Consider the following 55,860-nt stretch of genomic DNA (forward strand, 5'->3'; position numbering starts at 1 on the left):
CCCTCCGCGAAAGCCCTCACGGACAGCAAAGCCGAGGACGGAACCGTCAAGCATCAAGTGACGTCAACACGTCAAGCATCAAGCGAAGTAGGACATGCTGATCGCCAGAGGCGCGGTAGAACTTTCCCTACTTCATCAAGGCCCGCGCACGGCGCGGGCGCGCGCCGCCTCTGCGGCGCGGCCTGCCTCCTGTCTCCGCCCCGGCTGGCCGCGCCAGGCGGCGCGCTCGGCGGCAGCGGGCATGAAGTGGGAGACACCCTCTGTGGCTGGGGCGGTCGGCTCCACGGCTTTAGGCAGCCACTTTGGGGCGAGCCTCTAAGATCATGGCCCCAACGTCGTGCTTTAACGGGCAGGTCCACAGACTGCCCGACTCGCCGGAAGCTTAAGGGGCCATGATCACTCGCCCCAAAGCAGCTCCCGCCCAAAGCCGTTCCACCGACCTAGTGGTTTCGACTCGGACTCACGCCAGCATTGAAATTTGGTTCACAGAAACACCGAACAGGAGTCGCTATGTCGTGGCGATCTAGCAGATCTTGCGGATAAGCAATGTGGGCATCCTGATACTTCAGACCGTCTTCTCTGCTAACAGAAACCGTGTCGTCTTTCACCATCGCCCGTCTGCCGTCGTATACAACAAGAAAACCACGACGGTCAAAAGTTCCCGCACGATCTCTGGTCCGGTCGAGATAGTCAGCCAGCTGACTCAACCCATCACGGGCTCGCTGCTCAGACCATTCTTTGGTTTTCTTAGGTGGATTAAGCTTGCCGCTCTTCCCGAGCCACTTAATTTCAATGAGGCCAATCTTGTTGCTATTGGCCCACCTAACGGTAATATCGATCGGATTTTTGTGATCAACCGGTGTTTCCTGTGTGATATCTGGATTACCTTCCCTAAGGCTGCTCTTCAGGTGTTGATAGAGAGAGAACCGCATTTGGTCCTCAGGGCCAGGGAGCCACATCACACGGCCCTCTTCGCGCCAAACGGCAGCGAGAATGCGACATTCACTGGATCTTGCCATTCGAACCGCATAATGATCCAGGCACTGAGCTAGGTCTTTAAACCTGGAAAGCCCAAAGATCCTGGTATATGCCATGGTGGCCGGCACTTCACCTTCGACCCCATCAACCCAAACGCGCTCATCCGATTCAGGGCGATAGCGATACACAATGGCGCCCGGCGAAATGACATCCAGGTCATGGCTGCGCTTCCAAACTCGGAACCTTCCATCGACGAGCACCTCAACGGTCAACGTTCCGTAATTGTGCAGCGCCAGCTGGCTAGGCTCTTCGAGCACATAAGGAAGATCTGTAACGCCAAGAACTCCATCGTCAAATCGGTAGACTACAGTCAACGACTCGCTTATCGACTCGTAGTCGATCACATTGAGCACGGTCTTCAGATGCGGAAGAAATTTGCGTAGAACACTTGCCCCTTCCGCGCCAAATTTCCGCATCATCAGAGTGAAATAGTGGTTCTGTGCAATTTCCGCCAGCCGACTCAGATCGTTCAACGTAGCCCCCCGCCGGCCGCCCCGCCCTGATCATCCTGTTCCAATAGGAAGCTGAGCCACACAACAGCAGGAATCATGTAGTCGGGTACATTCTTACCCAGCGACGACTCGAGCACCTGAAAATGTCGATAGATTTGCGAGATTCCTGCATCATCCAGCAAATGCCTTGAGTGCTGCAGTGCACGTGCGTTGTGGAGCTGCGGCTCAAGCTCCACGCCCTCCTTGACAACAGAGAGCGGCATCGCCACCGCGGCTCCGGTGGCTCCGCGGAGGTAGGGAACGCGTGGAGCAAATCTCGTAAGACGCTCCCACCGGTCCAGTTCCTTCTGGCCGCGCTCAGAGATCGTCATGAACTCGTCGGCAGTCGCGACGAGCCCGCTTGCAATCAGCGAATCAGAAGCCTCAAGCAGCTCGATACTAAATGGCGAAGAGTCGGGAGTGGCCACAAACGAGTAGCCCCACTTCGCAACAGGGCGCCCGTCATACAACCCCAGCATGCAAGCCAGGTAAATGAAGATCTGCACTTCGCCGAGATTCAGCGACTGACCGGCTTTGCTCAGCTCACCGATGACGAATAGGTGGTCGAATGACGCATCTGGATTCACCGCTTTTACCACAGACCGTCGCCATCCAAACTATCCTGAATTGCCCGGTAGGACTCGTCGAATAGATCCTCTGCATCGGCCTGAACCTCAGAAAGGACTGCCCAGTTAGTCATGCGCTCTACATGCATCAACTGCCTACGGCAGGTGCGAGCTAGTTCGAGGACTAGACGGCTAGAATTCAGATTGGCAGTCATGACGAGGCGGTTTCCCCGAGCTACGAACTCGCCAAACATTTCACCGGCTCGGCGCTCGTATGCAATGTCTAGAGAGCCCTCTGGGGTGTCGACGAAGAGGCATGCCGTACCTTCTTCGCCGACCATAAATTCTGCCAAGGCCATACGAAGAGCGATATCAATGAAGTAGCGCTGACTCTCAGAGAGTTGGTTCGATTCCCGCCGCTCATGGCCGTCGATTGACACTACTAGCTGAGGACCGCGAGCCCGCTGTTCCAACACTAGGCTGAGATCCAGGCCGAGAAATGCATGCGCCAAAGATTGAAACTTCGGGACGAACTCACGCTCTGCTATTGCATACTTCTCGGCGAGCTCTCGCTGCAACGGTTCAAGAAGTGCCTTATATTCGTCTCTGCGATGGCGAAAATCGTCGCGTCGCCTTGCAGCATCGTTCTGCTGCGCCTCAAGCTCCTGAGCCAGCGCAATGATGCCCGACTGCGCCTTAATCTCATCCTTGCGTGAGATGTAGCTTGAGTTCACTTCCTCGAACTGAGCAAGCTCCTCGCCCGCAGATAGATACTCAACACGCAAGGCCGCAAGTTCACGTGTAATTCGATCGAGAGTATCCTGGCGCTCTTGTACCAGTTCACCGGCCTTCCGAAGTCGCTCGTCGAGCACTTCAAGGTCAACGAAGGTTTGGTCTTCGTCACCCGCTTCACTCACAGCTGTCCGACACAGCGGGCAATCGCCAGACTCAAGCTGAGCACGAACAGGACTGACATCTACCTCTTTGGCACCACAGACTCCGCACTCATTCTCGTGTAGGAGGCGTGCGATGAGAGGGTGCTGCATCGGTCTAACGTGGGGAGTCAACCGCTCACCAAACAAGCGACTGTACTCCACGCTCAGCGAATGATGATTCGCTACTGCCGTGCTGACAGCAAGCTTGGCGTCCTTCTCCTGTGCCCCTTTTTCATCAACGCGCGTCTCAAGGTCATCCTTGCGTTGATGCAGCAATTGGAGTCGCTCTTCAAGATCCTCATTAACCTCGAAAGGAGAATCCGCGCGAGCTAGCAATTCAGCTCTGCGCTCGCGGGCAGTGGTCGCAGCATATTGCGCGTTCCGGGCTTGCGACTCTAGCCTATCCGCTTTCCTTTGCCACTCTCCAGCTTGATCTGCTTGGGCAGGATCCAGCCCGAATACCAGATATAGAGCGAATCGCGCAACCTCCGTATCCCAGAACAGCAGATGCCGGCGCTCGTCAAAGGTAAGCAAAAATAGTTGGAGGAAAACGAGCTGCTCAAATCGCGCTAGCCCCGTGTGTTGCAGGATTAGTGACGTATAGAGCTCATGGAGCTCAGTACCTGCATCCACATCTTCAGGATTAGCATGCTTCTCGACGCTAACGCCAGGGCCACTGACAACTAGCCGTTGAAGCGCCTGCGGAGAGAAAAACCCCCGCGTCACCTTGTATTCGTGCTCCCCGACAGAAAATTCGAGAGTCACTTCCGCGCTATCTCGATCCCGTTGATGAACTCGCCCTGTGAAATATTCTCCGGAGTACGGCAGGCTGTTCCGGTAGTATTCTGAGATCGACAGGATCTTCTGGTCGGGGGCAGCAACGATGCCAGTGAGGGCGTAGTTGATGACTGACAGGAAAGTAGATTTCCCAAGTCCATTTGCGCCAACTAGACAAAAAACACCGTCGCCGAACTGTACGGTATTTTCCGTTTTGTTCCTATAGAGACTGAAATGGGAGAGGTTTACCTTTTTGATTAGTGGCAGTCGCACTCGTCGCCTCTCCTTGTCCCTGGTGACCCCCGCTGTACGCCGGTGTGCATAGAGTAGCGATGGCACTACGGACTCGCTAGGTCATCTGGGATCAAGTGCCGCTGCACCGACGCAACGCAAGAGCTTCCGGAGCCGCCTCGGGCCCGCCACGCCCCACCGGCGCACTCGTCACGTGGCATCATGTCCTGTCTTGTAACGCACGCTCCGCACCCAGGCAGGGGGAAGCGCAGACGTGGCCTGAATATAGGGAGTTGGCATGCCAGAGACCGAGGCAGACGTACTGACTGCGCACTACAGGTCGCTGCAGCGCAACTGGCTGGTTAGTGACGGTTCGCAGGCCTACGGACGTCTTGTGGTTCCTAACGGGAACTCCAGCCGCCCCTTTCACCGATGGTTTCACCTGAAAGAAGCTTACTCGGCTACTCTGCTTCCCCAGATTCTTAGTGACTACGGAACGTCTCCGGAGGAGCACCTCCGTGTGTTCGACCCTTTTTCAGGTAGCGGTACTACCCTACTCAGCGCTGTCGACCACGTCGCATCAAATCCCTCACTAAATGTCTCTGCAGTGGGCGTGGAAAGAAATCCGTTTCTTTGGGAGCTGGGCGCTGCAAAATTGCAAGGTCGGATTTTGGGCTCTGCGCTAGTTGATCGAGTCGACTCTGCATTCGATTCCGTCATCGAGCGATTCAAGGACACAAGTTTTGATGACGTTCCAATTCCGGAGCAGTCGACCATTAATAACGAGAAATACTTTCCGAGGCAGAATGTGCAAGACCTCGTGGCTCTCAGGTACGCCATCGCCGATGTTGATGACACGGTAGCGCGTTCCATCCTGCGGGTATGTCTCGCTAGTAGCGTCGAGCCCTGCGGTCAGTTGCGTCGAGATGGTCGGGCTCTTCGATATGCCCCACAGCGTGAACCCCGATCCCCTCTACCAGTCTTCACCGAGCGCATTAGTGCGGCTACTCAGGACCTAACCCTCACTGACCCGTCGGCTGCATTCGGTGATATCCATTTCGGTGACGGCCGTAACCCGCCGCCTTCGGTCGGCGAGGATTCGTACGACTGGATCGTCTTTTCCCCGCCTTATCCGAACAACATCGACTACACCGAGGTGTACAAGGCAGAGGCGTGGATCTTGGGCTGCTACGACTCGGCACAGGACATGCGAAACCAACGTCTGTCGACCATCAGAAGTCATCCCAGCGTTCGATTCGACCTTGATTTTTTGTATCGCAATCTCGCTGTGGCTTCAGAGGTCGATCGGATAGTGGAACCGATTGTAAACGCGATCCCTGATGATCGATACGCAACTGGCCGGCGCGAAGTTATTCGTGGCTATGCTGACGACATGTTTTCCACGCTGAGGAAATGTCGCGACCTAATCGCCAAAAACGGTCGCCTTGTCTTCATCGTTGGCAATTCTGCGCATGGTTCTCAAAACTCTTCAAGCTTTGTGATTGCTGCAGATGTGGTAATGGGTGCGCTAGCCGAGTTGACTGGATGGCGCGTTCAAGAACTGAAAATCGCTCGACAGTTGAAAAGGAGGACGTCAGATTCTGAGTTCCTCCGCGAGAGCGTGGTTGTTCTACAACCTGTGTAGTGTCAAAGAGGTGTACCCCGGCAGCAGTTAGCCGGGACAGAGGCCCGTGCACTGTGGACCACCTGTGGACACGAAGCCCGAGTCTCTGTGTAGGCAGGCCCCTGACCAGGCACTCCGTTGCACCTCAAGACGGCCTCCGGAGCCGTGTGCGCAGGTTCGAATCCTGCCGGGGGCACTCGCCCAGGATCAGCTGAAATCAAGCGCTGACCAGGGCAGATGCCGACAGAAGAGAGCGGGAGTCAGTCTCACTGACTCCCGCTCTTTCTCGTTGTCTCTCACTGTCCGCGCACCATCTGCGATACGCGCGACACGCCTCCGACACACTCATGTGTGTACGCCACGCGGCAGCGGAAGGATGCGGATATGCCTAAGCCGAGGAGCTTCACTGCGTGGTTGAAGACCCACGCCGATCAAGACAACCCCGTCGGTGATCTCGCCCGGGAGGTCTCGCGCGATCCCGACTGGCCCTCACGCAGGGGCCTGCCTGGCCAGCGCACCTACCTTGATGAGCGCGGCGCCATTCCGGCGGCCATGGAGACACTCGAACGTGCCTGGACTCAGTACGATCAGCACAAAGCCACCCAAGACGAATGACGGCGGTCCGACCTCTCCCAGCTGAGTTGTCCCGCAAACTCGACCAGGGGCCCGGCGAGCCATCACTGTCGGCTCTCCTCGCTCGGTTCCGCCCCAGTCCGGGACCTTGCCAGTAGCTGTCACATAGAGGGGCTCATCAGACAACGAAATGCGCTGAGCGGCTGCAAGCCGCTAGCCGCGCCTTCCGGCGCCCGCGGACCAGCGCTACGAGCTGAGAAGCTCCGCGATGAACTCCCGCAGCAGGGCGGAGTCGGGTAAAAGAGCCCCGGCAGTGACGGCTCGGTGTTGGCATGGGCGACGTCGCCCCAGGTCAACCAAGGCAATGGCCGCACTTTCGTTGCTAAAGAGAGCCCCGTAGTTCGACCAGGAGCCCGATGTGCAGCCGGGCCCGGCTGCATTGGTGAACGGAAGTGTTCTAACCGAACTCGCCCTCGCGCACACCGTCTCGGAAGGCTGCCCATTCTTCTGCGGTGAACCGCAGAGGCGGCAGGTCTCGATGGTTCGAGTCACGGACGGCAACAGCTCCGCCACCAAGGTCCGCTACCTCGACGCAGGTGGTCGTGTAGGGGCTCTTGCTGCTCTTGATCCAGCGTGCTTGGGTCAGATCCAGTGCGTACAGTTCAGCCTTTTTCGCTTGCATGGGGAAGCTCCGTTCGGCGCTCTGTGTATGGGTTCCCTTACCACCCTCACCCCTTTGCTGCAACCTCGCAACTGCCGAGGCAATACTGGCTTTCGCCACCACCTCAACCCACCACTTGCCCAGCTCCCAGCTCCCCCGCAGGCACCACGACGGGCCCGCAGGGGCCGACACCGCTGGACCATCGAACGCACCGTGGCCTGGCTCGCCGGCTGCCGCCGACTCCACCGCCGCCACGAACGCAAGGCCGACCACTTCCTCGCCTTCACGAGCATCGACTGCACCCTCATCTGCTACCGCAGACTCACAAAATGAGATGACCTCTTACAACAGCTAACACAATGAGCCGAGTCAGAGTGAGCCCACCGCCGCGGCAGGCTGTCGGCCAACGCACTTGGCGTAAATCTTCAGAAGGACGTCCACCGAGTGGCCGGCACGAGCGGCGACCTCCGGCGCCGGGACTCCAGAGTTGAGCCACTGGGACACACCCAGCAGCCGTAGGTCGTGGCGCCAGGCCACGGGGACGATGCGATGAACGAGGGGGGCGGCCCTGTCGGGGAGGCGTTTCGCTCGCCAGAGTAGGTGTGCCCGTACGCAGGAAGGCGCCGGACCTCCTCCGAAGATCACGGTGAGGGTCCGGCGCTGTCCGGCTGTCACCGGGTTTCTGCAAGTGGTCGCAGTGAATGCGCAGGGAAGTTCACTGCCTGCACAAAGTAGGCAGGGAGACTTCCACTTCGGGCGCGTCCGGGCCGCGATGTCGCGCCACCTGTGGCGTAGTGGCGTCAGAAGGCCACGAAAGCGCGACTACCCACGGTGACTACAGTTTTTCTGGCGGATGCAGGAAGGTGATCTGTGTCCAGTCCGTGGCGAAAGCGCCCTCGGGGATGACCCTGACATCCGCGAGGTCGTTGTTGGCGTTGACGGAACCGATGCACCCACGCCCGGTGGACTTGGCGTAGTACAGAATGCGATCGCCACTGAGTGCCGTTATCTGTGTCCAGTCCGTCGCGAAACTACCCTCAGGGAAGACCCTGACATCCGCGAGGTCGTTGTTGGTGTCGACGGAACCGATGCACCCACGCCCCGTGGACTTGGCGTAGTACAGAATGCGATCGCCACTGAGTGCCGTGACCTGTGTCCAGTCCGTCGCGAAACTACCCTCAGGGAAGACCCTGACATCCGTGAGGCTGCCGCTTTCCACGTCGACGGAACCGATGCACCCACGCCCCGTGGGCTTGGCGTAGTACAGAGCGCGATCGCCGCTGAGTGCCGTGATCTGTGTCCAGTCCGTAGCGAAACTACCCTCGGGGAAGACAGTCTCATCCGCGAGGCTATTGTTCGCGTTGACGGAACCGATGCACCCGCGCCCGGTGGACTTGGCGTAGTACAGAACGTGATCGTCGCTGAGTGCCGCGACCTGTGTCCAGTCCGTCGCGAAACTACCGTCAGGGAAGACAGTCTCATCCGCGAGGTCGTTACTGGCGTTGACGGAACCGATGCACCCACGCCCGGTAGACGCACTGTAGTAGAGAATGCGATCTGACATGACATCGCCTTTCTGACCTGTTTCCTCATCTGCGAATTACGTAGGTACCGAGCCGGTCGCATGATAGGAAGGCAGGGGTAAGACGAGTCCAGTTCGCAACAGGTATCACTGGGCTTCGAAGCGCTCGCTTCTGCGGCGGGCGCCGAATCTTCGGCGCTCTTGCCAAGAACTACCTCAGCCGACGCGAAACCCTCTCGTGCCGCCACTGCTTCCGCGAGCGCTGAGACCGCTCGGTGCTGGTGGCCGACATCTAGTCCTCTTCCAGTATGGGCACGGGTCGCCGAACCGTGCGAGTTGGGCAGCGCAGTGATCGGGTAGCGAACTGACAGACATTCATGTGCGGTTCAACTAACTATCAAACCATGGGTATTGACGCCTGCGAGTCATCCAGCATTCAATCTTCTGACTCGTTCATTTTGGGCGCCTGGGGCCCAAACGAAGGAGGAGTCGCATCCCAGGAGAGCAATCGCTTGGGGGGGTGTGTTTGCGAAGCGTGGATTCACTGAGGGGAACTCTTCACTCGGGGGAATCCAACAGACGCGTTTCAGGAGGACTTTCGGGTCCGCAGAGCCACGCTTAGCGCGCCATGGGCAGAGTTCCTCAACCTGGACGGGGGCGACCTGACCCGTTGGCGTCGGCTTCGCTCAGCTCTCCCCCGGCAATGAGCTGAGCAATGCTCAGGACTTGTGGATCGGCTCCCCGGGAGCGCGCGAAGGGCGTACTTTCCCGGTGCTTGATCGACCAGTCACCGAGTAGGCCCGCGTTCGCAGCGCGGGTCGGGAAGGCATGCCCGTGCTCAGCGTTGTGAACGCCGGCGGTTCGACCGAGTCCGGCTCTCTGATCGACGCGATCGTCCGCGAGGGCGCGCGCCGGATGCTAGCCGCCGCGCGACCTACGGCGCCGAGTTCCCCAAGGCCGGCGCCAAGATCACCGACGGCCGGGAGGAGCTGCCGGCGTTCTACGACTTTCCGGCCGAGCACTGGATCCACCCGCGCACCACGAACCCGATCGAGTCGACCTTCTCCAGCATCAAGCTCCGCGCCAAGGTCACCCGCGGTGCCGGCAGCCCGGCCGCCGCCCGCGCGATGGTGTTCAAGCTGGTCGAGTCCGCTCGGGCCCGCCGGCGCTCGGTCACCGGAGCCCACCTCGTCGCCCTGGTCCGCGCGGGCGCGACGTTCAAGAACAGTGTCCTCGTCGAACGCGAGGCGGCAGCATGAGCCGGCCCTCGCGGACGCAGCCGGACAGCCCGCGGGTGCGGCTGCACCCCTTGACCGAGATCGGGGCGCACCAGATCGAGCACTGGTTCGACCACCCCGAGGTCCAAAGGCGCCTGGGTGGCCGCTTCTGGATCCACCGTCAGCTGCGGCTGATCAGCCAGCACACCCCCGGCACCGCCTTCCGCGGCGTGACGGTGCTGCGCTCCCACGGGTGGATCGGCCTGGACCAGGCCAGGACGCCGGTCGCGTTCATCTGCGGCGACGTCTATGACCGCTGGGTCCGCTACCACGGCGAAGGCCCCGAGGGCCCCATCCTGTCCGACGCCGACCCCCGGCTCGCCATGGGCCTGGCCTACGTGGTCGACCCCGACCGGTGGCGGCACGGATACGGCCGCTCCGCCCTCCAAGCCGTCCTCACCCACCCCGACGTCGGCGATGTCCAGACGTTCTTCTGCGGGATCGACGCCGACAACCACGCCAGTCGCAACTGCGTCGAATCCGCCGGCTTCACCCTCCCTGCCCCCGAACCGGACCACGAAGGGATGCTCTACTTTCGCCGCACCCGACCAAGTTGATCACCGAGAACATGCTGATCCACAACTATTGACCATCACTCCCTTCCAAGGGGCAGGCGGCAGACGTGGGCACCGGCAGGTGCCGCCGGGCCTCCCCCGCCCTCCGTGGTTCACCACGGCTTTTCAGGGGGATGGCGGGCAGCCGGGCCCGCGATCCCGCCCCGCCGGAAAAGCCATCCCCGGCAAAACTTGAGAGTCAAGGGAAAATAGCGTCCGTCCGCAGCGTCCGGTCACCCTCCGCCACCAAGGGCGCGTTTCCGCAGGTCAACGCGGCTCTTAGCGTGCGGCCGGTTGCGGACGCCGCCCCCTCCGGGACAACGAAGAGACCACCGATCCGGCCGGGGTGGTCTCTTCGTTCCAGGGCCTGTCCGGCGGGTCGCGTCACCGACCCCGCACCCGACAGCACTGTCACCCGAATGGCCCAACATGACGTGCCACCCACATGGGTGAAGATCAAGCTGACTAGTGCCCCAACCGAGGCAATCCGTGAAAGGGAACCAAATGCGCATTCGACGAATCTTCGCCGCCGTCATCGCCACGGCAGCCCTCGCCGGACTCGGCCTCACAGGCGCCGCCACCGCCACCGCCGCACAGGGTGCCCCATCGTCCGTCACCCCTTCTGAGTGCAGGCAGGGCGGCGGAATTCCCGCAATCAATGAGCCGGGCAACCTCTGCAAGGGCGGTACGCACGACGGGGAGCAGGTCGACTGAACCCCACAGGGCGCCCCGCAGCCACGCGCCGCGGGGCGCTCGCGCGCGAGCGGGCGTAGCCGGGAGAGTCGCAGGGACTGTGCCGACCCGTCGGGCGCGCTCGGTCCGAGTCGGCCCGGAAGCACGCGGCGGGCGGGCGACCGGCGGCGCGTTGGATCTTCGAGTGCCAGGTCGCGTGGTTTCCCGGTCTGCCGGGCACGGAAGGGGCACGCGTGGGGCACGCCCGAGACCCCGGAGCAGCAGGCCCGCCCCGCCGGGCGGCGTCCGTGTCGGTCAGCGGGTGCGTCAGGGGGTGGGGAGACTGCTGGTGTACACGTCCGTACGGTTCTGTGGTGCGCCGGAGTTGGTCACGGTGAGCACTGCCCGTACTCCCTTGCCGTCTGCCACCAGACCTTGGTAGTCGCCGAGGAAGTAGCCCCCGGCGAACGGCGCCTGCAGCCAGTCGAAGACCGGCGAGATCCGTCGTTCGGTCCGGAGCTTCGGGTTTCCGTGCTGCAGCGTGGCCAGTTGGTAGGCGGTGGGCAGGGTGGTGGTGTTGCCGGGCTTGAGGAAGCGCAGGTCGTAGTAGGTGAGCGCGACCGTGCCCCGCTCGTCGACCGCGATCGACGGTGAGAAGGCCGGAACGCCCTTGGGGCTGATCAGCTCCGGGCTCCCCCAGGTGCGTCCGCCGTCGGTGGACCGCACAAGCTGGACGGAGTCGAACTCTCCACCGGAGAAGTCCGAGCCCTCGTAGGCCATGTACAGCGTGCCTGTCTCGGGGTCGACGGCCGGGCTCGGCAGGGTGGACGCGGCGCGCAGCAGTTTGGTGGGGTCGTTCGGGTCGACCTCCGGTACGGAGGTGTCCCGGGCCACGATGACCGGGGCGCTCCAGGTCTCTCCGGCGTCGGTCGAGGTGACCACCTCGTAGCGGGCTTCGACGACGGTGCTCAGGTCGTCGGAGTAGGTGATCCGGTCGAAGAAGTCGTACAGGGTGCCGGTGCGCCGGTCGGCGACGATCAGATGGCCGATGGTCTGGGTGTTCGGCACGGTGCTGGTGTCGACGAACGGCCGGGCCTTGCTCCAGGTGCGGCCGCCGTCGCGGGTGAGGGAGATGTAGCCGGGACCGTCGAGGGAGCTAGGGCCGGGTGGGTCGTTGTCGAGGCGGTTCCAGACCTGGTAGGCGGTGCCCTTGCGGACCGGGTCGGCGGTGAGTGAGGGCTTGTCGTTGAAGAACGGCTGCTCGTCGACGTGCGTGGTGGTGAGGTTGCGCCAAGTGCGGCCGCCGTCGCGGGACGTGGCGGCCAGGAGGCCAGTGCGCGTGCTCTTGGTGAAGTCGACGCCCTCGCCGCTCGCGTAGACGGTGCCGTCCGGTCCGGTGCTCACCCAGGGGTCGGTGGCCCGTTCGAAGTCCGCGCCGCCGGGGGCGCACAGGCTGAACGGCAGCGTGCTCTGGTGGAAGGTGTGGCCGTCCGTGGTCCAGCCGGCCGCCAGGCCACGGGCGCCGCCGTCGTTCCAGCGGTCCTGCTGGAACACGGTGACCACGCGCTTGGGATCGCGCGGATCGACGGACACGTACGGCTCGACCTCGGTGGCCGGGTAGACGATGCTGTCGGGGGACATCGCTCCGATGGTGCACTTCGCGTACGGGTCGCCGTGGGACACCTTGACCAGTGCTGTGCCGTCGGGGTTCCGGTCCGCTGCGGCGGGAGTCGCGCCGGTGACCGTGACGAGCAGGAGCGCGGCGGCGGTGACGGCGGTCAGGGGCAGGAAGACGCGCATGCGGGATCTCCTCCGGGCCTGTCGGCCGGGGTACGGGACCGCCGTCATCGGGGCGGCCTGGGGCGCGGAGGGGTATCGGAACGCGAGGGTGGGGCGACTCCGCTGGGTCCTTTTCGGCGTGGCAGCCGGTGCCCTTGATGGGCCGAACGACGGAGTCGTCCTCGGGGTCGTCGAGGAGCGAGGAGCACGGCGGAGCCGACCGGCGGGTGCACCGTGCCGGTCGGCTCCTTGGTCGTGCTGTTACGGCGCCGTCTCGTAGGTCCCCGGAGAAGGCCGTGGGCCGCGTGGCGGTTGGCGATGCCGGCGGGGTCGGCCTTGACGCAGACGGGTCGGTGGAGCGGGATGACCCGCTGGACTGCTCGTTCTTCTGCGCCTGTTCAAGACCTGCCGAGTGTCGACAACGCTCGTGATCAATACAGCTGGGAGATCCGAATCAATACAGCTGGGAAATGACAGCCAGGAAATGCGAACGACCTCGTCGGTCACGGTATGACGGCATGACGGCATGGCCGAGGTCGTTCAGGACGGCGGCGAGCGCGGTGTTCAGGACGGCGCGGACCGTTTCGAAGCGGTGACGGCCTTGGCTTCGAGACCGCCCACCGGGGCCGCGTTGTGTCCGGGCAGGCCGGGGGTTGAGGAGGAGACGGGCCGTATCTGCCTCCGACCGGTGCCGGCGGGCGGCTGCCCCGCGCGGTCCTCTAACGCGGTTCGTGGGCCGCCGCCCGGCAGGCACCGGTCGCGGCGCCGCCCGCCACTCCGGCCCCGGTCAGCCCGGTCACACAGCTCTGCAGGTCTCCGACCACGCCACGGCCGCAGGCCGCTGTGACGGAGTCGGAAGCGGTGGCACCGGCCAGTTCGGCCATCTTTGTGCAGGCGGGGATGTCCGCCCGGGCCGCGGGAGCGGCGAGGACCGCACCGCCGAGGGTGAGGGTCAGGCCGGTGAGGGCACCGGCGATACGGGTCGATGTGCGCATGGGACGCACCTGCCTTCCGGGGTGGTCGCGCGGTCCTGGTCCCGGCGGGCCGGATCCACGCGGTAAGGCCGCCTGGCGACGCTCGGTGAGTGGTGCCCCGGCCGGCGGGCTCACAGACTGACCGCACGATTCCGCGTCGCATCCGTCGAGCCGCACCAGGACATGGTCGCCAGGCCGGAGGAGAGGGCCCCGGACCGGGTGAGACGCACTCGGACCTCCACTCGCGGGCCCCTCACTCCAGCGTCGCATCCTCTGCCCCGCCCGTCCTGGGCATCCGAGGGGGCGGCCGCGCTGAGTAACCGCGATTGCGCGAAGCGCGGCAGCCGGCCCGTCCGGCCGGCCAGGTGGATCGGACGACCCAGCGTCCCGCCAAGCGTGACCGGTCAGCGTCCAGAGCCGCTCTTGGTGGCTTCCCCATGAGGAAGCCAAGCTGTGTCGGCGGGCAGCATCCCGCTCCGTGATCAGTTGAACCAGACAACTGTCGCCCGCCCCACGCAGGGGTGCGCCACGACGTACGGGACTGTCGCGGGCGTCTTGCCCCAGTTCCCGGTGACCTTGCCGTTCGGGCAGGGGACACTGTGGCGGGTTTCAGGATTCGGGGGGCTCGGACGGTACCTGGCCTCCGGGGACGAGGCCGCGGAGGGACTGCCAGCGGGGCGAGCGGACGAGGGCGGCAGCCTGCGCGGCGGTGGAGCGGTTTACGGGGGTCGAGCACGTTCGGCCGGTGAATGCGGCCGCTGAGTCGGCGACGCGGAGTTCCTCGCCTTCGACATGCAGGATCCCGTTGGCGTCGATGTCGAAGGTCACTTCGACCAGTGGTGTGCCCTTGGGGTGGGGTGGCAGGTCGGTGAGTTCGAGGACGGCGAGTGATCTGTTCTTCGAGGCTTCCTCCCGCTCGCCTTCGAGGATGTGGAGGACGATCGACGTCTGGTTCCTCACCTTGGTGACGAAGATCTCGCTGCGCTTCGTCGGGATGGTGGTGTTCCGCTCGATCACCTTCGTCATGCCTCCGTTGGAGGTCTCCACGCCGAGCGAGGCCGAGGAGGCGTCGAGGAGAAGTGTGTCCAGGATGCTTCCGGTAAGGATGCCGCTCTGGAGGGCGGCTCCCGTGACGATTCCCTCCGGAATCAGGCCGCGGTAGGGCTGTTTGCCGTTCATGATCCGGCTGACCAGCTCACCGATTGCGGGCATCCGGGTGGCACCGCCGGTCAGGATCACCTGATTCAGATCGGACTGCTGGACGTCGTAGGCGTCGCGGATGGCCTGTTCCACTGGTCCGCGGCAGCGTTCCAGCAGGTCCTGCGTCATGGACTCGAACTCTTGACGGGTCAGGGTCTCTTCGAGATGCAGCGGAACACCCTCAGAGAGGGCAAGGTAGGGCAGCGTGATGGTCGTGGTGCTCGCCGACGACAGTTCGATCTTCGCGGCCTCGGCCGCCGCCTGGAGTCGCTGCATCGCCTCGACGTTCTGACCGAGGCCCACCCCGTACTGGTCCCACACCCGGCGCAGGAGATGCTGGACGATCCGCCGGTCCCAGTCGTCGCCGCCGAGGTGGTTGTCGCCCGCGTGCGCCTTCACCTCGACGACTCCCTCACCGACCTCGATGAGCGAGACGTCCAGGGTGCCGCCGCAGAGGTCGAAGATGAGGACGATGGCGTCTTCCTCGCGGTTCAGGCCGTACGTGACAGCCGCTGCCGTCGGCTCGTTGATGACCCGCAGCACGCGGATCCCGGCTCGGCCGGCGGCCTCCACGAGCGCCGCCCGCTGGTCGAGGTCGAAATTCGCCGGAACCGTGAGCACAGCCCCGTACAGCGGCCCCCCGGCATACGCCTCCACATCCTCCCGCAGCCGCCGCAGGATGTGCTCAGCCACGTCCTCCGCCGTCAGCCGGACCGCGCCCCGGGTGATGCTCCAGTCCGTACCCAGCTTCAGCTTCGCCGAACGGATCGTGTAGTCGGGGTTGGTGATCGCCTGGCGCTTGGCGGGAGTGCCCACCAGGATGTCGCCCGTCTCGGTGATGGCCACCAGGCTGGGTGTGGTGAGGGCGCCCTCCGTGTTGGGGATCAGGCGGACGTCCTCGCCCTCGAACAGGGCGATCGCCGAATTCGTCGTGCCGAAATCGATGCCCACCACCGGGCCGTAGCGGGAGCCGCCGGCGGGTGGACGGGGTGCGGCCGGGCGGGGTGCGCGGGCCGTGGGGATCTCGCCCATGCCTCGGTCGTGCCACAACTTCCTTGCCCTGCGGGCCACTTCGCGGTCCGCGTCGGCGATCAGGCCGAGGAGTGAAGCGCGGGCCGCATCCCGTGTGGGCTCGCGGACACTGCCGAGGAGTTGCTCAACCAGGTGGAGAGAGCCGATGCGCTTCCACGCCTGGGGATCCAGGGCAGCCGCTCGCATCTCGACCAGGCGGTCGACGTCCACGTGACGGGGACTGCGGGCCAGGTAGATCGTGCCCTGGGCGCTGTCCACACTGAGGGTGGGGGTCTGGCCGGCGATGCGGTTGCGTACCTGCTCGTGGACGTATTCGTAGAGTTCCTCGACGGAGACGAATCCGTCGCCGTCGAGGTCGGCGGAGCCGTCCCTCAGACCGCCCACCACCGCCGAGGTGAACACGGACGGCTGAGCCGGGGCACGGCTGTGGCGGACCTCGCGCTCGCCCTCGTAGGCGTACTGAAGAGCCGTCGAGGCGGTCAGGACCACCCGGCCGTTGCCCGCGAAGGGCTCGGCCACGTCCACCGTGGGCGTCCCGGCGCCCCGGCGCAGGGCGTTCATGGGGAACGCGCCGCTGTAGCAGCAGTCCAGGAGGACGACGATGCGGCGGGAGCGGCTCGCGCCCATCCAGTCGCCGAGGACCTCCGCGGGGACGGCTGTCGCGCGGAGGTAGTCGAGTTCGGTGTCCCGCATGATGAAGTGCAGGCGGCCCCTCGTGTCCTTCCAGCCGTGCAGGGACAGGTGGAGCAGGAGCAGATCGTCGCGGGCGGCCTTGGTGAAGAAGGATTCCAGGGCGCGCATCGCGGGACGCTGGGGCACGTCGACGAGCGTCTCGACCTCGAAGCCGCCGATGTCGGGGGCGCCGAGTACCTCCGCGAGGGCGGCGGCGTCCGCCGTGGCCGCCGGGAGCGTGGCGAAGTGGTCGTCGTCGTATGTGCTGTTGGCGATGATCAGGGCGCGGCTCGCCACGGCGGGTCACTCCCCGTGGCGGCGGAGGAACTCCTCCAGAGCGCGCCGCTGCACCTCGTCGGTGGCGCCGGTCAGCTCGATCTCGTCCTCGCCGATCTTCAGGCGGACGCTGCCCGAGCGGCGGCGGTTCAGCCAGTCCTGGACGACGGCGGTGAGCACCGGGAGCAGGGCGCCGCTGCCGCCCAGGCCGAGGAGGAGTGCGCCCAGTTGCACGGCCGCCGTGGAGCGACTGCCCTGTGGCGGTGGCCCCTGCGTCACCCGGTCGATGCTGTCGAGGTCCAGCTCGCTCAACTCGGCGATCAGATGCTGGAGTTGTTCCTCGGCATACTCTTCGTCGCCGTCTCCTGTGTCGAGTACGAGCATGACCGGAATCGTCCTGACCCCCATGACGCCTCCCCGTTCACCCACGCGTCGGGGGAACTCTAGCGACGCCGGGACGGGTGGGGGAATGGTCCGGAAGGATCCGATGGTCAGAGTTTGCGCAGGCGCAGGCTCTGCACCTTGCGGTCCGGGCTCCTGTGCGGGACCAGGATGTCGGGACAGTGCACGGTGAGCTTCCCGCGGGGGGGCGATGCCGTAGTACCGGGACACTCGTCCGCTTCAGGCCGGACGAGCCGTCTCGTTCGGGAGAGATGGTGGCGGAGCGCCAGTCGAAGCGTCCGGCCATGGCAGGACGGTGAGTTCCGGCCACTCGTCCTGCCAACGCGCTGCCTTGGTCTCGTAGATCTCCCGTGGGGCCAGGACCGAGTTGGGCCGAAGGACAAGGTTGAAGACGTCGGAGAGCCCATGGGGCGCGTACACGCGCCATCCTCCGTCGAGTTTCAGCCGGACGCCCAGACAGCACGTCGTCGCGGCGAAGGAGTCGATCGCGGCCTCGGTGGACTCGTGGGGCGGACAGGGCACTCCGAACTTCTGCTCGTACCACAGGTGCACACGGGCTTCGTTGCGGATCTCCACCTCGGCCGGCAGGTCGGCGAATAGCTCGTGACCCGCTCTGATCACGGCATCCTCCGCTTCCCAGGAGCGGTCGCCGTCGTCGAAGTAGAAGATGTCGTAGTCCTTGATGCCGTTGGCCGGGGGCCTGCCGGTGACCACGTTCCACACCGTCTGGAACAGGCAGCCCGCCGTCACGTACCAGCCGGGCAGGTCCAGTGTTGCCGCCCTGGTCATCACGTCGGTCAGGATCTCGTTCCGGGAGAGGGCGGATCGCAAGCCCTGGAGTTGCTCATCGAGAGGGAGTCGGCCAAGCATCCGCCTTGCCTACCATGGCGGCTGTCAGAGCATCAGGGCCGGGCTTCGTTCGAACTCCTCCGGATCCGCATCCTCCCTCAGCCATGACTCGCCCCGGCCGACATGGCCAACAACCTCTGCGGCATCCTCGACGGGGCGGGGGCATCGAACCCGCCCGGGTGGCAGCCCGTTCGGGCTTGCTGAAACCGTCTCGTGCCGCGTCGAAATCGATCAGACCGACGACGGGTCGACCCTGAGCGCGGTCGATGGCTGCGGGGTTGGTGGTCCGCGGGTGGTTCGCTCCGGTCGGGTCAGCCGATAAGCGCTGGCTCACGCCCCGTCCCGTGCTTCAGGATTCTCGGTGTGACAGACACGGGACCCGCCCAAGAAGAGACGCCGGACGGGCTGTTGGGCTGGTGCCTGGTGGCCAACGTGGCGCGGGAAACCGCGCACGGCGAGAGCGGCCTCGACATCCAGCACGGCACGAAGCACTTCCGCGCAGGCACCCTGCTGTGGCTCCCGCCCGTCCGCTGGGACCCGGGCCACGGTCGCTGGCCTGCGGTGGGCCGGCACCGAGGCAACGGCCGCCAGTACGTCAACATGATCGTACGTGCGGAGGACCTGGAGAACTTCCGGGTCAAGGGTGTCTACAGCGAAGCTCTGGTGCGCAGCCTCAACGGTTACCTGCACGACCCGGCCGCCCCGCGGATGCTGCAGAACCCGTGGACCCGCGAGCGGGCCCAGAGCTGGGCGGACGGCGGGAACCGCCACCGGGAGCCCCTCTTCATCGAAGGCCACCCCTACGCCCACCCGCGGATCTCCGTTCCCAACCCTCCGCCGGCCGAGATCGAGGTCGCCGGTGAAACCCTGCACCTCGCCCACTACGGCACCAGGGGAGCCCGCTACAGCCGCACACCCCCGCCCGCGGAAAGAACGCCCGAGCCCTGAGGGGAGGTGGGTCGGTCCTCAGTCGGGTGCCACTTCCGAGATCAGTTCGCGCACGCGCGTCTCGATCGCGTCGCGGATGGGGCGGACGGCCTCGACGCCCTGCCCGGCCGGGTCGTCGAGCTGCCAGTCGAGGTACCGCTTGCCGGGGAACACGGGGCAGGCGTCGCCGCATCCCATGGTGATCACGACGTCGGACGCCTGGACGGCCGCCACGGTCAGAATCTTCGGGGTCTCGGCGGAGATGTCGATACCGGCCTCGCTCATCGCTTCGACCACGGCCGGGTTGACGGTGTCGGCGGGGGCCGAGCCGGCGGAGCGGACCTCGACACGGTCGCCCGCGAGGTGGGTGAGGAAGGCGGCGGCCATCTGGGAGCGGCCGGCGTTGTGGACACAGACGAACAGCACCGAAGGGCGCGAGGGGGAAGTGCTCATGGCGGGTGACTTTCTCGGGGCGGGGTCAGGAGGAGACGGGTTCGGGTTCGCTGCCCGGGATGCCGGTCTCGCCTCGGGTGCGGGCGGCCTGCGGGCCGTGGACGGCGGCCACGATGCCGAGCCCCAGAGCGGTGCCGAACAGTTGGGCGGCGATGAACGGGGGGACGGAGGCGGGCGCGATCCCGGCGAAGGTGTCGGTGAAGGCCCGCCCGATGGTCACCGCCGGGTTCGCGAACGACGTGGAGGAGGTGAACCAGTAGGCGGCCCCGATGTAGGAGGCCACCGCGGCCGGGGCGAGCGCGGTGCGGCCGATCCTGGCCAGGCCGAGGACCAGCAGGATCAGCCCGGCCGTGGCGACGACCTCGCTCAGCCACAGGTGTCCGGCGGAGCGGTCGTGGGTGGAGAACTGCACCGGCGGCTCGCCGAACATCGCGTCGGCCAGGATCGCGCCGCCGATCGCCCCCGTGATCTGGGCGGGCACATACGCGGCGACATCCCGCAGGGTGATCCTGTCCGGGGTACGGCGTTCGGTGAACCACACGGCGAGGGTGACGGCCGGGTTGAAGTGCGCGCCGGAGACCGGCCCGAAGACGGTGATCAGCACGCCCAGACCGAAGACCGTGGCGAGGGAGTTGGCGAGCAGTTGCACGCCGACGTCGTGCGACAGGCCGGTGGCCTGGATGCCGGAGCCGACCACCACCGTCACCAGAAGCCCGGTCCCGATCGCCTCCGCGGCGACACGGCGGCCGAGCGGGGTGTTCACGCGGCGGCTCCGGCAGTCCCCGGGGTGGTCAGGAACGCGGCAAGCCGGTCGCGTACGCCGGGCAGCGCCCAGTAGTACACCCACGTGCCGCGACGCTGGCAGTCGATGAGGCCGGCCTGCCGCAGGAGCTTGAGGTGGTGGGAGATCGTCGGCTGGGACAGGTCGAAGGCCGGGGTCAGCTCGCACACGCAGACCTCGCCGACCTCGCCGCTCTGGCCGCCCTCGCCGCGCGAGGCGATCATCGACAGCAGCCGCAGCCGGACAGGGTCGCCCAGGGCTTTGAAGATTTTCGCCAGGTCGGCCGCCTGATCCTCGTCCAGCGGCGCGGCGGACAGGCCCGGACAGCAGGCGGCGTCCTGGCCGATCACCTCAAGCTCTTGTTTCGACATGCTTCTATGTTGACGTTTTTCTATCCAAGGCGCAAGGTTGCATCAACGAATGTCAATACAGGCCGTTCCGGGCCGTGCTGCGGCCCGTCACCTGGGAGTGAGACATGAGCGAGCAGTCCACCGACCTGCGCGAAACCGTCCGCCGGCGGTACGCGGCGGCAGCCGTGAAGGTCACCGAGGGCGGCACCGCGTGTTGCGGGCCACAGCCGGTCGAGGCCGACGAGAACTTCGGCTCGGCCCTGTACGCCGCCGACGAGCGCGACGCTCTGCCCGCCGAGGCGGTCGCCGCCTCGCTCGGCTGCGGCAACCCCACCGCCGTCGCCGAACTGCGCGAGGGCGAAAGCGTTCTCGACCTCGGCTCCGGCGGCGGTATCGACGTCCTGCTCTCCGCCCGCCGCGTCGGCCCGACCGGCAAGGCGTACGGACTGGACATGACCGAGGAGATGCTCGCCCTCGCCCTGGCCAACGCCGAGAAGGCGGGCGCGACGAACGTGCAGTTCCTCAAAGGCACCATCGAAGCGATCCCGCTTCCCGCGCACACCATCGACGTCGTGATCTCCAACTGCGTGATCAACCTGTCCACCGACAAGCCGACCGTGTTCGCCGAGACCTTCCGCGTGCTCAGGCCCGGCGGCCGGATCGGCGTCTCGGACGTCGTCGCCGATGACACTCTCAACGCCGGGCAGCGGGCCGAGCGCGGCGACTACGTCGGCTGCATCGCCGGAGCCCTGTCCTTCGCCGAATACCGCCGGGGACTGGAGGCGGCCGGGTTCACGGACATCGAGATCACCCCGACGCACTCCGTGGCCGACGGCATGCACTCCGCCGTCATCCGTGCGGCCAAGCCCACCACCTCCACCGTCCCGGACACCGCCGCGACATCGCCGGCGGACGACTCCTGCTGCGGCGTCACCGCATGCTGCACCGGGGCCGAGCCGGCAGCCGACCCGTCCATCACCGTCGGCACGGCCAAGAGCGCCGCCGGATGCGCCTGCCGGAGCTGACCACTCGTACCCGGCGACAGGCGCGTCGGAAGGCACGCTGGTAGGCGACGTCGCCGGATGCGGTCTTCCGGGTCGGGCCGGCGGCCAGCCTCATCCCGGCCGTACCGCTCCGCGATCTCTCCGGCGGGCGACCGCAGCCGGCCCGTGCGCTCTCCCTCGCCCGCCTTCTCGCCAACCGCCCAAGAGCCTTCACGCTCTCCGTGCGGCGCTCGTGTCGTACGTGTCCTGGTGGCGTCGGATCTCGGTGCGGTGTTCGGCGCTCCAGGCCGCCAGGTGCTGGATGGCGGAGAACAGGGAGGCGCCGAGGTCGGTGAGGGAGTACTCGACGCGGGGCGGTACCTCCGCGTAGGCCGTGCGGTCGACCAGCCCGCTGCGCTGGAGGCCCTTGAGGGTGAGGGTGAGCATGCGCCGGGAGATGGCCGGGATCGCGGCGTCGAGGTCCGAGTAGCGGGCGTCGCCGGCGGCAAGGACGCCGATGACCAGGATGCTCCACTTGTCGCCCACCAGGTCGAGGACCTCGCGGATGAAGTCCGTCTCCCACTCGTCCCAGCGCGCGCACGGGCCCGGGAGACGCAGGACGTTCACCCGCGCCTCGCCGGTGAAGGCCGCCCGGCCCTCGTCGCCCGCGTCACCCTCGTCGTTGCTCATCGGTGACGCCCTTCGGATGTCCCTCAGGAACATAGACATACCTTTTGTAACCCTTGTCGCGTTCCTGCACAGTGGGGCGCGCACCAGGCGTCAACGAACTGGTCGAAGCGGTTGTGCTGCGCGCACAGGACGGCAACCGCCGGGCCCTTCAGGCGTATTCCCGCCTCGTCGCCTCCGGCACCGGCCCCGCCTGCCACGTCGGCGCCGCTCCCTCACCAACCGAAAGGACGTGCCCCGTCATGGAAGGGCTCAAGGACAAGGTCTTCATCGTCACCGGCGGCGGATCGGGCATCGGCGCGGTCACCGTGCAGCGGCTGCTGGCCGAAGGCGCCCGGGTGGCCGCGGCCGGCACCAACCCCGACAAGCTCGCACGGACCCGCGAGCAGGCGGCGGAGGCCGCCGACCGGCTGCTCACGGTCCAGTTCGACCTCCGGGACGCGGACTCCATCGCCTCCCTGGTCGCTCAGACCACCGAACACTTCGGCCGCCTCGACGGCGTCGCCAACGTCGCCGCCGCCGTCAGCGCGGACCTCATGACCCGCGACCAGGGCGTCGACACCATGGACCCCGAGGTGTGGGCCGAGATGATGCGGATCAACGTCACCGGCACCGGGCTCGTGATCCGCGAGAGCCTGCCCGCGCTGGTCGCCGCGGGCGGCGGCTCGATCGTGAACATCTCCTCCCTGGCGGCATGGCAGCGGGAGTCGTGGCTCGCCGCCTACGCCTCGTCCAAGATCGCCCTGCACGCGCTCACCCGCCACACCGCGCACGAGTGGGGCCGCAAGAACATCCGGGTCAACGCCGTCGCCCCCGGTGTCGTCCTCACCGAGAACGTGCGCACCGGCACGCCCCCCGAGATCCGCGAGGCACTGCTGGAGAAGACCGCGCTCCCGCGGCTCGGCGAACCCGAGGACCTCGCCTCCATGATCGTCTTCCTCCTCTCCGACGAGGCCAGCTGGATCACCGGCCAGATCCTGTCGGTCGACGGCGGCGTGACCATGCGCGAGTAGCCCTGCCGGCCGCCGGCCCGGCTGTCTGCCGGGCAGCTGCCTGCTGCCGGCTGCCGACTGCCGGCCGGCGAACCCGGATCCCCTCTCGCCGTACCTCCCCGTACGCGTTTGTTCCATCGGCACGTCCATACCTGGAGAACCCATGTCCGTCCGCATCCTCGCCCTCGTCGGCAGCCTGCGCTCCGGCTCGCACAACCGCCAGCTCGCCGAGGCCGCCGTCAAGCACGCTCCCGAGGGCGTCACGGTCACCCTCTACGAGGGCCTGGCCGAGGTGCCCTTCTACAACGAGGACATCGACACCGACGAGCACCGCCCCGCCGCCGCCACCCGCCTGCGCGAGGCCGCCGCGCACGCCGACGCGTTCCTGCTCGTCACCCCCGAGTACAACGGCACCATGCCCGCCGTGCTGAAGAACGCCATCGACTGGCTGTCCCGCCCGTTCGGCGCCGGCGCCCTGGCGGGTTCGCCGACCGCCGTCGTCGGCACCGCCTTCGGTCAGTACGGCGGGGTGTGGGCCCAGGACGACGCCCGCAAGTCCGCCGGTATCGCCGGCGCCACCATCGTGGAGGACGCCAGACTCGCGATACCGGACTCGGTGACCCGCTTCGCCGAGACCCACCCGGCCGACGACACCGAAGCCGTCGCGCAGCTCAGGCAGGTGCTCGGCGCCCTCGCCGCCACCGTCGAGGGCCCCGCGGCCTGAGCCCCGATCCCCGGCACGCTCCGAGCGGAGGCGTTCCGGTGCCGGGTGGCGGGCAGGGACGGCCTGCCACCCGGCGTGTTCCGCGGACCGTGTTCCGTTTCCGTGGACCGTGTTCCGTGTTTCCGTGTTCCGTGTTCCGTGGACAAGGCGCCCGGCAGGACAAGGCGCACGGGACGGCACGGGAACCTGGGCGACCGCAGGTGGCCGACGGTGGTCCGGCAGCTCCCCGGCGTTCCCCTCCCGCGTCGATGACCGTCGACGCGGGTACAAGGGGGGACTGTCCGTCAGGCCGGTTCCGGGGCCTTCGAGGTGGCCTCGGAGGTGGACGGGGTGTGGGCGGACTTCTGCCGGGTCCGCAGGGCGACCAGCGTGGCGAGGCCGGCCGCCGCCGCTCCGGCGAGCATCGCGGCGCGGTCGCCGACCGCCATGCTGCTGTGGCCCGTTCGGTCCACCGCGTCGGCGATGGCGGGAAGCAGCGCCGCTCCCAGCGCGGCGCCCAGCTGGCGGCTCATGTTGACCACGCCGCCCACCAGTCCTTGGTCGCGGTCGGCGACACCGGCGCTGGCGGTCACCATGCTTCCGAACGCCGTACCGGCGGTGCCGAACCCGACCAGGACCACTGCCGCGAGCGGCGGACGGTAGCCGCCGCCCATCGGGAGCTGGGTCAGGACGAGGAAGCCGGCGGTGGCGGCCAGGGCGGTCAGCACCAGTACGCGCTGGATCCCCACGCGTCGCGCCAGCCGGGCGCCCAGCAACCCGGTCGCCAGGCCGACGATGCCCTGCGGGGCGATCACCAGGCCGGCCGCCAGCGGGGACATGCGCAGGACCTCCTGGAGGTACACGGAGAGCACCAGCATCTCCCCGCCGTTCCACAGACCGAGCAGCATCATCAGGGTGCCGGCACTGCGCAGCCCTCGGGTGCGCAGCAGCGCGGGCCGCACGAGCGGATCGGCACGCCGTTGCTCGACGGCGAAGAACGCCACGGTCGCCAGGGCCGAGAGCCCGAGCGGAACCAGCACGCCGGCCGATCCCACGCCGGTGACCCCGGCCTGGGAGACCGCGAAGACCAGCGCGGCGACGGCACCTGTGATGAGCGTCGCGCCGACGGTGTCCAGGTGCCGCCCGGCCCGGCTCAGCCTCGACTCGTGCAGGAGACGCGGGGCCAGCAGCAGGGCGGCCAGTCCCACCGGGATGTTCACCAGGAACACCGAGCGCCAGCTGAAGAACTCCACGAGGACACCGCCGAGCACCTGTCCGGCGACGAAGCCGACCGACGCCGTCGCCCCGTACAGGCCCAGCGCGCGGGTGCGCCGCGGGCCTTCGGGGTAGCCCGTGGTGATCAGGGAGAGCGCGGCGGGCGCGACCATCGCGGCGCCACAGCCCTGCACGGTGCGGGACAGGATCAGGAGCAGCGGATCGTGCGCGAGGCCGCCGGAGAGCGACGCGGCGGTGAAGACGCCGATCCCGGCCATGAACAGGCGCCGCCGACCGTAGAGGTCCCCGGCGCGGCCGCCGAGGATCAGCAGCCCGCCGAAGGTGATCGCGTAGGCCGTGACCACCCACTGCACCGAAGCGGCCGAGATGCCCAGCTCGTGCTGGATCGACGACAGCGCGACGTTCACGATGCTGAAGTCGAGCACCACCATGAAGGACGCGACGAGGATGAGCGCGAGTCCCAGCCGTTGGTGCCCGGAGGCAGAGGCGGGGGCCGGCGTGCCTGCCGTCGGGATCGTGTCCCCGGGGGGCCGTGTCGGGCCGTTCTCCGGGTCACTTCGGGTGGCCGGTCCAGCTGCTGCGGTCATCACCGGGGTCCTCTCTTGCGGGGTCCTGCGCAGGAACCCCGCAAGATCCCTGCGCAGGGGGCTGGTCAGGCGGCGGTGTACACCGCGGCCAGATCGTCGTCGGCGTGGCTCGCCGCGGCCTGCCGCCAGCGGGGCAGCAGCGCCTGGGTGAGCGCGAGTTCGGTACCGCTGGCCCGCGCGGCCTGCACCGCCAGCTCGGCGTCCTTGAGCGCGTGCTTGAGCGCGAACGCGGGGGTGAAGTCACCGGTCAGCATGGTGGTGGCCTTCTGCACGGCGTACGGCGAGCCGAGCGGCGTCGACTGCAGCAGGTCCACGATCGCGGTCGGGTCCAGACCGAGCCGGCGGGCGAAGGAGAGAGTCTCCGCGGTGGTCTCGGCGAGGTCGACGAGCCAGTTGTTGAGCACCAGCTTGGCGCTGGTGCCGGCGCCGGCCGGGCCCAGCCAGACGGTGGCCCTGCCGACCGCGCCGAACACCGGGGCGAGGACGTCCCGTATCCCGTCCGGGCCGCTGGCCAGCACGATGAGCTGCCCGGCCCGGGCCGGGCCCTCGCTGCCGGAGACCGGGGCGTCCACGAACGTCACCCCGCGGCGGGCGGCGAGGCGGCCGAGCCGGGCCGTCCAGTCGGCTCCGACGGTCGCCATCTGCACCCAGACCAGCCCGGGTGCATCGGCCAGGAATCCGTCGGGCCCGGTGGCCGCCTGTCCGGTGGCGGGGCCGTCGGCCAGCATGGTGACGAGGATCCCGGCGCCCCGGACCGCCTCCGCCGGGCTGGGCGCCACGGCGGCGCCCGCGCCGGTGAGGAGCTCGGCGCGGTCGGCGGTCCGGTTCCACACCCGTACGTCGAAGCCGGCGCGGGCCAGATTGGCGGCCATCGGGCCGCCCATCCGCCCGGTGCCCACGAACGCGATCGGCGGCGTCGACGTTCCGGGGCGGCGACCGGGACGGTCGGGACGGTCGGGGGCGGTGTCCTGTCGTGCGGGCGTGTCGGTGCTCATGGCATTTCCTCCGGCTGCGGTGGTGGGGTGGGTACTTCGACCCTCGCAGCCGCGGAAAGCCGCTGGTAGTGGCCTCACGCTTGGCGGGGTACAAGCCGGGCTTGTACCGGATCGCAGGCATCGACGGCCGGACGGCCGAACCGGACCGCGGCCACTCCCGGGCAAGCCCGAGCCGGTGGACGGGCCTGCGCACGAGGCCCACGACGGCAGCCCCGGTCAGTGGGTTCGGCCGCTGCGCCGCTCTTGGTGCCGGCGGGTCAGGATGTGGGCGATCAGGTCGCGGGCCGCGCCGCTGGGTGGGGTGGTGGCGCCGTCCCAGACGGCGCGCAGGGTTCGGCGCAGGTCGAGTTCGGGTGTCTGTACCGCGACGAGCCGGCCGCCGGCCAGGTCGTCGGCGACGGCGAGTTCGCTGATGACCGCGGGCGCCGCACCGGCCAGCGCGGCCGAGCGGATCGCCGCGGTGGTGGAGAGCGACAGCGCCGCGGGGGCCTGCGGGGCACCGGGGCCGAGTACGGCGGTCAGCGCGGCGGCGAAGGTGTCCCGGGTACCGGAGCCGCTCTCCCGGCTCACCAGCGGGGTGCCGGCCAGTTCGGCGGCGCTGACGGGCCGGGGGCCCGCCCACGGGTGACCCGGAGCGACGACAACCGTGAGCCGGTCGTGGCCGATGACCCTGCCGTGCAGCCCGGCGGGCTCGTGCGGGCCCTCGGTGAAGCCGATGTCGGCGATGCCCTCGGTGACATGGGTGATGACCATGGCGGTGTTGGCGTAGGTCAGTACGATCTCCGGGGCGTGCCTGCCCTCGGGGGTCTCCGCGCGGAAGGACGCCAGCCAGCCGGGCAGGAGCATCTCGGAGATGGTCGAGCTGGCGCTGACCCGCAGCCGCGACCGCTGGCCGGCCCGCAGTGCCGTGATCCCGGCGTCCATCTCGGCCGCGACGTCCAGCAGCCGGGCGGCCCACTCCGCGATCATGACGCCTTCGACGGTCAGGCTGGACCCGCGTGGAGTCCGGTGCACGAGGGTGACACCGGTCTGTGCCTCCATCGCGCGGATCCGCGCCGATACGGCCTGCTGGCTCACCCCCGCCTTGCGGGCGACACTGTTCAGGCTGCCTTCCCGGGCGACCCCGAGCAGGAGTTCCAGCGCGGCCAGGTCGGGGATGTGCGTGCTGAGCATCGTCCCAGCCCTCCCAGCTGTGAGCCAGGGTTCTTGCCCCTCAAGCGTACGACCGCCACCACGGCCCCCGGCCGTGGTGGCGGTCCGCCGTGGTGATCACTTGCCGGGCGAGTCCTTGCGGGGCGCGACGATGTCCAGGACGGCCATCATGCCCATGTCCTCGTGGTTGAGGATGTGGCAGTGCAGCACGGTCTTCCCGGTGAAGTCGGTGTAGTGGATGCGGAAGACGGCCTTGCCGCGCACGGGCACGTCGATGGTGTCGTACCAGCCGTGGGACGGGTCGTGGGGCTTCCCGTCGATGCTCATCAGCTGGAAGTCGTTGGTGTGGATGTGGAAGGAGTGGGTCTCGTCGGAGTCGTTGCGGACGGTCCACTCCTCGACGGTGTCGAGGGTGCCGGTGAAGTCGATCCGGCGCGGGTCGTACAGCCGGCCGTTGATGTAGAACTTCGTGCCCGCTTTGTTCTCCGTGAGGACGACGGTCCTGCGGGCCGCGATCGTCGCCTTGCTCAGGTCCTCGTGCGGGGCGATGCCGGTCGGCAGGGCGGCCCGGCGTACGGGCGTGCCGCCGCTGACGACGGTGGCGAGGTCGACCCGGGGGAACTTGTTCCCGGCCGGTCCGGTGTCGTACTTGAGGGTCTCCAGACGTGAGGTGCCGGGCGGGCCTCCCTGGACCAGGACGTCGAAGCGCGCTCCGGCCGCGATCACCAGGGTGTCCTGGTCGTACGACTTGCGGACGGGGATGCCGTCCTGGGCGATCACGCGGAAGCGGTAGCCCGGGAGGTGGAGGCGGTAGTAGATGTTGGCCCCGATGTTGGCGAGCCGCCACAGCTGGGTCTCCCCCGGCCGGATGGTGATCACCGGGTTCTGCTGGCCGTTGACGGTGCGGTTCGTGGGCGACCCGATCTTGAGCGGGTGCGTCTTGATCGCGTCGCCCTCGACCTGGAAGTCCTTGAGCGCGATCGTGTGCTCGGTGATGCCGCGCAGGGACGGGGGCAGGTGCTGCTGGAGGCCCTCGACGACGATGACCCCCGACTCGCCGCCGGCGACCTGCGGCGCGGACATCATGTCCGCGTGCGAGTGGTACCAGAAGGTGCCGGTCGGATGGTTGAACGGCAGCTGGTACCTGTAGTGGTACGAGTGGTTGTACTTGACGGCGATGAAGACGTCGTCGGAGGGGGCGCGCGGCGAGACGTGGAGGCCGTGCGTGTGCAGGTTGGTGTCCTGGTCGATGCGGTTGGTCATGGTGAGGTCGATGCGGTCGCCGGGTCGTACCCGCAGGGTGGGTGGCATGTACGCCCCGTTGTAGGTGGTGGCGTACAGCCGGCGGTCGCCTACCTGTACCTCGCGGCGCTCCACCACGATGGCGGCCTTGAGGAGGCCGTCGCGGCTGACCAGTTCCGGCGGGTCCTGCAGCCGCGGTCCGGCCGCGGGGCGGTGGCCGGCCGCCGATGCGGGCTGGGTGCGGGGGGAGTCTCCGGCCGGTGTCAGGTCCCCGCAGCCGGTCAGCCAGCCGGTGGCGAGGAGCAGGCCGGCGACCGGCAGGGCCGGCGAGAAACGGATGCGGGACCGGGTCACTTCTCTCCCAGGGAAGCCGAGCGACCGGACGGCGGTTTCACGCCCGAAGGGTCGACGTCACGACGGTCCGCCGAGGGACCGTCTGCCGGAATGTAGGAGAAAGGGCCCCCGCCCCTCGGCGTGCCACGCGCAGGGAACGGCGGCAACCGCTCGAGGCGGCAGGACTTCCACACGGATGGCGGCAGTTCCGCGCCCTATGGCCGTAGCCGTCCCGCCCCGCCCGGCCTGGGCGGGGCCGGCACGGAGCGGGACGGGGCGGTACGGGGCGGTACGGGGCGGTAAGGAGCAGGGCGCGTTCAGATGCTCAGTGCGATCGCGGCGCCGATGCCGCCCAGACCGAGCGCGACGGCGGCAGCGGGCCAGCCGTCCGAGCGCCAGGGGAAGAACCGGTCGACGGACACCCGGCCCGGGCCGATGGCGGCGAGGGCGAGGGCGACGATGCAGATGGAGACGCTGTACTCGACTCCGCCGTTCTGGATCCACAGGCCGTGGGCACCGCTCACGGTCACCATGGCGTTGATCATCACGCCGATGACGGCGGCGGCCGCCAGCGGGGTGAGCAGCCCGACCGCCAGACCGAGGCCCCCGCAGAGTTCCGAGAGACCGCCGATCACCGCGAAGACCTTGCCCGGGTGGTAGCCGAGGACGTCGAAGCTCCTGCCGGTGGCCGCCAGTCCCGGCCCTCCGAAGATGCCGAACAGCTTCTGCGCACCGTGGCCGGCCAGCAGCAGTCCGAAGGTCAGCCTGATCAGCAGCAGTCCGCACTCACCGGCGGACAGCCGGAGACCCGGACCGGCGGCTTGTGTCCCGCCCGGCGGGCCCCAGGCGGTCCTGGCCGGATCGGCGGGCCTGCGGACCTCCGCCACGGGGCCCGCGGGAGCGCGTGCCTGGGTCAGTGACAGGACATGAGTTCTACCGAAGGGGTGGAGATGCAGAGCACGCATGACAATGCCTTCACTGGTGGGAACGAGCCGGTCCGCCCGCCATGCGACGGGCCCTCCCCCATCACCCAGCATTGCGCCATTACCTCACCATATCCACCGATATGTTGAAATATGCATTATCTCGATCGCCGATAACGAGCAGGGCGCAGCTCGGCTGCTACCGGGCGCGGTACGCGACGGGGCTCCGAACGGCGGTGGAGACCAGGCATGGTGACGGATCGCCAGGAAAGCCGGGGCGCGCGTCGAACACGGCGCCGCGACACCCGACGGGGGCGGCTCTATGCCGAACGTTTGCGAGGTGAAACCGTCTTCTTGACCGTCGACTTCTTCGCCGTCGCCTTCTTGGCCGTGGACTTCCCGGCCGCCGCCTTCCCGGCCCCCGCCTTCGCGGCCGACGTCTTCGCGGCCGACGTCTTCGCGGCCGTCGCCTTCTTCGCCGCCGTCCCCTTCGCCGCCGTCTTCTTCGCCGCCGCCCTCGGCCTCTTGCCCGGCATCGGCGTGACCTCGGCCTCCGCGCCCCGCGCCTCCTCGCCCCGCGACTCCTTCGCCGCGCGGACGCTCTTCTCCAGGGCCGCCATCAGGTCGAGCACCTTGCCGCCCCGCGCCGGTTCCGGGGTCTCCGGCGGGGCCTCGCCGGCCGCCTTCGCCGCGATGACCTCCTCCAGGGCCGTCCGGTACTCGTCGTGCAGGTCTTCCAGGTCGACCTCGCCGAGGGTGTCCATCAGGGCGTCGGCGAGGTCGAGTTCCTTGTCGCGGACGGTGACGTCGACGTCGGGGGCGACGCCCTCCGGGGCGCGGACCTCGTCCGGCCAGAGCAGGCCGTGCATGGCGATGGCGTCGCCGACCACCCGGAGCATGCCGAGGCGTTCCCGGCCGCGCAGCGCGTATTTCGCGATGGCCACCTTGTGGCTGCGTTTCAGGGCCTCGCGCAGCAGGGTGTACGGCTTCGCGGCGGGGGCGCCGGAGGCCGCCAGGTAGTACGCCGCGTCCATCTGGAGCGGGTCGATCCGGTCGGCCGGGACGAAGGCGACGATCTCGATGGTGCGAGCGGTGGGAAGGGGCAGGTGGGACAGGTCGTCGTCGGTGATCGGGATGATCGTGCCGTCCGCGTCCTCGTACCCCTTGCCGATCTCCGACTGGGTGACCTCGCGGTCCTCCAGCTCGCAGAACTTGCGGTAGCGGATCCGGCCGTTGTCCTCGGCGTGGACCTGGCGGAAGGAGATCGAGTGGCTCTCCGTGGCGTTGACCAGCTTGATCGGGATGCTGACGAGACCGAAGGAGATCGCGCCGTTCCAAATGGATCGCACCTGCGGCTTCCTTCCGTCCGGATGCCCATGATTTGTATGAGATTGTCATCGTATGACGCCGATCACGGAGGTGGACGGACGGAGGGTCGCGCTCAGCAACCTGGAGAAGGTGCTGTATCCGGCGACCGGGTTCACCAAGGGCGAGCTGCTGCACTACTACGCGACGTCGGCCGAGGTCCTGCTGCCGCATCTGCGGGACCGGCCGGTCTCGTTCCTCCGGTACCCGGACGGTCCTGACGGCCAGGTGTTCTTCACCAAGAACGTGCCGCCGGGTACGCCCGAGTGGGTCACCACCGCCGAGGTGCGCCGGTCGGAGGGGCCGGCCCGGATGGTGCTGGTGCAGGACCTGCCGAGCCTGATGTGGGCGGCGAACCTGGTCACCGAGTTCCATACGCACCAGTGGCTGGTGCGGACGCCGGACGAGGCCGACCGGATCGTCTTCGACCTGGACCCCGGGGCTCCGGCGACGGTGGTGGAGTGCTGCGAGGTCGCGCTGTGGCTGCGGGAGCGGCTGGCCGCGGACGGGATCGAGGCGTACGCCAAGACGGCCGGGTCGAAGGGGCTGCATCTGCTGGCGGGGGTGCGGGGGTCGTCCAGCGAGCGGGTGAGCGAGTACGCGAAGGGGCTGGCCGTGGCGGCGGAGCGGGCGCTGCCGCGGCTGGTGGTGCACCGGATGACGCGGAGCCTGCGGCCGGGGAAGGTGTTCGTGGACTGGAGCCAGAACGCGGGGCGGAAGACGACGGCGACCCCGTACACCGTCCGGGCGCGGCGGGAGCCGATGGTGTCGGCGCCGGTGACCTGGGAGGAGGTCGCGGAGTGCCGGCGGGCGGAGGACCTGGTTTTCCGGGCCGGGGACATCGCGGGGCGGGTCGAGGAGTACGGGGACCTGCTGGCGCCGCTGCTGGACGCGGGGCGGGCGGCGCCGCTGCCGTGTGAAACCTGAAACGTGAAAGGAAACTCGCACGGGCCGGACGGGCCGGGAGTTACACCCTCCCCCACGTGTTGCGGTCCCGCGCCATCGCGTGCAGGGCCTCGACGTCCGCCGGTTTGAGGACTCCGCCCAGGCGGGACAGGCCCTCCAGGTCCCGGTCGCGGAGGATGCGGACCTCCCGGGGCGGGGCCGTCAGCACGACGTCCGCCGGGTCCGTCAGGGCCAGGACCGGGTGGACCTCGGCCGTCAGGGCGTAGGAGGCCCGGTCGGCGTCCGCGCGCAGGCGGCGCAGCAGCGGCCGGGGGTCGCGGCGGCCCAGGGTGACCATCGGGTCGGCGACCAGGACCTTCTGCTTGCGGGCGTAGAGCGCGTGCACGCAGAACAGGCCGCCGGGGCCGATCAGCAGATGGTGCAGGCGGTCGCCGCCGGGGAGCGGGACGGAGTGCAGGGCGTGCCAGCCCGCGCCGTCCAGACGGTCCAGGGCGTCGCCGACGGTCTGCTCGGCGGTCAGGGCGCGGCGGCGCGGGTCGGGGCGGAGGCGGTGGGCCGGGCCCGGGTCCCGGTCGAGAGCGATCAGCAGCGCCTCGCCGGGGCGGTTGGGCGCGAGGTCGTCGTCGGGGTGCAGGGTCAGCCGCGCCAGTTCGGCGGGCGTGGGCACCGGCGGCGGGCCGATCGTGACCGGGCCGGTCAGGAACGGCCGCAGGGTTTCGAGTACGTCGTCCTGGCGCTCCTCGCTGAGCAGGTTGACCCGGCCCGCCTCACGGTCGTACCAGGCGATGTTCCGTCCGTCCGTGAGGCAGACGTACAGCCGTTCCTGGCCCCGGCGCCAGGTCGGCACGACGCGCAGTCCGGTCATTGCGGCATCACCCCTCGACCATGGGAACAGGCGGGGTGCTCCGCGGGCAAGAACCCCGCTACCTTTGACAGGGGGTTGGCGCGTGCAGCGGGGAGGCGCCGGTGCGGATCCATGGGGAGCAGTACGACGTTCCGGCTCCGGACAGCCCGTGGAGCGAGGTGCTGCCCGGGCTGTGGATGGGCGGCCACGAGTTCCGGGGGCGTGCGGGGCAGCTGGAGTCCGCTGTCGTACGGGACGAGTTCGATCTGGTGCAGAGTCTGCTGCGGGTGCCCGGGCACGGGCCGGACACCGGGGTCGAGCATCAGGTGTGGCCGATTCCGGACGGACCGCTGGACGGTACCCAGTTGGCGGGCGTGATGCGGCTCGCCCGGGCCGCCAGCGAGGCCCTGGACGCCGGACGGTCGGTACTGGTGCGCTGCCACAGCGGCTACAACCGGTCGGGGCTGGTGGTCGCGCAGGCGCTGGTGCACCGGGGGCGTACGGCCGAGGAGGCGATACGGCTGGTGCGGGCCCGGCGCTCGCCCTGGGCGCTGCACAACGAGCTGTTCGTCGCCTACCTGCGGGCCGGACTCTCCACCGCCCGGCTCCTCGAGGAACTCGCCGAGTAGCCTCTGCCCTGCATCGGCCACCCCGGGGTGCAAAAAGGACTTCCCTACGAATCTACGAATAAGGTGTACGGGGCCCTGAGACCCACAACCCCCGAACCGCCCAGGAGCAGCGTGCCGACCCGTCGCCCCGTCCGTACCGCCCTCGCCGCTGCCGTCGTCGCCCTGCTGGCGGCGGTGGCCGGCTGTGGCGACTCCGGCGGGCTCCAGGGAGCCGGGGCCACCCCGACCGCGGTCAGCCCCGTGAAGCTCTGGCCCGACCTGCGGCCGGCGTCCAGCCCGGCCTGGCCCTACGACGAGGGCAGCGCGCAGACCGTCAAGGGCGTCACGGTTCCCGGCGACGACATCCGCAGGGTCGACCCGGTGGCCGTCGTACGGGCGGAGATCGCCGCGGGCTCGGCGGACTACGGGTCGAAGGGCGCCTACCACGAGACCTCGGACCGGATGAAGGAGTGCGCGGCCGGGGGCGGCGGGGCGCGGTGTCCGCTGCTCAAGCCCTACTACCGGGACCTGACCGGGGACGGTCGGGACGAGCTGACGCTCGGCTTCCGGCTGTATCCGACCAACCAGACCGCGCTGCGCGTGTACACCGTCGAGAAGCACCGGCTGGTGGAGGTGCTGGAGGACAACGACGCGATCATCGGCGTCGAGCTGGCCGGGCGGACGGTCATCGTGCGGTCGCCGGCCGGGATCACCGGGTACGAGTACCGGACGACCTGGGCGTGGGATCCGGAGCAGAAGGCGATGGTGTTCTCCCGGGACGAGTTCCTGCGCACCGGCAAGGCACGGCACAGCCGCACACCGGCACCCTCCGCCCCTGCCTCTGCCTCCGCCTCCGCCTCTGCCTCCGCCCCTGCCTCCGCCCCTGCCCCTGCCTCCGCGAGTGCGCGATGAGGCTCCCCCACTGGGCCGGAACGCTCGCGGCGAAGTCGGCGGCGTTCATCACGGTGATGTGCTGTGCGCTGGCCGCGCTGCTCGGTGTGCTCGTGCATGTGTCGGTCACCGACCAGACCGTCGCACAAGCCCGTGACCAGGCACTCTCCCGGCTCGCGGACGCGACGACCGCGTACGAGGCGGGCGACGCGCTGCTGCCGGGCTCCGCGATCGACCCGGTGGGGCTGCCGCCGCGGCTGCGGGCGCTGGCGGTGACCGGGGAGCGCGGCACGATGGTCGCCCGGGACGACGGCCGTCCCACGATGTGGGCGGCGGGCCCGGCCGACCGGAACCGGGCGCTCGCGGTGGCCGTCGACTACTCCCAGCAGGCCCGTACGATCGACGGCCTCGACCGCTCCATCGTCTGGTCGTCGGCCCTCGCCATCGGGACGACGCTGCTGGTCGGGGCGTTCGCGGTGACCCGGGTCACCCGACGGCTGCACGGCACCGCGCAGGTGGCCCGGCGGATCAGCGCCGGGGACCTGGACGCGCGGGTGCACGATCCCCGGACGAAGGATCCGACCCGGCCGCAGGACGAGGTGGCCGCGGTCGCGGCGGCGCTGGACGGCATGGCCGCGTCGCTGCAGAGCAAGCTGCTGAGCGAGCAGCGGTTCACCGCCGACGTGGCGCACGAGCTGCGGACGCCGCTGACCGGGCTGCACGCGGCGGCGGAACTGCTCCCTCCGGGGCGGCCGACGGAACTGGTGCGGGACCGGGTCGCCGCGCTGCGCACGCTCACCGAGGACCTGCTGGAGATCTCCCGCCTCGACACCGGCCGGGAGCGGCTGGAGACCGACGCGGAGGCGCTGGGCGCGCTGGCCGAGCGGGTGGTGCGGGCGTCCGGGACGGAGACCGAGGTGAAGGTCGTACGGGACGTGTGGGTGGAGACGGACCGGCGGCGGCTGGAACGGGTGCTGGGGAACCTGGTCGCCAACGCGCACCGGCACGGGCGGGCGCCGGTGGTGCTGACGGTGGAGGGGAAGGAGGTCACCGTACGGGATCACGGGGGCGGGTTCCCCGGGTACCTGGTGGCCCACGGCCCCCAGCGGTTCCGGACGGAGGGCGGGGCCAAGGGGCACGGGCTGGGGCTGACGATCGCGGCGGGACAGGCGGAGGTGCTGGGCGCGCGGCTGTCGTTCGGCAACGCGATCGACGGCGGGGCCGTGGCGATTCTGACGCTGCCGTAGAGGGCTGCGGGCGGTTCGCGCGGCTGCGGGCCGGTGGGGCTTGTCGCACGATGCACCCGCACCTGCCACATCTCCTCAGCCACCCCGGCCGCACGCCACGCTGGCGCAAGCCAACACATCACACACCTCCCACTATGTGGGTAAGTTCCGGACATGACCAAGGCCGGAACCACCCTCACGGCGTCCGCGGCCCCGGCCGCCCCCGTACGGCTCCCCCGGCGCCGTGGCATCGAACTCGCCCTGCTCGTGCTGGCCGTGCTGCTCTCCGTGTACGGCTACTGCGCGGTCGGCCTGGCCCGGACCGGCACCGTCCCGCCCGGCGCCGCCGGTTACGGCGCCGGCCTCGGCGTCCTCGCCCTCGTCGCCCATCTCGCCGTACGCTTTCGCGCGCCGTACGCCGACCCGCTGCCGCTGCCGATCGGCGTGCTGCTCAACGGACTCGGCCTGGTCCTGATCTACCGGCTGGACCTGGGGACCCCCGGCGACCGGGCGGCCCCCGCCCAACTCGTCTGGTCCACCCTGGGCGTCGGCCTGTTCATCATGGTCGTGCTGATGCTGCGCGACCACCGCCTCCTTCAGCGCTACTCCTATGTCTGTGTCGCCGCCGCGCTCGTCCTGCTGCTGCTCCCGATCTTCTTCCCGGCCGTCAACGGGGCCCGGATCTGGATCCGGATCGCCGGATTCTCCATCCAGCCCAGCGAGTTCGCGAAGGTGCTGCTCGCGGTGTTCTTCGCCGCCTATCTGGCCGCCAACCGCAACGCGCTCGCCTACGCCGGCCGCCGGCTGTGGTTCATGCAGTTCCCGACGGGGCGGGTGCTCGGCCCGATCGTCACCATCTGGCTGGTGAGCGTCGGCGTCCTGATCCTCGAACGCGACCTGGGCACGTCCCTGCTCTTCTTCGGCCTGTTCGTCGTCATGCTCTACGTCGCCACCGGGCGCACCGGCTGGATCGCCGTGGGCCTGCTGCTCGCGGTGCTCGGCGCGGTCGCCGTCGGCCATCTGGAACCGCATGTCCACGGCCGGATCGAGGACTGGCTGCACCCCTTCGCCTCGATCGACGCCGGGCAGGGGCCGAACCAACTCGCCCAGTCCCTCTTCGCGTTCGCCGCCGGCGGGGTGGTGGGCACCGGACTCGGCCTCGGCCACTCGATGCTGATCGGCTTCGCCACCAAGTCGGACTTCATCCTGGCCACAGCGGGCGAGGAACTCGGCCTCACCGGGCTGTCCGCGATCTTCCTCCTCTACGGCCTGCTCGTCGAGCGCGGCTACCGGGCCGGCCTCGCCCTGCGCGAGCCCTTCGGCCGGCTGCTCGCGGTCGGGCTCGCCTCGATCGTCGCGCTCCAGGTGTTCGTCATCGCGGGCGGGGTGACCGGGCTGATCCCGCTGACCGGCATGGCGATGCCGTTCCTCGCCCAGGGCGGCTCCTCGGTGGTCACCAACTGGGCGATCGTCGCGCTGCTGATCCGGGTGAGCGACTCGGCCCGCCGCCACTACGACGGACGGGTGGCCCCATGAGCCGTCACGACCGCCAGGACACCGGCATGGCCAGGTACATCCGGCGGGCCCGCGCCTTCTGCGCCCTGCTGCTCTTCGCCCTGCTCGTCAACGCGGCCCGCGTCCAGGTGGTCCGGGCCCACGCCTACGACGACAATCCCGCCAACCGCCGCACCTCCATCGCCCGTTACGGCCTGCCGCGCGGCGACATCCTGGTCGGCGGCCAGCCGGTCACCGGCTCCCGGGACAGCAGGGAGCAGCTCCGCTACGAACGCACCTACCCGCAGGGGCCGTTGTACGCCCCGGTGACCGGCTTCGCCTCGCAGCTGTACGGCACCACGTTCCTGGAGCACGCCGAGGACGGGCTGCTCTCCGGCACCGACCCGCTGCTGTCGCCGTTCCCGCTGTGGAACGACACCAGCCGCTCGCAGAACCCGGGCGGGAACGTCGTCACGACCCTGAACCGGTTCGCGCAGGAGGCCGCCTACCGGGGTCTGGGCGCCCGCAAGGGCGCGGTGGCCGCGATCGAACCGTCGACCGGCCGGATCCTCGCCCTGGTCTCCACCCCGTCGTACGACCCCTCCGAACTGTCCGGCAACGGCGAGGCGGTGGCCACGGCCTGGGCGCGCCTCAACGACGACCCGGAGAAGCCGATGCTCAACCGTGCGGTGCGGCAGACGTATCCGCCGGGGTCGACCTTCAAGGTCGTGACGGCGGCCGCCGCCCTTGACGCGGGCGTGGTCACCGACCTGGACGCGCCGACCGACTCCCCCGACCCCTTCCGGCTGCCGGGCACCACGACCCGGCTGACCAACGAGGGGGACGGCTGCGCGGACGCCTCGCTGCGGGCGGCCTTCGAGTGGTCCTGCAACACGGTCTTCGCGAAGCTGGGCGTGGACGTGGGGGTCGCGGACATGACGACGACGGCCCAGGCGTTCGGCTTCAACGACAGGAACCTGCGCATCCCCTTCGCGGCCGCGCCGAGCACCTTCGACACGAGCGTGGACAAGGCGCAGCTGGCGCTGTCGTCGATCGGGCAGTACAACACCCGCGCCACCCCGCTGCAGATGGCGATGGTGGCGGCGGCGGTGGCCAACGGCGGGATGGCACGGCCGCCGTATCTGGTGGAGCGGACCGTGCGGCGGACCGGCGAGACGGTCGGCACGGGCGGCGCCGGGCCGGTCCGGCAGGTGATGAGCCCCTCGACGGCCGTCCGGATGAAGGAGCTGATGGCGGACGTGGTCCAGGAGGGCACCGGGTCCAACGCGGCGATCCGCGGCGCCACGGTCGGCGGCAAGACCGGCACCGCGCAGCACGGCATGGGCAACTCCGGGGTGCCGTACGCCTGGTTCGTGTCCTGGGCGAAGGCGGACACCGACCTGGAGCCGAAGGTGGCGGTGGCCGTGGTGGTGGAGGACGCGGCGGCCGACCGGGGCGACATCAGCGGGGGCGGGGACGCGGCGCCGATCGCCAGGGCGGTGATGCGGGCGGTACTGGGGCTCTGAAGCGGGCCGGGCGGACGGGGCCGGGTAGACGGGGAGTCAACAAGTCGCGCGCGGGGGATTGACCACCTTGCTGACAAGCGGTCTCATAAGAGCGGACGGCTACATACCCCCGGGTAACTAGGTGAGGGAGCCATGACGACCCTGACGGAAGCGGACGCGGTCGACGGCCTGCGCGACGCGCTCGGCCTGCTCAAGGACCGCGAGCAGGTGGCCGAACGGCTGCTGGTCTCCTCCGCGAAGCACTCCTTCGACCCGGACGAGGAGCTGGACTGGGACGCGCCCTTCGAGGACGGCAAGTGGTTCTGGCCGCCGGAGCTGGTGTCGCTCTACGACACCCCGATGTGGAAACGCATGTCCGAGGAACAGCGGATCCTGCTCTCGCAGCACGAGGCCGCGGCCCTCGCCTCGCTCGGCATCTGGTTCGAGCTGATCCTGATGCAGCTGCTGGTGCGGCACATCTACGACAAGGCGGCGACGAGCGCGCATGTGCGCTACGCGCTGACCGAGATCGAGGACGAGTGCCGGCACTCGAAGATGTTCGCGCGCCTGATAGCCCGCGGTGACGCGCCCTGGTACCCGGTGAGCCGGGCCCACCTGAACCTGGGCCGCCTGTTCAAGACGATCTCGACCACGCCCGGTTCCTTCACGGCCACGCTGCTCGGCGAGGAGGTCCTGGACTGGATGCAGCGGCTGACCTTCCCCGACGAGCGGGTGCAGACACTGGTCCGGGGGGTCACGCGTATCCACGTGGTCGAGGAGGCCCGGCACGTCCGGTACGCCCGCGAGGAGCTGCGCCGGCAGATGGTGACGGCACCCCGCTGGTCCCAGGAGTTCACCCGGGTCACCTCCGGGGAGTTCGCGCGGGTGTTCTCGGTGGCCTTCGTCAACCCCGAGGTCTACACGAACGTGGGCCTGGACCGGCGGGAGGCGGTGGCCCAGGTACGGGCGAGCGGGCACCGGCGGGAGGTCATGCAGAGCGGCGCGAAGAAGCTGACGGACTTCCTGGACGACATCGGCGTCCTGCGGGGAGCCGGCCGACGGCTGTGGAAGAGCTCGGGGCTGCTGGCCTGAGTGCCGGGGTGCCAGGTGTCAGGTCCGAGTCGGAACCGTCGGCAGTGGGGCGCCGAAGCCCTCGTCCGGGCCCTCTGTCGCCGCCTTCGGGATCGTCGGGGGTGTGTAGTGGCCCAGGGGCCGGGACCTCGGGTCCGGGCGTACCGCGCCCAGGATGGGGTTGGCCGCGATCGGGGAGACCTTGATCTTCGCGCCGGGGCGGGGGGCCTGGACCACCCTGCCGTCGCCCAGGTAGAGGGCCACGTGGGTGGCTTCGGGGAAGTAGACGACCAGGTCGCCCGGGCGCAGCTGGTTCAGCGGGACGTGGGGCAGGTCGGCCCACTGCTGCTGGCTGGTGCGTGGGATGGGGGTGCCGGCGTGGTCCCAGGCCTGCGAGGTCAGGCCCGAGCAGTCGTACGACGTCGGGCCCTGCGCACCCCACTGGTACGGCTTGCCCAGCTGCCGCACCGCGTAGCGCACCGCACGGTCGCCCTCCTGGGACGGGGGCGGGGTGGTGGCGCTCAGGGCGCCGGACGCGGTGAGTTTCCGCTGCGCGTCCGCCGTGTTGTTCCGCTCCAGGTCGGCCAGGGCGGTCAGCTGGGCGGGGGTGAGGGAGGCCAGCATGCGCTCCACCTCGGACAGCCGGCCCTGGACCTCGTCGCGCTGCTTCTTCTGGCTCTCGGCGAGGGCGAGTCGGGTGTCCAGTGCCTTGCGGGCCTTGCGGGCCAGGTCGGTCTGCCGCTCCTCGTCGTCCACGAGACGCCCCACCGTGTGGGCCCGTTCGCGCGCCAGCTGCCCGATGACATGGCCCTCGTCGAGCGCGTGCTGGGGGTCGCGGGCGAGGAGCAGCCGTAGGTACGGGGAGAGCGCGGTGACGCTCTGGTACTGCTGGCGGGCCAGCCGGCCCGCCTCGGCCTTGCTGGAGTGCAGGGAGAGCCGGGACTCGGCCAGCTCGTCGTCCAGCCGGTCCACCTCGGCGCGCTGCCGCCCCAGCCGTTCCTCGGTCGCGTTGTAGGCCTCGGTGGCCCGCTCGGTCTGCCGGTACAGCCCCTGAAGGTCCGTCAGCAGCTCGGCCACCGGACGCTCGGGGTCGGGTGCGGCGAGTGCGGGCCCGGGCGCGAGGACGGCCTGGGCCGCCACCGCGGCCGTACAGGCCAGGCGCAGAAACCTTCCTGACACGTCTTCACCTCCGATGCGGGACGGTCTCTCCGTACCGCATCGTGATAATCAGACCTGTACGTTTGATTCGCGCAGTGATTGTGGGCTTATCGGCCCAGCTCTTTCACCCGTCCGTGTCATCCGGCTTGCGGAACGGCGCGGTGTCCGGTGCGGGGGCCTGGTCCGGGACCGGGTCCGGCTTCGACCACGGCCACTTCGGACCTCCGCCGCCGACCTTGCCCGTGGGGTCGTACTCGTACTTCCAGCCCTGGGTCAGCCCCAGGCGCTTGCTCTGTCCGCGGGGGACGCGGCGGTAGACCAGGACGGTGGGCCTGCCACCGGCCGGGTCCGGGACCGGGATGCGGTACGTCTTCGGGGGGTGGCCGGTCATGCCCAGCAGTACGGGGAGCACGCGCCCGTCCATGGGGCCGCCCTCGAAGGGGGTGTCCTGACTCTTCACGGCACCAGTTTCAGCCATCCGCCGCGAGGGCGTCGACGAGGGCGGCCGTCTGCGGGTCGCGGCGCGCGGTGACGCTCAGTACGGCGACGAACTGGTCCACCAGCCAGTCGCGCAGCTCGTCGGCGGGCGGCTGCTTGTCCTCGTCGAGCCAGATCAGGGAGGCCGCCTCGACGGCGGTGATCCACATACGGACGGTCATGCGCAGCCGGGGTCCGGGGTCGGTGACGCCGAGGTGGCTGAGAATGTGCTGCGCCGCGGCCCGTCGTACGCCGTCCACGGTCGCCGTCGTCCGTGAGGTCTCCACCACGCTGCCGCCCTGGAGCAGGGCGCTGAAGCCGGCGTCGTGCTGGTCGACGAAGGCGAGGTAGCGGTCGAGGGCGCGGGAGAGCCGGGGCAGCAGGGGGCCCTCGCGGGGTTCGTCGAAGCAGTGCTCCAGCTCCTCGGCGGCCGACCTGAGCGCGGCCTCGTAGAGCTGCTGCTTGCCGCCCGGGAAGTACCGGTACACCAGGGGGCGGGAGACCCCGGCCGCCTCCGCCACGTCGTCGAGGGAGACGTCCTCGGGGACGCGGTGCGCGAAGAGGGAGAGGGCCGCTTCGAGGAGCTGGCTGCGCCGCTCCTCGACGGACAGCCTGCGGTAGGCGGGGGTGGCGGCCTGCGGGGTCATGGGTGCAGCGTATGCGCTCCGCCGGGAGCGCCGCGACGGGCCGCCGGTCAGCTGCGGCACCGTTTGAGCTGGTCGCGCGGCCCTCCGCCCCACCATGCTCAGGCACCCCGGCCACCGAGGCCGGGCAGGCCTCCCGTCGGCAGGCGGATCATGGATGCGGCAAGGCCGGCCTCGGACTGCTCCCGCTCCGGGCGCCACAGCGGGCCATCACCGCCCTTGAACCGGGCGCGGACACCCGTGAGCGGCGGCCCGTACGCCGGGTACGAACCACCGCTCACTCGACAGTCATCCGCTCAGGGCGGTGGAAACTTACGCGTTCCCGTCCTTGTAGACGGGGTGGTAGTCCGTCGAGCCGTTGACCTTCACGACCCACACGCGGACGGGAGTTCCCTCGGGGTTGATGTCGCCGGTCTTGTAGTCCGAGCAGTACGGGGAGGTGTGCCCGCGGGTGCTGACCGTGCGGTCGATGTCCCCGTCGCGGCCGATGTCGAGCCGGACCTCGATGCCCCAGCCGTCCGCGGAAATGTCACAGGCCGCGATGGCGTCTCCGGGCGCGTCGCCGAGGCCGATCGGGTCGGGGCCCGGGTCGTAGTTCCAGACGCCGTACCCGCCGCCTTCGTAGGCGCCGTAGGTCCACCCCGCGGCAGACGCGGAATTGGCCGTGACCAGCCCCAAAGCGAACGCGCACAGTGTGACGGAAGCAGCTCGCGCCTTGCTCGATTTCACGCGGTTTCCCCCTCTTCGTTGTCCGAGCCCGGCCGTTCCTTCTTCCGAAGGACCCCGGCGGGCTCCTGACGGGCACGTTGAGCCTAGCCGGTGATGATCTTGCTGGTACATCGGATTTTCGGCTCAGCGGTTGTCGGCCAGGGACACGTGCCGGGAGCCTCGCGGTGGGCGCGGAGCACTCCCCGACGACGCGTCAGGAGCCCTTGGGAGAATGACGGTCGGGCTGCTTGCCAGAAGGCTGTTCAGGCTCCGGCGACCGAGGCCAGGTAGGCCTCCGTCTTCTCGGGCTCGTAGAAGAAGTTCTCGAAGTCCGAGGGGTCGTTGAAGCCGTTGGCGAAGCGGTCGGCGGCCGGCTGGAGCTGGCCGGCCGCGCCGATCAGGTTGAGGATGTGCTCCGGCGGCGGGGAGAGCATCGCGTTCGTCCACTTGGTGACGTGCTGGGCGGTGTCCCAGTAGCGGTCGAAGGTCTGCTGCATCCAGGTCTCGTCGAACTCCTTCTCACCGTGTTCGAGGATCGAGGCGAGATAGGCGGCGGCGCACTTGGCCGCCGAGTTGGAGCCCTGGCCGGTGATCGGGTCGTTCGCGACGACGACGTCCGCGACGCCCAGCACCAGGCCGCCGCCGGGGAGGCGGCCGACGGGGTTGCGGACGGTGGGTGCGTAGCGGCCGGCCAGGGTGCCGCCGGCGTCGGTCAGTTCGACCTTGGTGGCCCGCGCGTACTCCCAGGGCGTGTACCGCTCCATGAGTTCCAGGGTCAGGGAGAGGTGCTCCGCGGGGTCCTTGACGCCGTTGAAGACGTCCAGCGGGCCGCCGGGTATGCCCTCCCAGAAGAGGATGTCGGCCGGTCCGGAGGTGGTCAGGGTCGGCATGACGAAGAGTTCGCCGACGCCGGGGACCAGGTTGCAGCGGACCGCGTAGTAGTCGGGGTGCTCGGGGCGGGGGCCGAGGCCGTGGACGTAGGCGACGGCGAGGGCGCGCTGCGGCTCCGTGTAGGGGGAGCGGGAGGCGTCCCGGCCGAACATCTGGACGAGCTCGCCCTTGCCCGCCGAGACCAGCACCAGGTCGTAGGCGCGGGCGAAGTAGTCGAGGTCGCCGACGGCCGCGCCGTGGATGACCAGCTGGCCGCCGCGCTGGGCGAAGGTCTCCATCCAGCCGGCCATCTTGACCCGCTGGTCGACCGACTGCGCGTACCCGTCGAGCTTGCCCACCCAGTCGATCGCGCGGGCCGCGGGGCCCTCGCCCCAGGAGCCGGGGGCGGCGACCGAGACGCCGAGTCCTTCGATCTTCGGGGCCTGGGACTCCCAGAAGTTCAGCTGGAGATCGCGCTCGTGCTGCAGTGCCGTGTGGAACATGCACTGCGTCGACATGACCCGGCCGGAGCGGATCTCGTCCGCGGTCCGGTTCGACATCAGGGTGACCTCGTAGCCGTGCGACTGGAGGCCGAGGGCGAGCTGGAGGCCGGACTGGCCGGCCCCCACGACGAGTATCTTCCGCATGCGGGTGGTGACTCCTAACGAAGGTCTACTCGGGGGCTACTCGGGGGTTTCGTCCAGCGCGTGGGCGACCAGGGACAACAGCGTCTCGATCACCGGGACACGACGGCGGGCGTCCATGATCATTACAGGTATGCGCGGGGGAATCGTCAATGCCTCCCGCACGTCCTCGGGTTCGAAGCTCTCGCTGCCGTCGAAGTGGTTGACCGCGACGACGTACGGCAGCCCGCAGCTCTCGAAGTAGTCGAGTGCCGGGAAGCAGTCCTTCAGGCGCCGGGTGTCCGCGAGGACGACGGCCCCGATCGCGCCCCGCACCAGGTCGTCCCACATGAACCAGAACCGCTGCTGGCCCGGCGTGCCGAACAGGTAGAGCACCAGGTCGTCGTCGAGCGTGAGGCGGCCGAAGTCCATGGCCACGGTGGTGGTGAGCTTGCCGGGCGTGGCGGTGAGGTCGTCGGTCTCCTCGCTCGCCTCGGTCATCAGCGCCTCGGTCTGCAGGGGCGTGATCTCCGAGACGGCGGTGACCAGTGTGGTCTTGCCGACGCCGAAACCGCCCGCCACGACTATCTTCGTCGCGATGGGGGCCCGGGCGCGGTCCGTCTGCCAGGACCGCACATGCTCCTCCCCGTCGAGGAGCGGGGCGACGCCGGAGGCGTCAGAGACGGCGTAGTCCACTCAGCACCCTTTCGAGCAGAGCGCGGTCCGGGCGGCCCGCGCCGTGACCGGTACCGGTTCCGTACACACGGATCTTTCCCTGGTCCGCGAGGTCACTGAGCAGGACCCGGACCACACCGAGCGGCATCTTCAGCAGCGCGGCGATCTCGGCCACCGTGCGCATACGGCGGCACAGTTCGACGATGGCCCGCATCTCCGGCATCACCCGGGTGTTGAGGGAACCATTCGTCAGTTCCTTGCGCTCCTCGGGAGCCTCCAGCGCCGCCACGAACGTCTCCACGAGGAGGACGTGGCCGAAGCGGGTACGGCCGCCGGTGAGCGAGTAGGGGCGGACGCGGGCGGGTTTGCGGTCGCCGCCGCGTACCGGGAGGTTCTGCCTGCGGTTCTTCGGCGCACTGCTCATCGGCCGCTCCTCGTCGCGTCTGCCTCCAGGGATTTCCTCAGCTCGGTGCGGAGTTCGGGGGTCAGGACGTGACCGGCGCGGCCGACGAACAGCGCCATGTGGTACGCCACGACGCTCATGTCGCACTCCGCGGAGCCGTGTACGCCGAGCAGCGAGCCGTCGCTGATCGACATCACGAAGAGGCTGCCCTCGTCCATCGCGATCATCGTGTGCTTGACCCCGCCGAAGTCCATCAGCCGGGCGGTGCCGACGGTCAGGCTGCCGATGCCGGAGACGATGGTGGCGAGGTCGGCGGCGGAGCCGCGGGGCCCGGTGCGTTTCTCGTTCCTGGCCTCGCGGGCCGCTTCGTTCCGGCCGGGGTCAGAGGAGAGCAGGAGCAGCCCGTCGGAGGAGACCACGGCCACCGACTGGATACCGGGCACCTCCTCGACGAGGTTGCTCAGCAGCCAGTGCAGGTTACGAGCCTCACTGCTCAGTCCGAAGGTACTGGGCGCGGTCAACTGCTTGCCTCCTCGACAGTGCCCCCCGTGGCTTCTTCGGACACGACTGATCCGGGTACGGCTGATGTGGTGCTCGGCACCTGGTTCTGGCCGGTCTGCTCGGCGATCTCCGCCGCGACGTCCCGGCGGCCGGCGTCGGCGCCGCTGCGGAAGCCGCCGAGCCTGCGGCGCAGGGCGTCGGCGTCGACGCCGGTGCCGCGCTGGCGGGGGGCCACGGCGGGGGCGGTGATCTTGGGGGTGCGCTTGGGGAGGCCCTTGCTGGTGACCGGGTCCTCGTCGTCGGCGCCGTCGTCCCCGAGGGCACCGCCCGTGCGGGCTTCGCCGAAGCCGTCGTCCACGCCCGCACCGCGCGTGCGGCTGTCGTGGTCGGGTGCGGGCGGCCCCAGTGGGACCCGCTCGCCGTCGGCGACCGCGGACCGCGGCCGCGTGCGGCCCTCGGCGTCAGCGGGGTGCGTCCGCTCCTCCCCGGCGGCGGCAGCGGGGTGCGCCTGCTCCCCGGCGGCAGGGTGCGCCTGCTCCTCGGCGGCAGTGGTTCGCGTCGGCTCGTCCGCCGCCCCGGGCTCCGGCCCTGCCGGGTCCGGGACCAGGAGTTCCATCGTCGTCTCGGCGAAGGTCTCCGCCGGGGCCTTCGGGCGGGCCGTCGGTTCGGGGGCCGCTGCCTTCGGCGGGGATGCCTGCTCGTGGGCGGGCTGTTCGTCGGCGTCCCGTACCGCCTTCTCCGCCAGCGTCACCAGGAGGTCGCCGGACTTCGCGCGGCCGTAGAGGACGTTGGAGTTGACCTCGGCGTCCGCGCCGGGCAGGGAGAAGCCGTGGGCGGTGCCGGAAGCCGTGGTGGCCGACGGGACCGCCGTCGTGGGGGCCGCGGCCAGCAGGGGCTGGGGCAGGACCACGACCGCGGCCACCCCGCCCTGCTTCTGCTCGCGCAGGTGCACCCGCACGCCGTGCCGGTGGGCCAGGCGGGCCACGACGTAGAGACCGAGGCCGAGACCGTCCTCGCCCTCCTGGTCGTACGGCGACTCGGGGTCGAAGTCGGCGAGGCGGCCGTTGAGGCGGACCAGGCGGTCGGCGGTCATGCCGATGCCCTCGTCCTGCACGGAGAGCATGACCTCGCCGCTCTCCAGCAGCCAGCCGGAGATCTCCACGGGCACGTCGGGCGGGGAGGACGCGGTGGCGTTCTCCATCAGTTCGGCGAGCAGGTGGCTGAGGTCGTCCGCGGCGAAGCCGGCCACGTGGGCGTGCGGGGGCAGGGCCGAGATCCGGACCCGCTCGTAGCGCTCGATCTCGCTGACCGCCGCCCGGACGACGTCCACCAGCGGGATCGGGCCCGCGTGCTGCTGGACGTGCTCGGTGCCGGCCAGGACCAGGAGGTTCTCACTGTGCCGGCGCATGACCGTGGCGAAGTGGTCGAGCTTGAAGAGGGTGGCCAGCCGGTCCGGGTCCTGTTCGCGCTCCTCCAGGCCCTCGATGACGGCGAGCTGACGCTCGACCAGGCCGAGGGTGCGCAGCGCGAGGTTGACGAAGGTGCCGCCGATGCTGGTGCGCAGCCGCTCCAGCTGGCCGACGGCGTCGGTCAGCTCGGCGCGCAGTTCCTCGCGGGCGTCGGCCATCTTCTGGCGCTGGCCGACCAGGTGCTTGCGGTCGGTCTCCAGGGTGGCGATGCGGTCGTAGAGCTCGACGGCGTGCCCGTGCAGGGCGTTGACGGAGCGGACGACCTGGGCGAACTCGTCGTTGCGGCCCGTGAACGTGATCGGTTCCTGGGTGCGCGGGTCCTCGGCCTCGGCGAGCCGCGCCGAGCCCCGGCGAAGCACCGAGAGGGGGCGGGTGAGGGTGCGGGCCATGGCCGTGGCGATGCCCACCGCCACCAGCATCAGGGCGCCGAGCACCGCGACCCGGATCTCCAGCGCGGTGACGTCGTCGTCGCGGAGCCCCTCGAGGTCCTTGGTGCGGTGGGTGTAGAGGGCGGACTCGGCGCCCCGCATCAGGTCGACCCGGGCGGACAGCGCCGTGTCCAGCTTCTTGGTGCCGGTGGCGAGGTCGTCGTCGGAGAGGGTCGGCTGGTCGGTGAGGGCGGCCAGGAACTTGTCGGCGTCGTTGACGTCGTTGCCGGTGACCGTGGAGTCGAACGACTCGACCGCCGCCTCGGGCGCGGTGTCGCGGAAGTCGGCGAGGGCCGCGTCGGCGCGCAGCCTGGCCTGCTGGGCGGCGGCGGTGAGCGCGTCGCGCTGCTTCCTGTCGGCGTCGGAGGTGGTCTTGCTCGTGGTGGGCAGACCGGTGAGCGGGTCGATCGTGGTCTGGGTGGAGGTGGGGATGTTCAGGGCGGCGAGCAGGAGGCCCCGGGCCGCCGCGGACTGCTGGACGGCGGAGTCCAGCTCGGCGAGCGCGTAGGCGCCGGAGCCGGCCCTGGCGGGCGTCTGCTCGGCCAGTTCCTCGGCGAGCCGGTGGAGTTCGGTGATGGTCCGGGAGTACGCCTCGTGCGCCTGGAGGGCCGTGCTCTGGCCGGTGAGCGCGGACCGGCGGACGGCCGCGATGCCGTCGAGGTCGGTGCGCAGCCAGCCCGGGATGTCGGTGTCCGCGCGCAGGTCCTCGACCTGGCGGTCGACCCGGGCGCCACGGTCCTGCGAGGGCGCCTTGGACTTGGGGCGGCCCGCCGCGACGTAGGAGGTGACCTCGTCGCGCTCGTCGGCGAGCGAGTTGGCCAGCGCCAGCGCGTCCCGGGTGCGCCCGGCGAGGGTCACCAGGTCCTGGGAGTCGCTCAGCTGCCCGGAGGCGGTCAGCAGGGCGGGCGCGCCGGCCCCCGCGATCGCCGCGGCGACCACCGCCACGGCCACGATCAGCCGCGTGCGGACGTGCTTGCGGCGGCCGGTGCCGACGGGAGCGACGGCGCCCGTTTCGGAGGCCGTCTTCTTGCCTGTGCGCCGAGGCCGCGTCTTCTGCACCGGTGCTCGCATTCCTGAATTCGTGTACCCAAGGGGCCGGGTGGCACCCCGTCATAATCCCCGGCATTTCGGTGCCAGGTCGTGCGTGTGCCCTGTACGTGCACCCGTTATGTAGGTCCCCGACCCTCCCAGCGCCGGTGGGCGGCGGTCTCGCATCGCCTGACCCGCCACCCGAAGGAGTGAACATCGGAGGGGAGTTGGCGGGCAAGTTCCGGAGCACCGTGCGGGGGCCTTTTCCGGCTGGCCGGTTGGACGCGGACGACAGGCTTTGACAGGATTCGCCACCACGCCTTCCCGGAGTGCGCCATTCCACCCCAAAACAGGCGGCTGACCTGCGAGACCGCGTGAATTCCCGGACCGTTGCCAGCCTTTGGCGAAGATCGTGAAGGGGTCGTGCAGACTGGCCGAATGCGTACTGAAGTCGTTTCGGAACCCGGCGCCCCCGACCGCCCCAACGAGGACTTCGCCGGTGTCGGCCTTCCCGCCTCGGGGCAGGGGGGTTGCGTGATCGTCCTGGACGGGGTCACCCCGCCGAAGGACGGAACCGGGTGTCTGCATTCCGTCCCCTGGTTCACCGCGCGGCTCGGCGGCGCGCTGACCGAACTGACCGTTTCGGCAGCAGATCTGACGCTGCGGGAGATCCTCGAACGGGCGATCCGTCGCACAGCCGACGCACATAGCGACACCTGTGACCTTTCTCACCCGCGCACACCGCAGGCGACGGTCGTTCTGACCCGCTGGTCCGAGGACACCGTGGAGTACCTGGTCCTGTCCGACTCCGCGCTGCTCCTGCGCTCCCCCGACGGCACCGTCACCCCGGTCCTGGACGACCGGCTCGACCGTGTCCCCCGTTCCTCCCTGGCCACGGACGCGATCGCCGACGCCACGGTCCGCAACAGGGAGGGCGGTTTCTTCACGGCCGCCGCCGACCCCTCGGTCGCGGCCCGCGCGGTGACCGGGAGCGTGCCCCGGCACCGGGTCGGCGCGCTCACGGCCCTCACCGACGGGGCGACCCGCTGGACCGAGAAGTTCCACGAGGGCGACTGGGCGGCCCTCTTCGACGTCGTACGCAAAGAGGGCGCGCGGGCGCTGGTGGAACGGGTACGGGAGCTGGAGGCGGCCGACCGGGAGAAGCGGGCGTTCCTGCGGCGGAGCAAGACGCACGACGACGCGACGGTGGTGCACGTCGAGTTCTGACACCCCCGGTGAGTTCTCAGGCCCCCCGGGCGGCTACTTCTCCATGACGCCGTTCAGCTGGTGCAGGAGCCGGGCCAGTTCGGCGACCTCCCGGCGGGGCCAGTGGGCGAGCTGGCTGAAGTAACGGCCGCGGCGGGCCTCGCGGACCGTGCCGACCCGGCGCCGGCCCTCGTCGGTGAGGGCGACCAGCCAGGCCCGTCCGTCGGCCGGGTCGGGCTCGCGGGCGATCAGCCCGAGCTCCTCCAGGGCCCGCAGCTGGCGGGACATGGTGGCCTTGCCGACGCCGATGTACCCGGCCAGTTCGGTGGCGCGCTGGCCGCCGCACTCGTCGAGCCGGACCAGCAGACCGTACGCGGCGGACTCCAGGTCGGGGTGGACCTCGCGGGCCATCTCCCCCTGGTTGGCCCGGGCACGCCGCAGCAGCACCGTCAACTCGCGTTCCAGGGTCAGGAATTCCTGGTCTGCACCACTTGGCGTCAACCCGGTGGCGGCGGGCTGTTCGTCGCCTTTTTCGTCCTCGTGCACGTCAGTACCCCTGATCGGTTTCGCAGTCCTGAAAGTTTCCGTCAAACCCCGTCATCGCCGCAGCTCGCCAAGTATTTCGCAGGCGTAGACCAACGGCAGCGTCCGGACCCCCTTCCCCGGCTTCCGCTGCGTGCGTAGCGTCTCCACCAGGCAATTGATGGCATGCCCACGCCAGCGGTGGGCGTCGCGCCGTGTGACCTCGCGTCGTGTCGCGCCTCTCGCGCCGACCGTCTCTGGCATATCTGGGACACCACCTCACCCCACGGAGGCACGTCATGCCCGTGCACAGACCCGCCCCCACTCTCGTCACCGGACTGCTCGCGCTGCTGCTCGCGACGGTCTCCCTGACCCCGGCCCACGCCGACACGGGCATTCCCGCCCGCGGTTCGGCGTACATGGGCATGGGCGTCCTGGCCCACGACGGCCAGAGCGGTACGCCCAAGAGCGGCGACGCCACCCAGACCGAGGGTGTCGACGTCGCCGGGTACCAGGGCAACGTCGCCTGGTCGACCCTGCTGAGCAGCGGGGTCAAATGGGCGTACACCAAGGCGACCGAAGGCACGTACTACACGAACCCCTACTTCACCCAGCAGTACAACGGCTCCTACGACGTGGGCATGATCCGCGGCGCGTACCACTTCGCGACCCCGGACACCACGAGCGGCGCCACCCAGGCCAACTACTTCGTCGACCACGGCGGCGGCTGGTCGCGGGACGGCCAGACGCTGCCCGGCGTCCTCGACATCGAGTGGAACCCGTACGGCGCCGCGTGCTACGGCAAGTCGGCGAGCGGGATGGTCAGCTGGATCGCCGACTTCCTGAACACCTACAAGGCGCGGACCGGCCGGGACGCCGTGATCTACACGGCGACCAGCTGGTGGACCGACTGCACCGGCAACTACAGCGGCTTCGCCGCCGGCAACCCGCTGTGGATCGCCCGGTACGCCTCGGACGTGGGGACGCTGCCGGCCGGCTGGTCGTACTACACGGCGTGGCAGTACACGTCGTCCGGTCCGACCGTCGGAGACCACGACAAGTTCAACGGAGCCCTTGACCGGGTGATCGCACTCGCCAACGGATAGCGCACACCGGCCCGGCCGGGGGTCCGGGGGTCGTCCCCCGGGAAGACACGGCAACGGAGCCCTTGACCGGGTTGTCGCACCCGCCAACGGCTGACACCGCACAGGGCGAAGGCCCGGGTCTCCTCGCGGGGACCCGGGCCTTCTTCCTGCATCCGGCAGCGTCCGTCACGCCGCTACCGGAACCTCCGGCGTCGCGCCGTTCGTGGCGGGCGCGAGCGCCAGCTCCAGGACCTGGCGGACGTCGGTGACGGCGTGGACGTCGAGCTTGTCCAGCACCTCCGCCGGGACGTCGTCCAGGTCGGCCTCGTTGCGCTTGGGGATGATGACGGTGCTCACCCCGGCGCGCTGAGCGGCGAGCAGCTTCTGCTTCACACCGCCGATGGGCAGCACCCGGCCGGTCAGCGAGACCTCACCGGTCATCGCCACGTCCGTGCGGACCAGCCGGCCCGACAGGAGGGACGCGAGGGCCGTCGTCATGGTGACGCCGGCGCTCGGGCCGTCCTTCGGGACCGCGCCCGCCGGGAAGTGGATGTGCACGCCCCGCTCCTTCAGGTCGCCGACCGGGAGTTCCAGCTCGGCGCCGTGGGAGCGGAGGAAGGACAGGGCGATCTGCGCGCTCTCCTTCATCACGTCACCCAGCTGACCGGTGAGGGTCAGCCCCGCCGCGCCCGTCTCCGGGTCGGCCAGCGACGCCTCCACGAAGAGGACGTCGCCGCCCGCTCCGGTGACCGCGAGCCCCGTCGCCACACCCGGGACCGCCGTACGGCGCTCGGCCGGGTCCTGGGCGGACTCGGGCACGTGGTGCGGCCGGCCGATCAGGGCGCGCAGGTCCTCGTCCCTGACCGTGAACGGCAGCTCCCGCTGTCCCAGTTCGTGCTGGGCCGCGACCTTGCGCAGCAGCCGGGCGATCGACCGCTCCAGGGTGCGGACGCCCGCCTCCCGGGTGTACTCGCCGGCGAGCTTGCGCAGCGCGCTCTCCTCCAGGACGACCTCGTCCTTGTCGATGCCCGCCCGCTCCAGCTGGCGCGGGAGCAGGTGGTCACGGGCGATGACGACCTTCTCGTCCTCGGTGTAGCCGTCCAGACGGACCAGCTCCATGCGGTCGAGCAGGGCCTCCGGGATGGCCTCCATGACGTTGGCGGTGGCCAGGAAGACGACGTCGGACAGGTCGAGTTCGACTTCCAGGTAGTGGTCGCGGAAGGTGTGGTTCTGCGCCGGGTCGAGGACTTCGAGCAGGGCGGCCGCCGGGTCGCCCCGGAAGTCGGACCCCACCTTGTCGATCTCGTCGAGCAGGACGACCGGGTTCATCGAACCGGCCTCCTTGATGGCCCGGACGATCCGGCCGGGCAGCGCACCCACGTACGTACGCCGGTGACCGCGGATCTCGGCCTCGTCGCGGACGCCGCCGAGGGCGACCCGGACGAACTTCCGCCCCATGGCATGGGCGACGGACTCACCGAGCGAGGTCTTGCCGACACCGGGCGGACCGACCAGCGCCAGCACGGCACCGCCACGGCGCCCGCCGATGACCCCGAGCCCCCGGTCGCTGCGGCGCTTGCGCACCGCCAGGTACTCGGTGATCCGCTCCTTCACGTCCTCCAGGCCGGCGTGCTCGGCGTCCAGGACCGCCTTGGCGCCCTGGATGTCGTACTCGTCCTCGGTGCGCTCGTTCCACGGCAGTTCCAGCACCGTGTCCAGCCAGGTGCGGATCCACGAGCCCTCGGGCGACTGGTCGCTGGACCGCTCCAGCTTGTCGACCTCCTTGAGGGCGGCCTCGCGGACCTTCTCGGGCAGGTCGGCGGCCTCCACGCGGGTGCGGTAGTCGTCGGACTCCTCACCGTCCTTCTCGCCGTTCAGCTCGCGCAGTTCCTTGCGGACGGCTTCGAGCTGGCGGCGGAGCAGGAACTCGCGCTGCTGCTTGTCGACGCCCTCCTGGACGTCCTTGGCGATGGTCTCGGCCACGTCCTGCTCGGCGAGGTGGTCGCGCAGCTGCTGGGTGGCGAGCTTCAGCCGGGCGACCGGGTCGGCGGTCTCCAGGAGCTCGATCTTCTGGTCGGTGGTCAGGAACGGCGAGTAACCGGAGTTGTCGGCGAGCGCGGAGACGTCGTCGATGGCCTGCACCCGGTCCACGACCTGCCAGGCGGCGCGCTTGCGCAGCCAGGCGGTGGCGAGGGCCTTGTACTCCTTGACCAGTTCGGTGACATGACCGGGCACGGGTTCCGGGACGTTCTCCTCGATGCGGGTGCCCTCCACCCACAGGGCGGCACCCGGGCCGGTGGTGCCGGCGCCGATGCGGACGCGGTAACGGCCGCGGATCAGCGCGCCGGGGTCACCGTCGGCCAGCCGGCCGACCTGCTCCACGGTGCCGAGCACACCGGTACTCGGGTAGGTGCCGTCGATACGCGGGACCAGCAGCACCCTGGGCTTGCCGGACTCGGTACGGGCGGCGGCCTGGGCGGCCTCCACGGCGGCACGTACATCGGGGTCCTTGAGGTCCAGCGGGACCACCATCCCGGGCAGCACGACCTCGCCGTCGAGCGGCAGCACAGGGAGGGTGAGTGATGCGGACGTCGAAGCCATGATCTCCCCTTCGGCATTGAACTTGAGTTATGCCGACTCAATGCACGTGAGCCTCGGAATGTTCCCCGGGCCGCGTTCGCTCTGAGCGATCGGGTGGTGACCTGGCGGTATGGGGCCTACGAAGGGGAAACAGCGGGCCGGCACGGGCGCATTCCCCCTACGGTCGGCCGGTGACCGACACAGACCTCGCGGCGACCCTGCTCGCCGCCTACGACGCCCGGATGCGCGCCGTCCAGCCCGTCCCCGCGCCCGGGATCACCTACGAGCACGACGGTCCCGTCCTCCGGGTCATGGGCCGGCACCGCGGCTTCGTGACCCGACTCGCCGTGAACCGGACTGGTGGGGGCCCGGTGACCTCGCGAACGGTCCTCAAGGCCGGGGAACGGCACCAGCCGGTCACCTCGGCACGGCCGGGTCTTGCCATCCCGGGTGGGCGTGCCCGCCGTCCTGGTCGGCGCCGGGCCTGAGCCCCTGCGTCACAGAGCGGTCGTGGGCGTACCGGTCGTGCCCGCCGCCCGGGCCTGCTCCCGGTACCAGCGTCGTACCACCGGCCAGAGTGCCGTCCCGATGCCCAGCGAGATCAGGTGGCCCCAGTTGGTCATCGGGTCCTCGAAGGCGACGAGGTCCGTGAGGAGGCTGTAGCCGACCAGGGCGAGCAGGGGCCAGCGCAGCCAGGGGGTGAGAAGGCCGGAGAGCGCGCCGACGCTGGCGGCCACGCCGAAGCTGATGCCGTAGTCGAGGCGGTGCAGGGAGCTGTCGGGGAGGTGGCCGACCAGGACCGCGAGGCCGACCGGGACCTCGGTGGCGAGGGTGGCCAGCACATGGCCCGCCAGGAAGACGAGGATCGCGCGAGCGCCCCCTATCCGCCGTTCCAGCGCGGTCAGGACGAGCACGAAGGCGAGGGCGTACGGGGAGAGGACACCGCCGGCGACCCACAGCGCGCTGGCCAGCAGGACGAAGACCGGTGTGCGCAGGAGGTGGGCGACGTCGGTGCTGGAGTCCTGGTAGACGGTGTGCAGGAGGCCGGGGCCGGCGTAGCCGGCGAAGAGCGACGTCAGGGCCAGGATCGCCGTGTAGGTGAAGGTGACGGGAGCGCCGCCGG

The 55,860-nt window shown here is 69.4% G+C and carries 52 protein-coding genes, 1 tRNA gene and 3 pseudogenes (1 of these 56 only partly in view); 21 read left to right on the forward strand and 35 right to left on the reverse strand.

Annotated features, from left to right (window positions below; translation table 11 throughout):
• Positions 1–440: 440 nt before the first annotated feature.
• From ACFWXC_RS45715 to ACFWXC_RS45725, 3 genes are read right to left on the reverse strand one after another with little or no spacing between them, the layout of a single operon-like run.
• Positions 441–1,511 carry a hypothetical protein gene (locus ACFWXC_RS45715; protein WP_384488909.1) on the reverse strand — a complete coding sequence of 357 codons (1,071 nt, stop codon included), beginning with the start codon at positions 1,509–1,511 and terminating at the stop codon, positions 441–443.
• A complete protein-coding gene (locus tag ACFWXC_RS45720; protein ID WP_384488911.1) occupies positions 1,508–2,128 on the reverse strand; it encodes a hypothetical protein in 621 nt (206 codons plus the stop codon). The genes ACFWXC_RS45715 and ACFWXC_RS45720 overlap by 4 nt, the downstream gene beginning before the upstream one ends.
• On the reverse strand, positions 2,122–4,080 hold the full coding sequence (locus tag ACFWXC_RS45725; protein ID WP_384488913.1) for an AAA family ATPase: 1,959 nt from the start codon (positions 4,078–4,080) through the stop codon (positions 2,122–2,124). The genes ACFWXC_RS45720 and ACFWXC_RS45725 overlap by 7 nt, the downstream gene beginning before the upstream one ends.
• Positions 4,081–4,336: 256 nt before the next feature.
• On the opposite strand from ACFWXC_RS45725, the gene ACFWXC_RS45730 reads away from it, so the two are divergent.
• The 3 genes from ACFWXC_RS45730 (at position 4,337) to ACFWXC_RS45740 (ending at position 6,277) form a co-directional block, all read left to right on the forward strand.
• Positions 4,337–5,683, forward strand: coding sequence for a hypothetical protein (locus ACFWXC_RS45730; RefSeq protein WP_384488915.1), 1,347 nt, complete (start codon positions 4,337–4,339; stop codon positions 5,681–5,683).
• Between the two features lie 97 nt (positions 5,684–5,780).
• Positions 5,781–5,858, forward strand: a tRNA-OTHER gene (locus ACFWXC_RS45735).
• Between the two features lie 188 nt (positions 5,859–6,046).
• Complete coding sequence (locus ACFWXC_RS45740) at positions 6,047–6,277, forward strand: YozE family protein (protein WP_384488917.1); 231 nt, start codon at positions 6,047–6,049, stop codon at positions 6,275–6,277.
• Positions 6,278–6,692: 415 nt separating this feature from the next.
• On the opposite strand, the gene ACFWXC_RS45745 is transcribed toward ACFWXC_RS45740, so the two are convergent.
• Positions 6,693–6,917 (reverse strand): DUF397 domain-containing protein, encoded by a 225-nt coding sequence (locus ACFWXC_RS45745; protein ID WP_384488919.1) that lies wholly within the window; start codon positions 6,915–6,917, stop codon positions 6,693–6,695.
• A 159-nt stretch (positions 6,918–7,076) separates the two neighbouring features.
• On the opposite strand from ACFWXC_RS45745, the pseudogene ACFWXC_RS45750 reads away from it, so the two are divergent.
• A pseudogene (locus ACFWXC_RS45750) lies at positions 7,077–7,229 on the forward strand (IS5/IS1182 family transposase); the annotation flags it as partial.
• A 36-nt stretch (positions 7,230–7,265) separates the two neighbouring features.
• Here ACFWXC_RS45750 and ACFWXC_RS45755 read toward each other — a convergent pair.
• Both ACFWXC_RS45755 and ACFWXC_RS45760 read right to left on the reverse strand, forming a co-directional pair.
• Positions 7,266–7,421, reverse strand: a pseudogene (locus ACFWXC_RS45755) (site-specific integrase); the annotation flags it as partial.
• 310 nt (positions 7,422–7,731) lie between these two features.
• Positions 7,732–8,460, reverse strand: a complete 729-nt coding sequence (locus ACFWXC_RS45760) for a hypothetical protein (protein WP_384488921.1) — start codon at positions 8,458–8,460, stop codon at positions 7,732–7,734.
• A gap of 887 nt (positions 8,461–9,347) precedes the next feature.
• Here ACFWXC_RS45760 and ACFWXC_RS45765 point away from each other — a divergent pair.
• From ACFWXC_RS45765 to ACFWXC_RS45775, 3 genes and pseudogenes are all read left to right on the forward strand, one after another.
• Positions 9,348–9,677 (forward strand): annotated as a pseudogene (locus ACFWXC_RS45765) (transposase); the annotation flags it as partial.
• A complete protein-coding gene (locus ACFWXC_RS45770) occupies positions 9,674–10,252 on the forward strand; it encodes a GNAT family N-acetyltransferase (protein ID WP_384488923.1) in 579 nt (192 codons plus the stop codon). The pseudogene ACFWXC_RS45765 and the gene ACFWXC_RS45770, both read left to right, overlap by 4 nt.
• A gap of 501 nt (positions 10,253–10,753) precedes the next feature.
• Positions 10,754–10,963, forward strand: a complete 210-nt coding sequence (locus ACFWXC_RS45775) for a hypothetical protein (RefSeq protein WP_384488925.1) — start codon at positions 10,754–10,756, stop codon at positions 10,961–10,963.
• A gap of 285 nt (positions 10,964–11,248) precedes the next feature.
• On the opposite strand, the gene ACFWXC_RS45780 is transcribed toward ACFWXC_RS45775, so the two are convergent.
• The 5 genes from ACFWXC_RS45780 to ACFWXC_RS45800 form a co-directional block, all read right to left on the reverse strand.
• Positions 11,249–12,721: a sialidase family protein gene (locus ACFWXC_RS45780; RefSeq protein WP_384488927.1), complete on the reverse strand. Its 1,473-nt coding sequence runs from the start codon at positions 12,719–12,721 to the stop codon at positions 11,249–11,251.
• A gap of 698 nt (positions 12,722–13,419) precedes the next feature.
• Positions 13,420–13,695, reverse strand: coding sequence for a hypothetical protein (locus ACFWXC_RS45785; protein ID WP_351740390.1), 276 nt, complete (start codon positions 13,693–13,695; stop codon positions 13,420–13,422).
• Positions 13,696–14,283: 588 nt separating this feature from the next.
• On the reverse strand, positions 14,284–16,875 hold the full coding sequence (locus ACFWXC_RS45790; RefSeq protein ID WP_384488929.1) for an Hsp70 family protein: 2,592 nt from the start codon (positions 16,873–16,875) through the stop codon (positions 14,284–14,286).
• Positions 16,876–16,881: 6 nt separating this feature from the next.
• On the reverse strand, positions 16,882–17,238 hold the full coding sequence (locus ACFWXC_RS45795) for a hypothetical protein (protein ID WP_384488931.1): 357 nt from the start codon (positions 17,236–17,238) through the stop codon (positions 16,882–16,884).
• A gap of 237 nt (positions 17,239–17,475) precedes the next feature.
• A complete protein-coding gene (locus ACFWXC_RS45800; RefSeq protein WP_384488933.1) occupies positions 17,476–18,126 on the reverse strand; it encodes a nucleotidyltransferase family protein in 651 nt (216 codons plus the stop codon).
• A gap of 342 nt (positions 18,127–18,468) precedes the next feature.
• Here ACFWXC_RS45800 and ACFWXC_RS45805 point away from each other — a divergent pair, with 342 nt between their 5' ends.
• A complete protein-coding gene (locus ACFWXC_RS45805; protein WP_384488935.1) occupies positions 18,469–19,053 on the forward strand; it encodes a hypothetical protein in 585 nt (194 codons plus the stop codon).
• Between the two features lie 18 nt (positions 19,054–19,071).
• On the opposite strand, the gene ACFWXC_RS45810 is transcribed toward ACFWXC_RS45805, so the two are convergent.
• From ACFWXC_RS45810 to ACFWXC_RS45820, 3 genes are read right to left on the reverse strand one after another with little or no spacing between them, the layout of a single operon-like run.
• Positions 19,072–19,485 carry an arsenate reductase ArsC gene (locus tag ACFWXC_RS45810; RefSeq protein ID WP_384488936.1) on the reverse strand — a complete coding sequence of 138 codons (414 nt, stop codon included), beginning with the start codon at positions 19,483–19,485 and terminating at the stop codon, positions 19,072–19,074.
• A gap of 25 nt (positions 19,486–19,510) precedes the next feature.
• A complete protein-coding gene (locus ACFWXC_RS45815) occupies positions 19,511–20,248 on the reverse strand; it encodes an MIP/aquaporin family protein (RefSeq protein WP_384488938.1) in 738 nt (245 codons plus the stop codon).
• Positions 20,245–20,637 (reverse strand): ArsR/SmtB family transcription factor, encoded by a 393-nt coding sequence (locus ACFWXC_RS45820; protein WP_384488940.1) that lies wholly within the window; start codon positions 20,635–20,637, stop codon positions 20,245–20,247. Before ACFWXC_RS45820 ends, ACFWXC_RS45815 begins: the two co-directional genes overlap by 4 nt.
• 104 nt (positions 20,638–20,741) lie before the next feature.
• On the opposite strand from ACFWXC_RS45820, the gene arsM reads away from it, so the two are divergent.
• The gene (arsM, locus tag ACFWXC_RS45825; protein WP_384488942.1) at positions 20,742–21,641 is read left to right on the forward strand and encodes an arsenite methyltransferase; all 900 of its coding nucleotides are present in this window, start codon (positions 20,742–20,744) and stop codon (positions 21,639–21,641) included.
• Between the two features lie 189 nt (positions 21,642–21,830).
• Here the strand turns inward: arsM and ACFWXC_RS45830 are convergent, their stop codons facing one another.
• Positions 21,831–22,289, reverse strand: coding sequence for a winged helix-turn-helix transcriptional regulator (locus ACFWXC_RS45830; protein WP_384488944.1), 459 nt, complete (start codon positions 22,287–22,289; stop codon positions 21,831–21,833).
• 239 nt (positions 22,290–22,528) lie between these two features.
• On the opposite strand from ACFWXC_RS45830, the gene ACFWXC_RS45835 reads away from it, so the two are divergent.
• Both ACFWXC_RS45835 and ACFWXC_RS45840 read left to right on the forward strand, forming a co-directional pair.
• Entirely contained in the window at positions 22,529–23,299 is a 771-nt protein-coding gene (locus tag ACFWXC_RS45835) for an SDR family NAD(P)-dependent oxidoreductase (RefSeq protein ID WP_384488946.1), read from the forward strand.
• Between the two features lie 142 nt (positions 23,300–23,441).
• Positions 23,442–24,002 carry an NADPH-dependent FMN reductase gene (locus ACFWXC_RS45840; RefSeq protein WP_384488948.1) on the forward strand — a complete coding sequence of 187 codons (561 nt, stop codon included), beginning with the start codon at positions 23,442–23,444 and terminating at the stop codon, positions 24,000–24,002.
• A gap of 284 nt (positions 24,003–24,286) precedes the next feature.
• Here ACFWXC_RS45840 and ACFWXC_RS45845 read toward each other — a convergent pair whose 3' ends face one another.
• The 6 genes from ACFWXC_RS45845 to ACFWXC_RS45870 form a co-directional block, all read right to left on the reverse strand.
• Positions 24,287–25,804, reverse strand: coding sequence for an MFS transporter (locus ACFWXC_RS45845; protein ID WP_384488950.1), 1,518 nt, complete (start codon positions 25,802–25,804; stop codon positions 24,287–24,289).
• Positions 25,805–25,869: 65 nt separating this feature from the next.
• The gene (locus ACFWXC_RS45850; RefSeq protein ID WP_384488952.1) at positions 25,870–26,799 is read right to left on the reverse strand and encodes an NAD(P)-dependent oxidoreductase; all 930 of its coding nucleotides are present in this window, start codon (positions 26,797–26,799) and stop codon (positions 25,870–25,872) included.
• A 216-nt stretch (positions 26,800–27,015) separates the two neighbouring features.
• Positions 27,016–27,972, reverse strand: a complete 957-nt coding sequence (locus tag ACFWXC_RS45855) for a LysR family transcriptional regulator (protein ID WP_384488954.1) — start codon at positions 27,970–27,972, stop codon at positions 27,016–27,018.
• A gap of 96 nt (positions 27,973–28,068) precedes the next feature.
• On the reverse strand, positions 28,069–29,547 hold the full coding sequence (locus ACFWXC_RS45860; protein ID WP_384488956.1) for a multicopper oxidase family protein: 1,479 nt from the start codon (positions 29,545–29,547) through the stop codon (positions 28,069–28,071).
• Positions 29,548–29,843: 296 nt separating this feature from the next.
• Positions 29,844–30,326 carry a DoxX family protein gene (locus tag ACFWXC_RS45865; RefSeq protein ID WP_384489009.1) on the reverse strand — a complete coding sequence of 161 codons (483 nt, stop codon included), beginning with the start codon at positions 30,324–30,326 and terminating at the stop codon, positions 29,844–29,846.
• A gap of 443 nt (positions 30,327–30,769) precedes the next feature.
• Entirely contained in the window at positions 30,770–31,798 is a 1,029-nt protein-coding gene (locus ACFWXC_RS45870; protein WP_384488958.1) for a Ku protein, read from the reverse strand.
• Between the two features lie 52 nt (positions 31,799–31,850).
• Here ACFWXC_RS45870 and ligD point away from each other — a divergent pair, with 52 nt between their 5' ends.
• The gene (gene ligD, locus ACFWXC_RS45875; RefSeq protein WP_384488960.1) at positions 31,851–32,741 is read left to right on the forward strand and encodes a non-homologous end-joining DNA ligase; all 891 of its coding nucleotides are present in this window, start codon (positions 31,851–31,853) and stop codon (positions 32,739–32,741) included.
• Positions 32,742–32,781: 40 nt separating this feature from the next.
• On the opposite strand, the gene ACFWXC_RS45880 is transcribed toward ligD, so the two are convergent.
• Positions 32,782–33,585, reverse strand: a complete 804-nt coding sequence (locus ACFWXC_RS45880) for a nuclease-related domain-containing protein (RefSeq protein WP_384488962.1) — start codon at positions 33,583–33,585, stop codon at positions 32,782–32,784.
• A gap of 176 nt (positions 33,586–33,761) precedes the next feature.
• On the opposite strand from ACFWXC_RS45880, the gene ACFWXC_RS45885 reads away from it, so the two are divergent.
• From ACFWXC_RS45885 to ACFWXC_RS45910, 6 genes are all read left to right on the forward strand, one after another.
• Positions 33,762–34,193, forward strand: a complete 432-nt coding sequence (locus ACFWXC_RS45885; protein WP_384489011.1) for a protein phosphatase — start codon at positions 33,762–33,764, stop codon at positions 34,191–34,193.
• Positions 34,194–34,304: 111 nt separating this feature from the next.
• Positions 34,305–35,084, forward strand: a complete 780-nt coding sequence (locus tag ACFWXC_RS45890; protein WP_384488964.1) for a hypothetical protein — start codon at positions 34,305–34,307, stop codon at positions 35,082–35,084.
• Positions 35,081–36,310 carry an ATP-binding protein gene (locus tag ACFWXC_RS45895; RefSeq protein ID WP_384488966.1) on the forward strand — a complete coding sequence of 410 codons (1,230 nt, stop codon included), beginning with the start codon at positions 35,081–35,083 and terminating at the stop codon, positions 36,308–36,310. The genes ACFWXC_RS45890 and ACFWXC_RS45895 overlap by 4 nt, the downstream gene beginning before the upstream one ends.
• 153 nt (positions 36,311–36,463) lie before the next feature.
• Positions 36,464–37,825, forward strand: coding sequence for an FtsW/RodA/SpoVE family cell cycle protein (locus tag ACFWXC_RS45900; RefSeq protein WP_384488968.1), 1,362 nt, complete (start codon positions 36,464–36,466; stop codon positions 37,823–37,825).
• Between the two features lie 26 nt (positions 37,826–37,851).
• On the forward strand, positions 37,852–39,309 hold the full coding sequence (locus ACFWXC_RS45905) for a penicillin-binding transpeptidase domain-containing protein (protein WP_384489013.1): 1,458 nt from the start codon (positions 37,852–37,854) through the stop codon (positions 39,307–39,309).
• Between the two features lie 132 nt (positions 39,310–39,441).
• The gene (locus tag ACFWXC_RS45910) at positions 39,442–40,380 is read left to right on the forward strand and encodes a diiron oxygenase (protein WP_384488970.1); all 939 of its coding nucleotides are present in this window, start codon (positions 39,442–39,444) and stop codon (positions 40,378–40,380) included.
• Between the two features lie 18 nt (positions 40,381–40,398).
• Here ACFWXC_RS45910 and ACFWXC_RS45915 read toward each other — a convergent pair whose 3' ends face one another.
• From ACFWXC_RS45915 to ACFWXC_RS45960, 10 genes are all read right to left on the reverse strand, one after another.
• Positions 40,399–41,538 (reverse strand): NlpC/P60 family protein, encoded by a 1,140-nt coding sequence (locus ACFWXC_RS45915; RefSeq protein WP_384488972.1) that lies wholly within the window; start codon positions 41,536–41,538, stop codon positions 40,399–40,401.
• 103 nt (positions 41,539–41,641) lie between these two features.
• Positions 41,642–41,977, reverse strand: a complete 336-nt coding sequence (locus tag ACFWXC_RS45920) for a hypothetical protein (protein WP_384488974.1) — start codon at positions 41,975–41,977, stop codon at positions 41,642–41,644.
• A 10-nt stretch (positions 41,978–41,987) separates the two neighbouring features.
• The gene (locus ACFWXC_RS45925; protein WP_384488976.1) at positions 41,988–42,641 is read right to left on the reverse strand and encodes a TetR/AcrR family transcriptional regulator; all 654 of its coding nucleotides are present in this window, start codon (positions 42,639–42,641) and stop codon (positions 41,988–41,990) included.
• A gap of 98 nt (positions 42,642–42,739) precedes the next feature.
• The gene (locus ACFWXC_RS45930) at positions 42,740–42,919 is read right to left on the reverse strand and encodes a hypothetical protein (RefSeq protein WP_384488978.1); all 180 of its coding nucleotides are present in this window, start codon (positions 42,917–42,919) and stop codon (positions 42,740–42,742) included.
• A gap of 31 nt (positions 42,920–42,950) precedes the next feature.
• Entirely contained in the window at positions 42,951–43,367 is a 417-nt protein-coding gene (locus ACFWXC_RS45935; RefSeq protein ID WP_384488980.1) for a hypothetical protein, read from the reverse strand.
• A 242-nt stretch (positions 43,368–43,609) separates the two neighbouring features.
• On the reverse strand, positions 43,610–44,863 hold the full coding sequence (locus ACFWXC_RS45940; protein WP_384488982.1) for a styrene monooxygenase/indole monooxygenase family protein: 1,254 nt from the start codon (positions 44,861–44,863) through the stop codon (positions 43,610–43,612).
• Between the two features lie 36 nt (positions 44,864–44,899).
• Positions 44,900–45,535 carry an ATP/GTP-binding protein gene (locus ACFWXC_RS45945; protein WP_384488984.1) on the reverse strand — a complete coding sequence of 212 codons (636 nt, stop codon included), beginning with the start codon at positions 45,533–45,535 and terminating at the stop codon, positions 44,900–44,902.
• Positions 45,516–45,938: a DUF742 domain-containing protein gene (locus ACFWXC_RS45950; RefSeq protein ID WP_384488986.1), complete on the reverse strand. Its 423-nt coding sequence runs from the start codon at positions 45,936–45,938 to the stop codon at positions 45,516–45,518. The genes ACFWXC_RS45945 and ACFWXC_RS45950 overlap by 20 nt, the downstream gene beginning before the upstream one ends.
• Positions 45,935–46,438 carry a roadblock/LC7 domain-containing protein gene (locus ACFWXC_RS45955; protein ID WP_384488988.1) on the reverse strand — a complete coding sequence of 168 codons (504 nt, stop codon included), beginning with the start codon at positions 46,436–46,438 and terminating at the stop codon, positions 45,935–45,937. Before ACFWXC_RS45955 ends, ACFWXC_RS45950 begins: the two co-directional genes overlap by 4 nt.
• Positions 46,435–49,374: a nitrate- and nitrite sensing domain-containing protein gene (locus ACFWXC_RS45960; protein ID WP_384488990.1), complete on the reverse strand. Its 2,940-nt coding sequence runs from the start codon at positions 49,372–49,374 to the stop codon at positions 46,435–46,437. The genes ACFWXC_RS45955 and ACFWXC_RS45960 overlap by 4 nt, the downstream gene beginning before the upstream one ends.
• Before the next feature lie 408 nt (positions 49,375–49,782).
• Here ACFWXC_RS45960 and ACFWXC_RS45965 point away from each other — a divergent pair, with 408 nt between their 5' ends.
• Positions 49,783–50,571, forward strand: a complete 789-nt coding sequence (locus ACFWXC_RS45965) for a protein phosphatase 2C domain-containing protein (protein ID WP_384488992.1) — start codon at positions 49,783–49,785, stop codon at positions 50,569–50,571.
• Between the two features lie 33 nt (positions 50,572–50,604).
• Here the strand turns inward: ACFWXC_RS45965 and ACFWXC_RS45970 are convergent, their stop codons facing one another.
• Complete coding sequence (locus ACFWXC_RS45970) at positions 50,605–51,096, reverse strand: MarR family winged helix-turn-helix transcriptional regulator (protein WP_384488994.1); 492 nt, start codon at positions 51,094–51,096, stop codon at positions 50,605–50,607.
• Between the two features lie 275 nt (positions 51,097–51,371).
• On the opposite strand from ACFWXC_RS45970, the gene ACFWXC_RS45975 reads away from it, so the two are divergent.
• Positions 51,372–52,178: a lysozyme gene (locus tag ACFWXC_RS45975; RefSeq protein WP_384488996.1), complete on the forward strand. Its 807-nt coding sequence runs from the start codon at positions 51,372–51,374 to the stop codon at positions 52,176–52,178.
• Between the two features lie 165 nt (positions 52,179–52,343).
• Here ACFWXC_RS45975 and lon read toward each other — a convergent pair whose 3' ends face one another.
• Positions 52,344–54,758 (reverse strand): endopeptidase La, encoded by a 2,415-nt coding sequence (gene lon, locus ACFWXC_RS45980; protein ID WP_384488998.1) that lies wholly within the window; start codon positions 54,756–54,758, stop codon positions 52,344–52,346.
• 170 nt (positions 54,759–54,928) lie between these two features.
• Between lon and ACFWXC_RS45985 the strand changes: the two genes are divergently transcribed.
• Complete coding sequence (locus ACFWXC_RS45985) at positions 54,929–55,225, forward strand: hypothetical protein (RefSeq protein ID WP_384489000.1); 297 nt, start codon at positions 54,929–54,931, stop codon at positions 55,223–55,225.
• Between the two features lie 9 nt (positions 55,226–55,234).
• Here the strand turns inward: ACFWXC_RS45985 and ACFWXC_RS45990 are convergent, their stop codons facing one another.
• Positions 55,235–55,860, reverse strand: the 3' portion of a protein-coding gene (locus ACFWXC_RS45990; RefSeq protein ID WP_384489002.1) for a rhomboid-like protein. 196 nt of this gene lie beyond the right edge of the window; only the last 626 of its 822 coding nucleotides appear in the window; the start codon falls outside the window, past its right edge — the gene reads right to left on this strand; it ends in the stop codon at positions 55,235–55,237.

It is taken from the genome of Streptomyces sp. NPDC058683 (assembly GCF_042716195.1).
Taxonomy (GTDB): Bacteria; Actinomycetota; Actinomycetes; order Streptomycetales; family Streptomycetaceae; genus Streptomyces.

Bases quoted from the DNA above. Each gene is read 5' to 3' on its own strand.
- ACFWXC_RS45730 (WP_384488915.1), top strand. From the start codon at position 4,337: ATGCCAGAGACCGAGGCAGACGTACTGACTGCGCACTACAGGTCGCTG.
- ACFWXC_RS45740 (WP_384488917.1), top strand. From the start codon at position 6,047: ATGCCTAAGCCGAGGAGCTTCACTGCGTGGTTGAAGACCCACGCCGAT.
- ACFWXC_RS45745 (WP_384488919.1), bottom strand. From the start codon at position 6,917: ATGCAAGCGAAAAAGGCTGAACTGTACGCACTGGATCTGACCCAAGCA.
- ACFWXC_RS45760 (WP_384488921.1), bottom strand. From the start codon at position 8,460: ATGTCAGATCGCATTCTCTACTACAGTGCGTCTACCGGGCGTGGGTGC.
- ACFWXC_RS45770 (WP_384488923.1), top strand. From the start codon at position 9,674: ATGAGCCGGCCCTCGCGGACGCAGCCGGACAGCCCGCGGGTGCGGCTG.
- ACFWXC_RS45775 (WP_384488925.1), top strand. From the start codon at position 10,754: ATGCGCATTCGACGAATCTTCGCCGCCGTCATCGCCACGGCAGCCCTC.
- ACFWXC_RS45780 (WP_384488927.1), bottom strand. From the start codon at position 12,721: ATGCGCGTCTTCCTGCCCCTGACCGCCGTCACCGCCGCCGCGCTCCTG.
- ACFWXC_RS45785 (WP_351740390.1), bottom strand. From the start codon at position 13,695: ATGCGCACATCGACCCGTATCGCCGGTGCCCTCACCGGCCTGACCCTC.
- ACFWXC_RS45795 (WP_384488931.1), bottom strand. From the start codon at position 17,238: ATGCTCGTACTCGACACAGGAGACGGCGACGAAGAGTATGCCGAGGAA.
- ACFWXC_RS45800 (WP_384488933.1), bottom strand. From the start codon at position 18,126: ATGCTTGGCCGACTCCCTCTCGATGAGCAACTCCAGGGCTTGCGATCC.
- ACFWXC_RS45810 (WP_384488936.1), bottom strand. From the start codon at position 19,485: ATGAGCACTTCCCCCTCGCGCCCTTCGGTGCTGTTCGTCTGTGTCCAC.
- ACFWXC_RS45820 (WP_384488940.1), bottom strand. From the start codon at position 20,637: ATGTCGAAACAAGAGCTTGAGGTGATCGGCCAGGACGCCGCCTGCTGT.
- arsM (WP_384488942.1), top strand. From the start codon at position 20,742: ATGAGCGAGCAGTCCACCGACCTGCGCGAAACCGTCCGCCGGCGGTAC.
- ACFWXC_RS45830 (WP_384488944.1), bottom strand. From the start codon at position 22,289: ATGAGCAACGACGAGGGTGACGCGGGCGACGAGGGCCGGGCGGCCTTC.
- ACFWXC_RS45835 (WP_384488946.1), top strand. From the start codon at position 22,529: ATGGAAGGGCTCAAGGACAAGGTCTTCATCGTCACCGGCGGCGGATCG.
- ACFWXC_RS45840 (WP_384488948.1), top strand. From the start codon at position 23,442: ATGTCCGTCCGCATCCTCGCCCTCGTCGGCAGCCTGCGCTCCGGCTCG.
- ACFWXC_RS45845 (WP_384488950.1), bottom strand. From the start codon at position 25,804: ATGACCGCAGCAGCTGGACCGGCCACCCGAAGTGACCCGGAGAACGGC.
- ACFWXC_RS45850 (WP_384488952.1), bottom strand. From the start codon at position 26,799: ATGAGCACCGACACGCCCGCACGACAGGACACCGCCCCCGACCGTCCC.
- ACFWXC_RS45855 (WP_384488954.1), bottom strand. From the start codon at position 27,972: ATGCTCAGCACGCACATCCCCGACCTGGCCGCGCTGGAACTCCTGCTC.
- ligD (WP_384488960.1), top strand. From the start codon at position 31,851: ATGACGCCGATCACGGAGGTGGACGGACGGAGGGTCGCGCTCAGCAAC.
- ACFWXC_RS45880 (WP_384488962.1), bottom strand. From the start codon at position 33,585: ATGACCGGACTGCGCGTCGTGCCGACCTGGCGCCGGGGCCAGGAACGG.
- ACFWXC_RS45885 (WP_384489011.1), top strand. From the start codon at position 33,762: ATGGGCGGCCACGAGTTCCGGGGGCGTGCGGGGCAGCTGGAGTCCGCT.
- ACFWXC_RS45895 (WP_384488966.1), top strand. From the start codon at position 35,081: ATGAGGCTCCCCCACTGGGCCGGAACGCTCGCGGCGAAGTCGGCGGCG.
- ACFWXC_RS45900 (WP_384488968.1), top strand. From the start codon at position 36,464: ATGACCAAGGCCGGAACCACCCTCACGGCGTCCGCGGCCCCGGCCGCC.
- ACFWXC_RS45905 (WP_384489013.1), top strand. From the start codon at position 37,852: ATGGCCAGGTACATCCGGCGGGCCCGCGCCTTCTGCGCCCTGCTGCTC.
- ACFWXC_RS45910 (WP_384488970.1), top strand. From the start codon at position 39,442: ATGACGACCCTGACGGAAGCGGACGCGGTCGACGGCCTGCGCGACGCG.
- ACFWXC_RS45925 (WP_384488976.1), bottom strand. From the start codon at position 42,641: ATGACCCCGCAGGCCGCCACCCCCGCCTACCGCAGGCTGTCCGTCGAG.
- ACFWXC_RS45940 (WP_384488982.1), bottom strand. From the start codon at position 44,863: ATGCGGAAGATACTCGTCGTGGGGGCCGGCCAGTCCGGCCTCCAGCTC.
- ACFWXC_RS45950 (WP_384488986.1), bottom strand. From the start codon at position 45,938: ATGAGCAGTGCGCCGAAGAACCGCAGGCAGAACCTCCCGGTACGCGGC.
- ACFWXC_RS45965 (WP_384488992.1), top strand. From the start codon at position 49,783: ATGCGTACTGAAGTCGTTTCGGAACCCGGCGCCCCCGACCGCCCCAAC.
- ACFWXC_RS45975 (WP_384488996.1), top strand. From the start codon at position 51,372: ATGCCCGTGCACAGACCCGCCCCCACTCTCGTCACCGGACTGCTCGCG.
- lon (WP_384488998.1), bottom strand. From the start codon at position 54,758: ATGGCTTCGACGTCCGCATCACTCACCCTCCCTGTGCTGCCGCTCGAC.